The 55,016-nt window shown below is 45.9% G+C and carries 52 protein-coding genes, 1 tRNA gene, 2 rRNA genes, 1 pseudogene and 1 riboswitch; of the genes and pseudogenes, 17 read left to right on the forward strand and 39 right to left on the reverse strand.

The genetic code is table 11. The features are described 5' to 3' along the window. A 16S ribosomal RNA gene (locus tag NDJ01_RS17255) occupies positions 1-478 on the reverse strand; the annotation flags it as partial. 554 nt (positions 479-1,032) lie between these two features. Here NDJ01_RS17255 and NDJ01_RS17260 point away from each other — a divergent pair. Further along, a complete protein-coding gene (locus tag NDJ01_RS17260) occupies positions 1,033-1,488 on the forward strand; it encodes an RNA-binding protein (protein ID WP_258587051.1) in 456 nt (151 codons plus the stop codon). Here NDJ01_RS17260 and murI read toward each other — a convergent pair. From murI to btuB, 3 genes are read right to left on the reverse strand one after another with little or no spacing between them, the layout of a single operon-like run. Next, positions 1,451-2,254 (reverse strand): glutamate racemase, encoded by an 804-nt coding sequence (gene murI, locus NDJ01_RS17265; protein ID WP_258587052.1) that lies wholly within the window; start codon positions 2,252-2,254, stop codon positions 1,451-1,453. The genes NDJ01_RS17260 and murI overlap by 38 nt on opposite strands. Before the next feature lie 40 nt (positions 2,255-2,294). Further along, on the reverse strand, positions 2,295-2,978 hold the full coding sequence (locus tag NDJ01_RS17270) for an adenine nucleotide alpha hydrolase (RefSeq protein ID WP_199803611.1): 684 nt from the start codon (positions 2,976-2,978) through the stop codon (positions 2,295-2,297). Between the two features lie 60 nt (positions 2,979-3,038). Continuing rightward, positions 3,039-4,874 (reverse strand): TonB-dependent vitamin B12 receptor, encoded by a 1,836-nt coding sequence (gene btuB / locus NDJ01_RS17275; protein ID WP_258587053.1) that lies wholly within the window; start codon positions 4,872-4,874, stop codon positions 3,039-3,041. Between the two features lie 55 nt (positions 4,875-4,929). After that, a riboswitch (cobalamin riboswitch) is annotated at positions 4,930-5,130 on the reverse strand. A 184-nt stretch (positions 5,131-5,314) separates the two neighbouring features. Between btuB and trmA the strand changes: the two genes are divergently transcribed. Then, on the forward strand, positions 5,315-6,424 hold the full coding sequence (gene trmA / locus NDJ01_RS17280) for a tRNA (uridine(54)-C5)-methyltransferase TrmA (RefSeq protein WP_140173772.1): 1,110 nt from the start codon (positions 5,315-5,317) through the stop codon (positions 6,422-6,424). 66 nt (positions 6,425-6,490) lie between these two features. Here trmA and NDJ01_RS17285 read toward each other — a convergent pair whose 3' ends face one another. Both NDJ01_RS17285 and fabR read right to left on the reverse strand, forming a co-directional pair. Continuing rightward, the gene (locus tag NDJ01_RS17285) at positions 6,491-6,856 is read right to left on the reverse strand and encodes a YijD family membrane protein (protein WP_005378634.1); all 366 of its coding nucleotides are present in this window, start codon (positions 6,854-6,856) and stop codon (positions 6,491-6,493) included. Then, complete coding sequence (fabR, locus tag NDJ01_RS17290) at positions 6,856-7,497, reverse strand: HTH-type transcriptional repressor FabR (RefSeq protein WP_005378632.1); 642 nt, start codon at positions 7,495-7,497, stop codon at positions 6,856-6,858. The genes NDJ01_RS17285 and fabR overlap by 1 nt, the downstream gene beginning before the upstream one ends. A gap of 263 nt (positions 7,498-7,760) precedes the next feature. Here fabR and sthA point away from each other — a divergent pair, with 263 nt between their 5' ends. Beyond that, the gene (gene sthA / locus NDJ01_RS17295; protein ID WP_005389689.1) at positions 7,761-9,191 is read left to right on the forward strand and encodes a Si-specific NAD(P)(+) transhydrogenase; all 1,431 of its coding nucleotides are present in this window, start codon (positions 7,761-7,763) and stop codon (positions 9,189-9,191) included. Between the two features lie 57 nt (positions 9,192-9,248). Here sthA and dinF read toward each other — a convergent pair whose 3' ends face one another. From dinF to lexA, 3 genes are all read right to left on the reverse strand, one after another. Next, positions 9,249-10,598, reverse strand: a complete 1,350-nt coding sequence (gene dinF, locus NDJ01_RS17300; RefSeq protein ID WP_258587054.1) for an MATE family efflux transporter DinF — start codon at positions 10,596-10,598, stop codon at positions 9,249-9,251. A 55-nt stretch (positions 10,599-10,653) separates the two neighbouring features. After that, positions 10,654-11,448, reverse strand: a complete 795-nt coding sequence (locus NDJ01_RS17305) for a class I SAM-dependent methyltransferase (protein WP_005393777.1) — start codon at positions 11,446-11,448, stop codon at positions 10,654-10,656. 194 nt (positions 11,449-11,642) lie between these two features. Next, positions 11,643-12,266: a transcriptional repressor LexA gene (gene lexA, locus NDJ01_RS17310; RefSeq protein ID WP_005393778.1), complete on the reverse strand. Its 624-nt coding sequence runs from the start codon at positions 12,264-12,266 to the stop codon at positions 11,643-11,645. 368 nt (positions 12,267-12,634) lie between these two features. Between lexA and plsB the strand changes: the two genes are divergently transcribed. Next, complete coding sequence (plsB, locus tag NDJ01_RS17315) at positions 12,635-15,061, forward strand: glycerol-3-phosphate 1-O-acyltransferase PlsB (RefSeq protein WP_167426145.1); 2,427 nt, start codon at positions 12,635-12,637, stop codon at positions 15,059-15,061. Positions 15,062-15,128: 67 nt separating this feature from the next. On the opposite strand, the gene ubiA is transcribed toward plsB, so the two are convergent. Together ubiA and NDJ01_RS17325 are read right to left on the reverse strand one after the other, a co-directional pair. Beyond that, the gene (gene ubiA, locus NDJ01_RS17320; RefSeq protein ID WP_258587055.1) at positions 15,129-15,983 is read right to left on the reverse strand and encodes a 4-hydroxybenzoate octaprenyltransferase; all 855 of its coding nucleotides are present in this window, start codon (positions 15,981-15,983) and stop codon (positions 15,129-15,131) included. After that, a complete protein-coding gene (locus tag NDJ01_RS17325) occupies positions 15,984-16,523 on the reverse strand; it encodes a chorismate lyase (protein ID WP_080955994.1) in 540 nt (179 codons plus the stop codon). A 161-nt stretch (positions 16,524-16,684) separates the two neighbouring features. Between NDJ01_RS17325 and NDJ01_RS17330 the strand changes: the two genes are divergently transcribed. After that, positions 16,685-17,095 (forward strand): flagellar basal body-associated protein FliL, encoded by a 411-nt coding sequence (locus NDJ01_RS17330; RefSeq protein WP_046874381.1) that lies wholly within the window; start codon positions 16,685-16,687, stop codon positions 17,093-17,095. A gap of 58 nt (positions 17,096-17,153) precedes the next feature. Here the strand turns inward: NDJ01_RS17330 and glpG are convergent, their stop codons facing one another. The 6 genes from glpG to ftsY form a co-directional block, all read right to left on the reverse strand. Next, the gene (gene glpG / locus NDJ01_RS17335) at positions 17,154-17,996 is read right to left on the reverse strand and encodes a rhomboid family intramembrane serine protease GlpG (protein ID WP_047010236.1); all 843 of its coding nucleotides are present in this window, start codon (positions 17,994-17,996) and stop codon (positions 17,154-17,156) included. Continuing rightward, positions 17,996-18,316 carry a thiosulfate sulfurtransferase GlpE gene (glpE, locus tag NDJ01_RS17340; RefSeq protein ID WP_005378691.1) on the reverse strand — a complete coding sequence of 107 codons (321 nt, stop codon included), beginning with the start codon at positions 18,314-18,316 and terminating at the stop codon, positions 17,996-17,998. Before glpE ends, glpG begins: the two co-directional genes overlap by 1 nt. Positions 18,317-18,809: 493 nt before the next feature. After that, positions 18,810-19,667, reverse strand: a complete 858-nt coding sequence (gene rpoH / locus NDJ01_RS17345; RefSeq protein WP_005378693.1) for an RNA polymerase sigma factor RpoH — start codon at positions 19,665-19,667, stop codon at positions 18,810-18,812. Between the two features lie 177 nt (positions 19,668-19,844). After that, positions 19,845-20,813, reverse strand: coding sequence for a permease-like cell division protein FtsX (gene ftsX, locus NDJ01_RS17350; protein WP_005393793.1), 969 nt, complete (start codon positions 20,811-20,813; stop codon positions 19,845-19,847). After that, positions 20,803-21,477, reverse strand: coding sequence for a cell division ATP-binding protein FtsE (gene ftsE, locus NDJ01_RS17355; RefSeq protein ID WP_005393800.1), 675 nt, complete (start codon positions 21,475-21,477; stop codon positions 20,803-20,805). Before ftsE ends, ftsX begins: the two co-directional genes overlap by 11 nt. A gap of 22 nt (positions 21,478-21,499) precedes the next feature. Further along, positions 21,500-22,762 (reverse strand): signal recognition particle-docking protein FtsY, encoded by a 1,263-nt coding sequence (gene ftsY / locus NDJ01_RS17360; protein WP_258587056.1) that lies wholly within the window; start codon positions 22,760-22,762, stop codon positions 21,500-21,502. A 230-nt stretch (positions 22,763-22,992) separates the two neighbouring features. Here ftsY and rsmD point away from each other — a divergent pair, with 230 nt between their 5' ends. Together rsmD and NDJ01_RS17370 are read left to right on the forward strand one after the other, a co-directional pair. Continuing rightward, positions 22,993-23,592, forward strand: a complete 600-nt coding sequence (gene rsmD / locus NDJ01_RS17365) for a 16S rRNA (guanine(966)-N(2))-methyltransferase RsmD (RefSeq protein ID WP_012841297.1) — start codon at positions 22,993-22,995, stop codon at positions 23,590-23,592. A 25-nt stretch (positions 23,593-23,617) separates the two neighbouring features. Continuing rightward, positions 23,618-23,884, forward strand: a complete 267-nt coding sequence (locus NDJ01_RS17370) for a DUF1145 domain-containing protein (RefSeq protein ID WP_005393805.1) — start codon at positions 23,618-23,620, stop codon at positions 23,882-23,884. 57 nt (positions 23,885-23,941) lie between these two features. Here NDJ01_RS17370 and NDJ01_RS17375 read toward each other — a convergent pair whose 3' ends face one another. The 4 genes from NDJ01_RS17375 to NDJ01_RS17390 all read right to left on the reverse strand — a co-directional run bounded on the left by NDJ01_RS17375 (position 23,942) and on the right by NDJ01_RS17390 (position 26,996). Further along, the gene (locus NDJ01_RS17375; RefSeq protein ID WP_005393807.1) at positions 23,942-24,526 is read right to left on the reverse strand and encodes a YhgN family NAAT transporter; all 585 of its coding nucleotides are present in this window, start codon (positions 24,524-24,526) and stop codon (positions 23,942-23,944) included. 107 nt (positions 24,527-24,633) lie between these two features. Beyond that, on the reverse strand, positions 24,634-24,855 hold the full coding sequence (locus NDJ01_RS17380; RefSeq protein WP_053807604.1) for a YecH family metal-binding protein: 222 nt from the start codon (positions 24,853-24,855) through the stop codon (positions 24,634-24,636). A gap of 69 nt (positions 24,856-24,924) precedes the next feature. Continuing rightward, positions 24,925-25,545, reverse strand: a complete 621-nt coding sequence (locus NDJ01_RS17385; RefSeq protein WP_005393811.1) for a lysoplasmalogenase — start codon at positions 25,543-25,545, stop codon at positions 24,925-24,927. 1,082 nt (positions 25,546-26,627) lie between these two features. Continuing rightward, positions 26,628-26,996, reverse strand: a complete 369-nt coding sequence (locus NDJ01_RS17390; RefSeq protein WP_005393815.1) for a hypothetical protein — start codon at positions 26,994-26,996, stop codon at positions 26,628-26,630. A 328-nt stretch (positions 26,997-27,324) separates the two neighbouring features. Between NDJ01_RS17390 and NDJ01_RS17395 the strand changes: the two genes are divergently transcribed. Further along, positions 27,325-27,654, forward strand: coding sequence for a DUF2500 domain-containing protein (locus tag NDJ01_RS17395; RefSeq protein ID WP_012841295.1), 330 nt, complete (start codon positions 27,325-27,327; stop codon positions 27,652-27,654). On the opposite strand, the gene NDJ01_RS17400 is transcribed toward NDJ01_RS17395, so the two are convergent. The 7 genes from NDJ01_RS17400 to rhtB form a co-directional block, all read right to left on the reverse strand. Further along, a complete protein-coding gene (locus tag NDJ01_RS17400) occupies positions 27,651-28,664 on the reverse strand; it encodes an acyltransferase (RefSeq protein WP_258587057.1) in 1,014 nt (337 codons plus the stop codon). The two genes, NDJ01_RS17395 and NDJ01_RS17400, sit on opposite strands and share 4 nt — an antisense overlap. Positions 28,665-28,941: 277 nt before the next feature. Next, entirely contained in the window at positions 28,942-30,159 is a 1,218-nt protein-coding gene (arsJ, locus tag NDJ01_RS17405) for an organoarsenical effux MFS transporter ArsJ (RefSeq protein ID WP_139059598.1), read from the reverse strand. 256 nt (positions 30,160-30,415) lie between these two features. Then, positions 30,416-30,910, reverse strand: coding sequence for a cyclin-dependent kinase inhibitor 3 family protein (locus NDJ01_RS17410; protein WP_258587058.1), 495 nt, complete (start codon positions 30,908-30,910; stop codon positions 30,416-30,418). A gap of 12 nt (positions 30,911-30,922) precedes the next feature. Next, entirely contained in the window at positions 30,923-31,924 is a 1,002-nt protein-coding gene (locus tag NDJ01_RS17415) for an ArsJ-associated glyceraldehyde-3-phosphate dehydrogenase (protein WP_005393824.1), read from the reverse strand. Between the two features lie 42 nt (positions 31,925-31,966). Continuing rightward, complete coding sequence (locus tag NDJ01_RS17420; protein ID WP_005393826.1) at positions 31,967-32,302, reverse strand: metalloregulator ArsR/SmtB family transcription factor; 336 nt, start codon at positions 32,300-32,302, stop codon at positions 31,967-31,969. A 155-nt stretch (positions 32,303-32,457) separates the two neighbouring features. Continuing rightward, on the reverse strand, positions 32,458-33,681 hold the full coding sequence (locus tag NDJ01_RS17425) for an EAL and HDOD domain-containing protein (RefSeq protein WP_258587059.1): 1,224 nt from the start codon (positions 33,679-33,681) through the stop codon (positions 32,458-32,460). A gap of 24 nt (positions 33,682-33,705) precedes the next feature. Further along, the gene (gene rhtB, locus NDJ01_RS17430) at positions 33,706-34,323 is read right to left on the reverse strand and encodes a homoserine/homoserine lactone efflux protein (protein WP_005393828.1); all 618 of its coding nucleotides are present in this window, start codon (positions 34,321-34,323) and stop codon (positions 33,706-33,708) included. 65 nt (positions 34,324-34,388) lie between these two features. Between rhtB and NDJ01_RS17435 the strand changes: the two genes are divergently transcribed. Continuing rightward, positions 34,389-35,396 (forward strand): alpha/beta fold hydrolase, encoded by a 1,008-nt coding sequence (locus NDJ01_RS17435; protein WP_109170342.1) that lies wholly within the window; start codon positions 34,389-34,391, stop codon positions 35,394-35,396. A gap of 236 nt (positions 35,397-35,632) precedes the next feature. Beyond that, positions 35,633-36,457, forward strand: coding sequence for a Cof-type HAD-IIB family hydrolase (locus NDJ01_RS17440; RefSeq protein WP_005393831.1), 825 nt, complete (start codon positions 35,633-35,635; stop codon positions 36,455-36,457). A 53-nt stretch (positions 36,458-36,510) separates the two neighbouring features. On the opposite strand, the gene NDJ01_RS17445 is transcribed toward NDJ01_RS17440, so the two are convergent. Further along, positions 36,511-36,981: an EVE domain-containing protein gene (locus tag NDJ01_RS17445; protein ID WP_258587060.1), complete on the reverse strand. Its 471-nt coding sequence runs from the start codon at positions 36,979-36,981 to the stop codon at positions 36,511-36,513. A 47-nt stretch (positions 36,982-37,028) separates the two neighbouring features. Here NDJ01_RS17445 and NDJ01_RS17450 point away from each other — a divergent pair, with 47 nt between their 5' ends. Together NDJ01_RS17450 and NDJ01_RS17455 are read left to right on the forward strand one after the other, a co-directional pair. Next, complete coding sequence (locus NDJ01_RS17450) at positions 37,029-38,579, forward strand: COG3650 family protein (protein WP_258587061.1); 1,551 nt, start codon at positions 37,029-37,031, stop codon at positions 38,577-38,579. Then, entirely contained in the window at positions 38,579-39,193 is a 615-nt protein-coding gene (locus NDJ01_RS17455; RefSeq protein WP_258587062.1) for a tRNA-uridine aminocarboxypropyltransferase, read from the forward strand. Before NDJ01_RS17450 ends, NDJ01_RS17455 begins: the two co-directional genes overlap by 1 nt. A 74-nt stretch (positions 39,194-39,267) precedes the next feature. On the opposite strand, the gene NDJ01_RS17460 is transcribed toward NDJ01_RS17455, so the two are convergent. The 7 genes and pseudogenes from NDJ01_RS17460 to NDJ01_RS17490 form a co-directional block, all read right to left on the reverse strand. Next, positions 39,268-41,754, reverse strand: a complete 2,487-nt coding sequence (locus NDJ01_RS17460; protein ID WP_258587063.1) for an EAL domain-containing protein — start codon at positions 41,752-41,754, stop codon at positions 39,268-39,270. Between the two features lie 138 nt (positions 41,755-41,892). After that, positions 41,893-42,609, reverse strand: coding sequence for a 5-amino-6-(5-phospho-D-ribitylamino)uracil phosphatase YigB (gene yigB, locus NDJ01_RS17465; RefSeq protein ID WP_104971062.1), 717 nt, complete (start codon positions 42,607-42,609; stop codon positions 41,893-41,895). A gap of 8 nt (positions 42,610-42,617) precedes the next feature. Beyond that, entirely contained in the window at positions 42,618-43,550 is a 933-nt protein-coding gene (gene xerC / locus NDJ01_RS17470) for a tyrosine recombinase XerC (protein WP_258587064.1), read from the reverse strand. Next, positions 43,516-44,247, reverse strand: a complete 732-nt coding sequence (locus NDJ01_RS17475) for a DUF484 family protein (RefSeq protein ID WP_006743009.1) — start codon at positions 44,245-44,247, stop codon at positions 43,516-43,518. The genes xerC and NDJ01_RS17475 overlap by 35 nt, the downstream gene beginning before the upstream one ends. Further along, complete coding sequence (gene dapF, locus NDJ01_RS17480; RefSeq protein WP_006743008.1) at positions 44,241-45,071, reverse strand: diaminopimelate epimerase; 831 nt, start codon at positions 45,069-45,071, stop codon at positions 44,241-44,243. The genes NDJ01_RS17475 and dapF overlap by 7 nt, the downstream gene beginning before the upstream one ends. A 10-nt stretch (positions 45,072-45,081) precedes the next feature. After that, positions 45,082-46,335, reverse strand: a complete 1,254-nt coding sequence (gene lysA / locus NDJ01_RS17485) for a diaminopimelate decarboxylase (protein WP_006743007.1) — start codon at positions 46,333-46,335, stop codon at positions 45,082-45,084. Positions 46,336-46,396: 61 nt separating this feature from the next. Continuing rightward, a pseudogene (locus tag NDJ01_RS17490) lies at positions 46,397-46,608 on the reverse strand (lipoprotein). On the opposite strand from NDJ01_RS17490, the gene cyaY reads away from it, so the two are divergent. Continuing rightward, on the forward strand, positions 46,588-46,902 hold the full coding sequence (gene cyaY, locus NDJ01_RS17495; protein WP_012841286.1) for an iron donor protein CyaY: 315 nt from the start codon (positions 46,588-46,590) through the stop codon (positions 46,900-46,902). The pseudogene NDJ01_RS17490 and the gene cyaY sit on opposite strands and share 21 nt — an antisense overlap. 69 nt (positions 46,903-46,971) lie before the next feature. Here the strand turns inward: cyaY and NDJ01_RS17500 are convergent, their stop codons facing one another. Then, positions 46,972-49,509, reverse strand: a complete 2,538-nt coding sequence (locus NDJ01_RS17500) for a class I adenylate cyclase (protein ID WP_258587065.1) — start codon at positions 49,507-49,509, stop codon at positions 46,972-46,974. A 346-nt stretch (positions 49,510-49,855) separates the two neighbouring features. On the opposite strand from NDJ01_RS17500, the gene hemC reads away from it, so the two are divergent. The 4 genes from hemC to NDJ01_RS17520 are packed head-to-tail and all read left to right on the forward strand — an operon-like array spanning position 49,856 to position 53,935. Then, positions 49,856-50,794 (forward strand): hydroxymethylbilane synthase, encoded by a 939-nt coding sequence (gene hemC / locus NDJ01_RS17505; RefSeq protein WP_005393847.1) that lies wholly within the window; start codon positions 49,856-49,858, stop codon positions 50,792-50,794. 2 nt (positions 50,795-50,796) lie between these two features. Continuing rightward, positions 50,797-51,525, forward strand: a complete 729-nt coding sequence (locus NDJ01_RS17510; RefSeq protein ID WP_237307123.1) for a uroporphyrinogen-III synthase — start codon at positions 50,797-50,799, stop codon at positions 51,523-51,525. 17 nt (positions 51,526-51,542) lie between these two features. Then, positions 51,543-52,754, forward strand: a complete 1,212-nt coding sequence (locus NDJ01_RS17515) for a uroporphyrinogen-III C-methyltransferase (protein ID WP_258587066.1) — start codon at positions 51,543-51,545, stop codon at positions 52,752-52,754. Next, the gene (locus tag NDJ01_RS17520; RefSeq protein WP_258587067.1) at positions 52,754-53,935 is read left to right on the forward strand and encodes a heme biosynthesis protein HemY; all 1,182 of its coding nucleotides are present in this window, start codon (positions 52,754-52,756) and stop codon (positions 53,933-53,935) included. Before NDJ01_RS17515 ends, NDJ01_RS17520 begins: the two co-directional genes overlap by 1 nt. Positions 53,936-54,654: 719 nt before the next feature. On the opposite strand, the gene NDJ01_RS17525 is transcribed toward NDJ01_RS17520, so the two are convergent. Together NDJ01_RS17525 and rrf are read right to left on the reverse strand one after the other, a co-directional pair. Next, a tRNA-Ser gene (locus NDJ01_RS17525) sits at positions 54,655-54,745 on the reverse strand. 101 nt (positions 54,746-54,846) lie between these two features. Then, positions 54,847-54,963: ribosomal RNA gene (gene rrf / locus NDJ01_RS17530) — 5S ribosomal RNA — on the reverse strand. Positions 54,964-55,016 lie beyond the last annotated feature (53 nt).

The raw sequence follows: 55,016 nt of genomic DNA on the forward strand, positions 1-55,016 counted from the left end.
TATTAACGACGCCGCCTTCCTCACGACTGAAAGTACTTTACAACCCGAAGGCCTTCTTCATACACGCGGCATGGCTGCATCAGGCTTGCGCCCATTGTGCAATATTCCCCACTGCTGCCTCCCGTAGGAGTCTGGACCGTGTCTCAGTTCCAGTGTGGCTGATCATCCTCTCAGACCAGCTAGGGATCGTCGCCTTGGTGAGCCCTTACCTCACCAACTAGCTAATCCCACCTAGGCATATCCTGACGCGAGAGGCCCGAAGGTCCCCCTCTTTGGCCCGTAGGCATCATGCGGTATTAGCCATCGTTTCCAATGGTTATCCCCCACATCAGGGCAATTTCCTAGGCATTACTCACCCGTCCGCCGCTCGACGCCGTTATCGTCCCCCGAAGGTTCAGACAACTCGTTTCCGCTCGACTTGCATGTGTTAGGCCTGCCGCCAGCGTTCAATCTGAGCCATGATCAAACTCTTCAATTTAAGATTTTGTTCGGCTCAATGAATACTGAACATTACATAAAGTAATGTTTGAATTGACTGTGCTGAATCTTTCGATTCAATGGTCACTTCGTTTCATTGAAACCTAATTTGAAACCGAAGTTTCTAATTGGATTATCATCAACGAGTGCCCACACAGATTGATAGGTTTATATTTTTAAAGAGCTTTTCTAACTTATCCAGCAACTTAGTTGCTCATCGTTAGGGGTGCGTATCTTACTCCGCACCGTGAGAGAGTCAAGCATTTTTTCAAATTTCTTTTTCTCTCACTTCCGACTCGCTGTGTGACTTTCGTCTCACTCCGTGTCGGTGGATGCGCAGTATAGGGAGTTGAGAAATTAGTACAAGCGTTTTTTGCAAAAAAACTTTCAACAGGTCATTAGTTAGCCAAAAGCGTGATATTTGCATATTTCTTCGTCACATTTGAGACATATCACAGCAATTGGTTGGAAAAACACCAACCATATACGTAAGATTCATGTGTCTATTCTGTTAATGGACAATCGATCTCTTTATCACTATGTGTAGTAATTAAAATGACGTCTAAAAAAAATCTGATTTTATGTGCTGGGCTGGCCGTCGTTGGGGGAATCGTCTTCTCTCAAGTCACCATCCCACCAGCCTTGAGTTTTCTCATTGGTGTTATCGCTACTGCTTTTTTATTTTCATTTTCTAGCCAGACACCTTCTATTCAATCAACAGACTCGGATCCATCAACTAAAACTCTGTATGTCGGCAACCTTCCTTATAAGGCCAATGAGAGTCACGTTCGCGATTTGTTTGCTGAATATGGACAGGTCTATGCAGTACGCTTAATGAAAGATAAGCGCACTGGAAAAAGAAGAGGGTTTGGTTTTGTCGTGATGGCTGCGGCAGATGCCAAGCCAGCTATCGCTAAACTGAATGAAAAGGAATATATGGAGAGAACGCTAAAAGTGAGAATTGCGAACGATCCTAAACACCCGGATGGTAGTAAACCAGAACAGGATTAAAACCTAGCTTCTTTAAACAAATGTTCAGTGCATCTTCCTGCCAAGGAGTTGCACTGGCATAAATCGACTTACTTCCCTCTTCCGTATCCTCAATTTCATCACTTAATAGTAATGCTTTTACTCGACGTGCAATGGCTGCACCCGAATCAATTAAAGTAACGTCCCCACCTAAAGCTTGATGAATTTCCTCTTTGATTAAAGGGAAGTGAGTACAACCGAGCACCGCAACGTCTACTTTATCGCGAAGCGGAAGCAGGATTTTTGTCAGTTCGTCTAGAGAAACGCTGTTGCCTCGCAACTTCTCTTCGGCCATATCCACCAAGCGAGTTGATCCCAACAGCTCAACTGGTTTGCCTTGCGCAAAGTCTCGTATTAACTCGTGAGTATATTGGCGTGTTACTGTCGCCGGAGTGGCGATCAGCCCTACCCCTTTTGATGCCAAAAGCGATGCGGGTTTAATCGCAGGGACAACACCAACAACGGGAATCGATAGATTTTCACGTAAGGAAGGAAGCACTATGGTGCTTGCCGTATTACAAGCAATGACAACAATGTCGACTTGGTGTTCTTCGACTAATGAAGAGACCAGTTGGTTAACTCGTGAAATGAGTACCGCCTGATCGAGTTCACCATAAGGGTAAGCCTGATTATCGAATAAGTATAAGTAGTCAAGATGCGGCAATAGGCGATGTATCTCTTGGAATACAGAAAGACCACCAACACCGGAGTCAAAAACTAGGACTTTTTTCTTACTTGCTACTCGCACGAGCCTTACCTAAAGAACAGAAACGTTGCGATCATACTGCTTAGATTTGTTTTGGCAATGCTTTAGCATGGTATCTTTGATGGCTGAATCTATCTCCAGATTCTACATCTCGCTTCGTTAGCTCGATATGCCCTTGAAAAGACGGCGAAGACGTGACCAGTGTGTGAAATTCACCATTTTCCCCACAGGGATCAATTTGACTTGGTAATGACGCTATTAGGACTTTGTCATACCAGCGACCACACCATTCTGGAGGGAGAACACTTCCGTCGATGGTGATCAACATAGTTTGAATATCACGCTCTATGATTTCCATCGCTAGTTTTTCGCTGCTCTCCCCTAATAGAGGAAAGACGCACTCCCAGCCAGCAGGTTCAATATAGCTGCGTCGGTACTCGGCAATGCCATTGCAAAACATATCGCCAAATGCGACAGCTTCTATGTTCAGACCACTACTTTGTAATGCATTAACGATGGTCGATTGATAAATGTCGTTACTCGGAAAGACTTCAGGCAGTTCGATAGTAATAAGCGGAAGCGCAAGTAAGTCTGCTTGCATTTGTACAACCTCAAGCGGAGTTGCTTGGAAAGGGACTTCTTTCCCTACGTAAGTCGTGTACAAACCGACAACTTGATAATTTGGATTCTCGTTAAGGCGCTCAAGCGTTAATGTCGAATCTTTACCGCTGGACCAACTGATCACCACTTGCTTAGGTTTCATCATTCGATTTTCCATCACAAAAATATTAAAAACCGCCCGAAGGCGGTTTGTGTTCATTCACGATTAGAATTCGTAGCCAACGTTTAGATAGTACGCTCGCTCCGCGGCAGGGTAACCTTTTGCCATCTCATACTCTTCATCAAATAGATTATCGATACGAGCGCCAATAGAGGTCGACTCATTCGGATAGTAAGTCACAGCCGTATCAACCAACGAGTAAGAAGAAAGCGTGATATCTTGTGAAGGCCAAGTGCTGTAATCCACGTCTGGACGCTTACCTACGTACTGATAGCTAACCGACCAGTCCACTTTATCGAAGCTCACTAAAGCGTTCCACTTATACATTTCTTTAGCGCGGCGCTGCAACTGATGCCCTTTATCATCTTCAGCATCTTTGTAATCCGCACTCAACTGGTGCTGCACAATCCCTGTATCAAACTCAGCAACAAGCTCCACACCTTGGATATGTGTTTCACCATCGACATTCAAATATTTGTATGTGGTTGGATGGTAATCGATAAGATTCGTGATTTTATAGTCATAACCCGTGACGGACCAAAAAACGCCTTGGACATCACCGCTGAATGCTAGCTCCCAAGCATCTGACTCTTCCGGCTTCAGATCTTTCTCACCGTATGTTGGGTCATACTGTTGATATAGGTTTGGAGCCTTAAACGCAGTACCAAAAGAAGCTTTAATACCAAACTCTGGCACAAACTGGTAACCAGCCGCTAAGCTGTAAGTGAACTCACTACCGTATTCTTCGTTATCATCAAGGCGAGCACTGCCCTCAAGCATTGCTTTATCAATACTGGTGGTTGCCATACCAAACAGAGCGCCATTGGTACGATCAAACGTTTTATTCGCACTCTTGTCTTTATAAGACTCATTACGCCAGTCAACACCACCAGCAAACGTCGTATTGTTGTTTAGCAAGTAGCTGTTGGTCCACTGGACATTTTGCTGCTCAAGTTCATCTTCAGTACCTGAGTGTTTGCCTTTTGCTTGCTCATAGTTCCAAGACTTCTGTTTCTGTGCCGTTACTTGTAGTTCTGACATCACATTATCAGACTGATACTTACCGCCCAGAGTGGCAGAAAGGTCGTCTTTTTCTGCTTCGTAATAACCGCGACTGCCGTAGCTGCTGTCATATTGATAAACATTTTCATAAGCACGTAGGTTACCAAATACAGACCACTGGTCATTGAAGTTATGCACGTAACCTAGCAGACCATTCTTTGTATCAAAGCCATGGCGATCGCCGTCATTAACTCCCGGTACAGGACGAACGTTATAACCATCATCACTTTCACTACCAAGCGCGATATTCAGCTGGCCGCTCTCTGTGACTTTAATGCCAGATGCCACACTCAATTCTTGGTAATCTAAGCTACCTAAACCCGCACTTAACTTCGTTCCTTCTTCGTCAGCACGCGCAATGGTGATGATATTGATCACGCCACCAATCGCTTCTGAGCCATAAAGTGACGCACGCGCACCACGCACGTACTCAATCCGTTGAACGTAAGTAAGTGGGATTTGGTTAAAGTCCACAGCGCCCTTCGCTGCTCGTGCAAAACGTACGCCATCAACCAGTACTAAAACTTGGTCGGAACTGGTTCCACGAACAAATAAAGACGCTAACTGACCACGACCACCATTTTGTGAAATTTGAATCCCCGTAAGACGACGCAATACATCTGGTAGGGTTTTCGCTTGAATGCGATCGATGTCTTGTCGAGTAACCACTTCGACATCTGCCAACGTACGGCTTTCGGCTTGCTCAAAACGGTTTGCAGTCACAACGATGGTTTCGTCAGTGGAGGTTTCTTGGGCCTGTAGATAAGAGACAGGTGAAAGCAGCGATGCCAAAGTGATCGCCAGTGCGGATTTTCTCATTGTATTGTCCTAAATCGCGTAATTCCTTCCGAGCCCTGTCGTCATGACAGTCCAGTGCTGTGGCTCAGTTGTTGGCAGGTATTCGGACTCAAGAGCACGGGTGTACCGCCTACTTGCTCGACTTCCCACATAAACTAATGCAGTGTCTGATGAGCGTTCGTTCTCTTTTACCGCTGCGCGTCAGTTCTGGATTCACACCAGATTCCCATTTCAGCCATCTAGATTGCTAGATAGCACCAACTTGAGGCAAATATTATTCAGCTATTGATTATTTGTCCAGCCAATATTGCCCTTACAAGTTGTAACGTTTTGATTGATTTTGCTTTCTACTCTGTCTGTACGCACTATCTTTAAATCAATTCCAGTACAAAACTGGACATCCTATTGAGATTGAATAAAATCTGCGCTCTTAAATTGAATGCACCATAAAAGGTAAGATCATGGCTACTCTTGATGTAAACCCACAACGCTACCAAGAACAACTGGCTGAAAAAGTCGAACGTCTCACGGATATGTTCGCGCCATACAACATGCCAGAACTGGAAGTGTTTGAATCACCAGAGCAGCATTACCGCATGCGTGCTGAGTTCCGTGTTTGGCATGAAGGCGAAGATCTTTACTACATCATGTTCAACCAAGAAACTCGTGAGAAGTACCGTGTTGACCAATTCCCTGCAGCAAGCCGTCTGATCAACGACCTGATGCCGCTATTGGTTGAAGCGATGAAAGACAACGACTCACTACGTCGTAAACTGTTCCAGGTGGATTTCCTATCGACGCTAAGTGGTGAGATTCTGGTTTCACTGCTTTACCATCGCCAGCTTGATGAAGAGTGGATTGAAAACGCGAAAGCCCTTAAACAGCGTTTAAATGATGAAGGCTTCAACCTAAACATCATTGGTCGTGCTCGTAAGATGAAGATTGTCCTAGACCGCGACTACGTGATCGAGAAGCTCGATGTAAATGGTCAGAGCTACATCTACCAACAAGTTGAGAACAGCTTCACTCAGCCGAACGGCAAAGTCGCAGAGAAGATGCTGGAATGGGCGGTCGACTGTACCCAAGAAAGCACTGGCGACCTACTAGAGCTTTACTGTGGTAACGGTAACTTCTCGCTGGCGTTGGCACAGAATTTCGACCGCGTCCTGGCAACTGAGCTAGCTAAGCCATCGGTTGTATCTGCACAGTACAACATCGCCGCCAATAAGATTGATAACGTACAAATCCTACGTCTATCAGCAGAAGAGTTTACTCAAGCAATCGAAGGTAAACGTGAATTCCGTCGTCTACAAGATGCAGGCGTGGATCTGAAGAGCTACAACTGCAATACGATTTTTGTCGATCCACCACGCTCTGGTATGGATGTCGACACTTGTAAAATGGTGCAAGGTTACGAGCGCATCATGTACATCTCTTGTAACCCTGAGACTCTAAAAGAGAACTTGGACATTCTATGCGAAACACACAACGTAACGCGTTTTGCTCTGTTTGACCAATTCCCTTATACCCACCATATGGAAGCTGGCGTGCTATTGGAACGTAAAGCTTAGTCCACCAGCATCAGACAAAAAAAAGCGAGCTCAATGGCTCGCTTTTTTTAATTTGATTCGTTTTGTTTATTCCGCAGAAGTCTTCTTGCTGACAAAACCTAGCTTCTTACCAATCCATGCGAGTAAGATCATTGAAACCATGATCGCAAAGAAGTTTGAGCCTGCTTCTGGGTATTGCGCTTTAATAAACGCAGAGTGGCCAAACGCACCTACGAAGAAACACGCCAAGCCAACTAATGGGATATCTTCTGATACCGGATTATTTAGGTACTCTTGGTAAAGAGCTTGTACAGCCAGTACGAGTGCAATCAATGGGAAGATTGAAAACGATACTTCACTCATGGTCAACCATGACAACAAAGCATCACCACACATACCTGCAACCAGTGCCAAAATCAGCGTTTTCTTTTCAGATTTATTTCCATTCGACATTATTCTATCCCGCCTTTTAATCGGTTACGTTCACGTTCTTTGCGATACCAATAGGCCCCTTTGGCTATCATTCGCAATTGCATGATCAATCGCTCGGCGAGTTCATCGCGCTCACGTCGATCTAAATCTAAAGCTTCAGCCCCCGAACTGAAAACCAAAGTCACAGACGCTTCTGCTTGAGTATACGCCTCTTCTCTGGTCACGCCGGTGCTCATTAAATACTCGGTTAATTCTGCCGCAAAATGCTGGATTTCTCGAGCAACAGCGGTACGAAATTCAGCAGAAGTGCCGGAGCGCTCACGCAACAACAAACGAAAGACGTTCGGACTACTTTCAATGAATTCCATAAAGGTTTCGACCGAGGTACGAATTACGCTACCTTCTTTCACAATACGTTGACGCGCCTGACGCATCAGTTGACGTAGTAGCAAACCGCCTTCATCGACCATAGTTAAGCCTAGCTCATCCATATCTTTGAAGTGGCGGTAAAAAGAAGTCGGTGCAATCCCTGCCTCTCGGGCGACTTCTCGCAAGCTAAGGCTGGAAAAGCTGCGATCCGCACTTAATTGACTAAATGCCGCATCGATCAATGATCGACGTGTCTTCTCTTTTTGCTGTGCGCGGATTCCCATCGATTTCATTCTTAACTTGCTCTTTTTCTGTAGGGTACAAGAGCCTCAATATAACGCAATTTGCTCCTACGGAGAAAGATATGTTGCTTCGCTCGCTCTGAGCGCCGAGAACGTTACTATTGGCATGCATCTAATTGCAATGTTCTCGATGCAATTTATAGACATACAACATACCAAATCACCCTTTTGGTCGATTCTGCGTGATCACTTCCACTCTCTAACAGGCATGACGTGTACCAATAGAGTAAATGAGTTAAAATCGCGCTAAAGCAATGTTAAGCAAATATAACAAGGAAGGCATCATGGCGCATGTTAATCACTATGACGTGATCGTAATCGGTAGTGGCCCTGGCGGAGAAGGGGCTGCAATGGGATTAACCAAAGCGGGACTGAATGTTGCCATTGTCGAGAAAGAAAGCAGTGTCGGTGGCGGTTGTACTCACTGGGGTACCATTCCATCAAAAGCACTGCGTCATGCCGTTAGCCGCATCATCGAATTTAATAGCAACCCGCTATTTTGTCGAAACAACACCAGCGTTCATGCAACATTTTCTGACATTTTAGGTCATGCTAAATCGGTCATTGATAAGCAAACTCGACTTCGTCAGGGCTTTTATGACCGTAACTCATGCACACTTTTGTTCGGAACCGCGCGATTTATCGATAACTACTCAATTGCAGTGATGCAAAGCGACGGTACAGAAGAAATCTATTCTGCAGATAAGTTTGTCATCGCGACGGGTTCTCGTCCGTATCAGCCTAACGACGTAGATTTCTTGCATGAGCGCATCTACGACAGTGATTCCATTTTGAGCCTGAAACACGACCCTCGCCATATCATCATTTACGGTGCGGGCGTTATCGGTTGTGAATACGCTTCTATCTTCCGCGGACTTGGAGTGAAAACCGACCTTATCAATACCCGAGACCGCTTGTTGGAGTTTTTGGATAACGAAGTGTCAGATGCGCTGTCTTACCACTTCTGGAACAGCGGTGTGGTAATTCGTAATGATGAGACCTATGAAAAAATCGAAGGCACAGAAGATGGTGTGATTATTCACCTACAATCTGGCAAGAAGATGAAGGCGGACTGCTTGTTGTATGCGAATGGTCGAACAGGTAACACCGATAAGTTGAATTTGGGTGCTGTGGGTCTGGAAGCGGACTCTCGCGGACAACTAAAAGTAAACCGTAACTACCAAACCGATATTGAGCACATTTACGCTGTAGGCGATGTCATCGGTTACCCTAGCCTTGCAAGCGCCGCTTATGACCAAGGGCGATTTGTCGCACAAGCCATTACGAAAGGTCAGGCAGAAAACTATCTGATTGATGATATTCCAACGGGTATCTACACCATCCCTGAGATTAGCTCTGTGGGTAAAACCGAGCAAGAGCTAACAGCTGCGAAAGTACCGTATGAAGTAGGACGCTCTTCGTTCAAGCATCTAGCTCGTGCACAGATCGCAGGGAAAGACATCGGTAGCTTGAAGATATTGTTCCATCGTGAAACCAAAGAAATTTTAGGGATTCACTGTTTTGGCGAACGTGCCGCGGAAATTATCCACATCGGTCAAGCCATTATGGAGCAAAAAGGCTCAGCGAATACCATCGAGTATTTCGTCAATACCACCTTCAACTATCCAACAATGGCCGAAGCGTATCGTGTCGCTGCGTTGAATGGTTTGAACCGCTTGTTCTAATCTATGCTTCTTGATAGCAGACAGAAAAACAGCAGGCTTGGACCTGCTGTTTTTATATCAACATTGTGCTAGGAAGGTATCCTTGTGCCATTGGTAGAGAAAGATTACCCCTAAACCAATACCCCGCATCAACATAAAGCTCGTCATTGCAAACCACAGCGCGTGATTTTCCCACTCGGCGAATAAGTAAAAGACAGCGAAGAAACTGCTGGTCGCGACAAACATACTATTGCGCATGTCTTTGCCTTTGGTTGCACCGACAAAAATGCCATCCAATAGAAAGCACCACATCGACGCAAGTGGCATCACCACCAGCCAAGGTAGATACACAGCAGCTTGCTGTTGTACCGCCTCAATTGAAGTGATCATGGCGATCAACTGCGATCCCGCCAAACCAAAGAGCGCGGTCAGCCCCAAACAAATAACCAAACTCCAAAAGAAAGTGCCGACAAGCGATGCACTCAATTGTTGCCTATCTTTGGCACCAATCGCCTTCCCGACCATGGCCTCCATTGCGTAAGCAAAGCCATCCATGCCATACGAGATAATCATCAGGAAGCTCATCAGAACCGCATTTGCAGCGACAACCTCATCACCAAAGCTTGCGCCTTGGAACGTCATAAAGCTAAAAGCCGCTTGCAGACACAAAGAGCGTAAGAAAATATCGCGATTCAATTTCACGAAGCGCCCTAACCCGTGTTGAGTGCTGGCTAGCAGCTTTTGAGGTGATGGTAATTGCCTCTCTAGCCAGGTTTTCCAGACACACATGAGACCAAAGCCCATGCCTGAGTAGTCAGCAATCACCGATGCCAGCGCAGCGCCTTCTACTTTCCACCCCAAACCCATCACAAACAACAAATCGAGAGCAATATTAGTCACGTTGGTGATGATCACCATCCACATTGGTGCTTTGGAATTTTGCGTTCCGAGCAACCATCCCAACAACACAAAGTTCATTAGCGCGGCGGGGGCACTCCACACTCGGATAGAGAAATATTGCATGCCGTAGTGCTTCACTTCAGCACTGGCGTCACTCCAGCCAAAGATCAAATCAGCAATCGGGTTATGGGCAATAAAGAAGACTAACGCAAACAGCAGTGCCATAAATGAGCCTTGCATAAACACCAAGGCAAGTTGCTTTCGGTCTTCACCGCCATAGGACTGCGCCGCCAACCCAGTAGTCGACATACGTAAAAAACCAAGCAGCCAAAATGTCACGCTGATCATGGTACTGCCCAACGCAACACCGCCCAAATACCAAGCGTGGTCTAGATGACCAATCACCGCAGCATCGACCAAACCGAGCAATGGAACAGTAATATTCGACAGCACCATAGGTATCGCTAAAGCTAAGACTTGGCGATGAACTTTTGGGTTAGATAAAGGAGAGAAGATTGAATTTGTCACAGGCACCTCATCAGTAAGATCGACGAGTGTACCTGAGCGCTTAACGACTAGCCAATTACCACTTGATGTGAACGAGGACTGGCGTGAGGCGATGCTTCAACATTGGAATCTTATTAAGCCAACGCTGCCAAGCTTTCCAACGAGAACAGAATCGATCGAATGGCGAAAAAGCTTTCACCCACTGTGCCCATGGTAACCATTGCAATATCTGTTCTGCGGGCGCTTCAAAGCCATGTGCATAGCGATCAGAGCCAAGCTTTTGTCCCCACTTGGTTTCCGTTAAATCTCCTGCCAGCACCATACACAGTTCAGCAGAGACAAAATGTCGACCCAAGGTTTGAATAAATTTCGCGACTTGACGCTCTGTGCAATCGAGCAGTGCCATTTCACATAAAATGAGTACCGGTGCTTGCTCTGGAATGGCTAACGTCTCTAGCCACGACATTTCATCCACACTGCCACAGCGATGTTCATAACGTTCATTTTTGTGGAACAAGCGCTGACGCCATACCAAATTTTCCGTCACATCCAGCTCTATCCAATGGCAGCGTCCATTATCCAAACGATAAAAGCGGGTATCCAGCCCAGCTCCGACATTGATAATCCAAGCATCGGGATACTGCTGTAAGAAGTGACTAACCTGCTGGTCACAAAGCTGGGTCAGCGTCACGTGCAGCAATTGCTTCTGCGCAATATCACCACTCAAACAATCCGGCGCCATCTTACAGCTCAAACACGCTTTAGCAGCAATCGGATCGTACACCAAGCCATTGTCGACCATGCTTTCACGGCTACGCAATAACAGTGGCTTTAATAAATGGTTAGGAACTTGATGTTTAGACTGAGACATGGGCATTTCCTGCGCCAGAGAGAAAACATAGACATTGAAATAGATGATAATGAATATCAATTACATTATCAAGCTTATAAATTGCTCAAAACAAACAAGGTCAAGATGATAAGCAAGCTTTTGGAGGAAGTAGAAAAAGAGAAAAGAAGAGAAAAGACAAAACAGCCCAGATGAACTGGGCTGCTTAAATACACTTACATCCAATCGGTATTACGAATAATACCAACGGCTAAGCCTTCAATCGTAAGATGCTGAGACGTCAAGTCCACTTGGATTGGGGCAAACTCTTCATTCTCAGCATGCAGTAATATGGTTGAGCCTTTGCGCTCTAAACGCTTTACTGTCACATCATCATCAACGCGCGCAACGACAACTTGACCGTCTCTCACGTCTTGGGTTTTATGCACAGCGAGCAAATCGCCATCCATAATCCCGATGTCTTTCATACTTTCGCCATTTACACGAAGTAAGAAATCCGCTTGCGGCTTGAACATCGCAGGGTCGACTTGGTAGTGCGCTTCTACGTGTTCCTGAGCCAATATGGGCTCACCCGCAGCAACTTGACCAATCAAAGGCAAGCCCTGTTCGTCATTAGCGGCAGAGTCATCAAGTAGGATACGAATCCCACGCGATGCACCTGGAATAATTTCAATTGCTTGCTTACGAGCAAGCGCTTTTAGGTGTTCCTCTGCGGCATTCGCAGAGCGGAAGCCAAGCTCACGCGCAATCTCTGCACGAGTTGGTGGCATTCCGGTGTCATCGATTTTACTTTTGATCAAATCGAAGACTTGTTGTTGGCGTGGCGTTAACGGCTTCATGTCTCACCTGTCTTTTTATACAGTTAACTGTGAGTATATCCAGTAAATGCTCAAATGAAAACCCAATTGGTTGTTTTTTAATTTATTTGTGGAGTGCACTTCGTTTGCTGACTAAGTTCATTATTCATGCGTTTAAAACACCGCCTTTTCAGTTAATCAAAGTAAAGCAACAACTTAGGAGTTCGACTAATTTACAGCCAATAAAATTAAAAGGTTTGACCAGTTTCTGGTATCCTTGCTGCGCTTAAATTTTATCGCCTAGGCTTATTTCTTTTGCCGTACTCATTTCTTTTTCTATAGAAGACATGCAAAGCGGACACTGAAATAAGGTTAGGCCTGTTTGAATACCTATTGAGGCTGTGAACTTTATGTCTTCTGGACAATCATTTTCACGTTCATTACTAAAACTACCTTTATCGGTACTGGTAAAGGGCACCACAATCCCGTCGAACCCGATTGAAGATCTGAATATCGACCTCGCTAAGCCGATTGTATATGCCCTACCGTTCCGCTCGAACGTGGATTTGCTGACACTGCAAAAACAAGCCATGAGCCTTGGTCTACCCGACCCGCTCAGCCCGCTGGAAATCAATGGCAAAACGCTGAACCGTTTCGTCTTTATCGCTGCGCGTCCAACTGTGATGAACAACGATAATGATGTCCCAACCGATTCTGTCTCTCTGTTCACTGACTTACTGGAACTACATAAACTGGACAGTGAGTTGGATGTTCAAATGATCCCTGCAACCGTGCTTTGGGGTCGTAAGCCAGGTAAAGAAGAGAACCAAAAGCCTTACCTTCAACCGATGAATGGTCCGCAAAAAGCCAAAGCGGTAATGGCGGCAGGACGCGACTGCTTAGTTCGCTTTAGTCCCGTGGTATCTCTGCGTTATATGGCAAACTCTCACGGTACCGACAGCGCAATTGCGCACAAATTGGCTCGCGTGGCGCGTATCCACTTCTCACGCCAGAAACTGGCTGCTTCAGGCCCAAACCTGCCACAACGCCAAGTGTTGTTTGCTCGTTTATTAAAATCCCCAGCTATTGAACTGGCGATCGCTGACGAAGCCAAGAGCAAAAATATCTCGATTGATAAGGCACGTAAAGAAGCCCACGACATCATGGATGAAATCGCCGCCGACTTCTCCTACGGTCTAGTGAAAAACGGCGACCGCATCCTGAGTTGGCTATGGACAAAGCTATACCAAGGGTTGCACATCAATAACGCCTCGACTGTGCGTCGTTTAGCGCAAGACGGCCACGAAATTGTGTACGTTCCGTGTCACCGTAGTCACATGGACTACCTACTGTTGTCTTACGTTCTATACCATGAAGGCATGGTGCCTCCGCACATTGCGGCAGGCATTAACCTGAACTTCTTCCCGGCCGGTCCTCTTTTCCGTCGCGGTGGGGCGTTCTTTATTCGTCGCAGCTTTAAAGGTAACAAACTGTACTCAACCATTTTCCGCGAGTATCTAGCTGAGCTGTTTGCCAAAGGCTATTCAGTCGAGTACTTCAGTGAGGGTGGTCGTTCACGTACAGGTCGCTTACTGCAAGCGAAAACGGGTATGCTGGCTATGACCATCCAAGCAATGCTGCGTGGTTTAAACCGCCCAGTAACACTAGTGCCGGTCTACATCGGTTACGAGCACGTAATGGAAGTAGGCACTTACGCGAAAGAGCTGCGTGGCAAACGCAAAGAGAAAGAAAACGCAGGGCTTGTACTGCGTACTCTGCGTAAACTGCGTAACTTTGGTTTGGGCTATGTGAACTTCGGTGAGCCAATTCAGCTCAACCAATACTTGAACGAGCACGCTCCTGAATGGACGAAAGACATCGACAGCATGGGTGGTAACAAACCACAATGGATGAACCCTGTGGTCAACGACCTTGCTAATAAGATGATGACGCACATCAACGATGCGGCGGCAGCAAACGCGTTGACCTTGTGTGCAACCGCACTGCTTGCTTCTCGTCAACGTGCACTTTCTCGTGACTCGCTGATCAACCAGATTGAGTGTTACTTAAAGCTACTCAAAAACAACCCGTATTCAAGCACCTCCACTATCCCTACCGAAAGTGCTGAGGAGTTGGTCGATCATGCGATTTCACTTGATAAGTTCGTGATTGAAACCGATAGCATGGGGGACATCATTTCGCTGGATCGTAGCCAATCGATCCTGATGACCTACTACCGCAACAACATCATCCACTTGTTTGCTCTGCCATCATTAATTGCTCAGATGATCATTCGTCAGCGCAACCTTTCGGTAGAAAAGATTCAAGCGAATGTCGCGCAAATCTACCCATTCTTGAAGAAAGAGTTGTTCTTAAGCTATCAAGAAGACGAGTTGGATGAATTGGTCGTTAAAACACTGCATGAGTTTGCCGATCAGAAAATGATTAGCCTCGATGGTGATAAGCTGGAGATCAATCAGTCGAACAACCAGCCTTTGGTTCTGCTAGGTCGTACAATCACGGAAACACTGCAGCGCTACTCTATCGCGATGAACTTGCTTGTTGCTTACCCTGAGCTCGGTAAATCGGACCTAGAACAGAAGAGCCAAGATATTGCTCAACGTTTAGGACGCTTACACGGTATTAATGCGCCAGAATTCTTCGATAAAGGTGTGTTTACCGCTATGTTCAATACGCTCAAACAGCAAAAATACCTCGATAACGATGGTAACTGTGACACGAAGAAAACGCAGCAATTTGCACGATTACTATTCACTCTGCTTTATCCAGAAGTGAAACTGACGATCGAAGAGAGTATTCATCAACTTCAGTCGTAACCGTTTTACCCTCTTCCAAAATAAGAAAAAAGGCATCCAATCGGATGCCTTTTTGCTATTTCTTCCCTTACCAAAATGCGACCAATAACCCTATCGCTATCACCATGCCAACATAGTTGTTGTTGAGGAAAGCCTTAAAGCACAACTCCCGCTCACGGTGACGAATTAAGTGCTGCTGATAAACAAACAACGACGCTGCAATCAAAAGGGTCCAGTAGTAACTTTGCCCCAATTGGTAGAACTGCCCTAACCAAACCAACATCGCGAGCGTAATCAGTTGCAAGACCCCAATGATGAGTTTGTCATGACGACCAAACAAAATTGCCGTCGATTTAATGCCAATCTTTAAATCATCATCGCGATCGACCATCGCATACTGAGTATCATAAGCAATGGTCCATAAAGCGTTAATCAGAAACACAAACCAAACTATCAGTGGTAGCTCCCCAGTTTGTGCAGCCCACGCCATTGGAATTGCCCAGCTAAACGCCAAGCCTAAAAAGAGCTGTGGAATATGAGTGTAACGCTTCATAAATGGATAAATGAACGCCAACACGATGCCAGCGAAGGATAGCTTAATCGTCAACGGGTTCATGGTCAGCACTAACAAGAATGAGCTGATACCCAAAACCAAAAATAATCCAATCGCTTCTTTTGCTGTCACTTTCCCTGATGGCAGTGGGCGTTGCTTGGTACGTTTTACATGGCCGTCGACTTTGCGGTCAGCAAAATCATTAATCACGCACCCCGCGCTACGCATTAGGAATACACCCAATACAAACACGATAAATACATCCCAACTCGGCATCCCTTGGGCTGAGATAATTAGCGCCCAAATCGTTGGCCACATCAGTAACAGTGAACCAATTGGGCGATCCATGCGCATCAGTTGCCAATATGCTTTGGCTTTTTCTGCGGACATTTACACTGTCTCCTTAGCGTAAACTGGTGAATTAGATAAGAATAACTCGGCGACCAGCATCGGTTTGTGATTCATCCACAACCTTGAGCGTCGCGCTAACAAACGTCCTTCTGGTACGGCTACCCATCCCATTTGCAAAGAGTCTCGCTCAACGTTGTCTGCGCTGAACACTGTTAGTCCTAATGGGATATCCCCTTGTTGAGCCAAATCATACTGCTGATCAACTAAGGTTGAGCGAGGAATTAATGTCCGTCCGATAACCCAGTTATCATTGTCACCACACAAAATTACCTCTCGCAGTAAGCAATCTTGTTCGGACAATAGCTGGCTTTCGTCCTGTTTTAACGTCGCCGCAGTGACGATCTGATTTTGTAGCAATTCTACCGTTAATGCTTGGCAGTGTTGCTTTAAACGACGTGACAAAGACCCTTGCTCTTCAAGCCAGTGCTTGGCAAATTCATTTGGAAATTCGAATTCGTCGGGGTTTTGCCACTCTACTTCCAATAAAGAAGCAAGATAGAGTGATGTTGGCTGATTCATACTAGTATTCAATTGGAGGCTTTATGCGTACAATAAAGCAACAACTTACCGTCCATAGTAATGTATGTAACCGTAAGTTCCGTTATTTGTTATAGACGGCCCATTGTATCAAGACTGAAGCGATTCGAATATCGCGATCCAGAGAAAGAAAAGTTAGAAATATGTACAAACGTTATATAGCCCAAATTATTTTTGCGTTAACCATACTGTTCGCCGCACCAAGTTGGGCTGAAACGGAAGAAGCTGGACCTAAGTTGGCATACTTTACCCTTGAGCCTGATCTCACTACTAACTTTTACACCAAAGGCAAAAAGTTAGGTTATGTGCAAGTGCGCATCGACATCATGGTAATGAGCCAACAAGATTTATCGATTGTTGAGCATCACCAACCTTTGATTCGCGATGCAGTAATTGAATTACTGGGTAAGCAAACAGAAGATACTATTAAGTCCCTTTCTGGCCGAGAAGATCTGCGCAAAACCTTAGTGACGACCCTCAACGAAACACTTTTGCCCGAAACAGGTAAAACCATCATTGCCGATTTGTTGTTTACAAAATACCTTTACCAATAAACCCAAATCGTTTTGAACATAAAAAAGACCGCTCTTGAGCGGTCTTTTCATTTCAGCTTTAGGCTTGCTGTTGGTATTTCATCTTGCCTGAATCAAACAGCGCAATCGCCATCCCCGACAGTAAACCCACTAAGTGAGCGGTGTTTGCAATCGCCATGAACGGCTGCACAAAACCAAGAACTAACCATACCAACATAAAAACGATGATTGGCTTGGGTAGCGTAAGGCCTAAATGTGGCAAGCGGTAACCCAATATCCACAAATAGCCAAGCAGTGCATAGACCACGCCAGACAAGCCACCGAAGTTTGCCCCTTCAACATAGAATTGGCCAGCCCCAGAAAGCGCTGCTGATACTACAAAGAGTTGCAATAGCTTACCGGAACCGAGACGACGTTCGATGTCGCCCCCCAACTGCCACCACCATAGTAAGTTGAACACGATGTGAGTCACTGAAAAGTGCAGTAACGCATGGCTTAGCCATCGCCACACTTGCCATTGTTGCCCCTCAAAAGCCGGGAAGTGCAACAACTTAAACACGCCATTGCCAAAGCCAAACATTTGTAACAAGTAGAGGATGATACAGACTGTCATGATCAGCAAAGTTATGGGGCCAGCTTTCGCTTTGACCATGCTCATGATACTCGGGCTGGAATAATGAAATGTGCTCTTACGAGTATCGGCAACGTCCCACGAGGCGGCGCTGTATTTTGAATCAGACGGATTAGCAAGGAACTGCTTAAGTTCGGCTTCCGCTTCTATTTCATGCTGGCTATCCGTCAGCCACAGCGCAAACTGCCCATCTCCTTCTGGCATCATTTCGATGTCAATTTGGCGAGAGGCCATATAATCAATAAAGGCTTGCGCCATACGTGGATTATTTAACGTTACCAATCTCTTCATTAACTTCTCACTATCGGTAGTTCTGCTCGATGCCAGGCTTCAAAGCCACCATCCACACTGTACACCTGTTCAAAGCCTTGGTTAACCAAATATTGCGCCGCACCTTGGCTACTAATGCCGTGGTAACACATCACTAGAATAGGTTGTTCGAACTCCACTTCATCCATAAACGCAACGATCGTATCGTTAGTTAAATGATACGCGGACTCCGCATGCGCAACGGCAAACGATTGAGGGTCACGGATATCTACAAGCTTTGCATCACCCTGCTCGAGCAGCGCTTGCGCACCTTGTACATCGATATGCTTAAACTGATCCATTTACTTTCTCATTCTCTTATGAATATACCCAAGCAACCTCGAACCTAACGTGCTAATCAGCACCCGTGGTACAGAATAAAATCCATATTTGAAGCTGCTTGGGTATACTGCCGCTATTGTAACCTATCCAACGGCAAACTTAGACACATGGATAATCAGGGTTTTCAAAAGTGTACACATTCCAACCATTTGTGGATAAAACTGTGAATTGCGTTGATAAAGTGTATTTGGATCTTTTGATCCACAATATGTAGTGATGATCCTGATCTAACTGTGTGTATATCTATAACTATCCCCAGATGGAAAAGTGCTTGAATCCCTTATGTTGTCCGGGTTTCGAACAGTTGATAAATAATTACTTCACAGAGTTATACACAGGTAGCACATAAAATCCGGATCGCAAACGCTATCGATTTTCGATCGACAATAAAAAAGCCGAGATCACATGATCTCGGCTTTCTATGAAAATCTTACTTTCAATTAGCAGTAGAACTTAAAATTCACCCACAGCCAATTTTAGTTTCTTCATTGCGTTTTTTTCTAGCTGACGAATACGCTCGGCAGAAACACCGAACTCATCAGCTAAGTCTTGCAATGTTGCTTTCTCATCATCTAACCAACGAGAACGCACGATGCGCTGACTACGCTCATCCAAACTCGCTAATGCATGACCCAAGCGGTTGTTGGTGTGCATTTCCCAGTTTGCAGCTTCGATGTTGTCAGCCACATCAGACGATTTGTCTTCTAGGTACAGCATCGGCGCTGTGTAAGCGTTTGAGCTGTCGTCTTCATCAGTTGGCATATCAAAGGTTGAATCCACCGCCGCTAAGCGTGATTCCATCTCGCGAACTTCAGAAGGCTCAACACCTAACTCACGCGCAACGGTTTCGACTTCACCGTTGTTAAACCAACCCAAGCGCTTTTTCGACTTACGCAAATTGAAGAACAACTTACGTTGCGCTTTAGTGGTCGCAATTTTCACGATACGCCAGTTACGTAGCACGTATTCGTGGATCTCTGCTTTGATCCAGTGGACAGCAAAAGACACCAAGCGAACCCCTACTTCTGGGTTAAAACGCTTAACGGCTTTCATTAGACCGATGTTACCCTCTTGCACAAGGTCCGCCATTGGCAAACCGTAGCCAGAGTAACCACGAGCAACGTGAACAACGAATCGTAGGTGCGAAAGAATTAGACCTTTTGCAGCCTCAATCTCACCTTTGTAGTGTAATCGTTCTGCCAGCTCACGCTCTTCGTCTGCAGTCAGCATTGGGTAGCTGTTTACTGAGCGAATATAGCTATCAAGGCTATCTTGCGTGACTAGAGCCATCGGATACGCTTCTTTTGTCATTCAATTCCTCATCAATCTCTGATCTGGAGCATTACATTGCAAATTTAGCTTCGATATCTTGAACTCAAAATGAACAAGTTTCAAGAAGGGGAAGCAATTATCCATAAACATTCGGTCTAAACAAGGGATCCAGATTAGCTAGTGCTAATAAAATCCAAGTAATAAGACCGCCATCACTTAAACTGGTTCAATTTCTTTTAAATGTCGTTGCGCAGAAAAGCGCGCCGCAATACATCCCAAAAGACTACCAATGATGATTAATAGCAAAGATTCATCCCAGCTTAGACCAATCAGGCGAAACTGGCTGTCGTACAACGCAGCAAGATCTTCCACCGCACTATTCATAACAATGGTCACTAAAGCCGTTACCAACCACGCGATGGTGGCACCTAATACGCCAAACCACATCCCCGTGTACAAATAAGGACGCAGAATAAAACTGTCCGTCGCACCGATCAGTTTCATGGTTTGAATCTCTTCTTTATTCGCCAGCACATTAAATCGCAACGTGTTGCCAACGATTAAAAATACCGCACCGAGCATCAACACTGTCAGAGTAATGACAATAATACTCGCGAGAGTTTTGATCGCATCAAGACGCGCCAGCCAATCTTCATCAAGTCTCACGTCGGTCACGTCTTGTTGCTCTCGAACGTCTTTGGCTAATGACTGAATATCACTTTTTAGCTCCGAGGCTGGCGTAATTACCAACACACCGGGTAGCGCATAGCCACTTAAAAGACTGATAGCCTGATCGAATCCTGCATATTGACTTAAATCAGATAGACCTTGTTGCGGTGAAATATATTCCACCTCTTTTACCAAAGGCCAAGTTTCAATTTGATCTTTGAGAACCATCACACGTGCATCCGGCATGCCTTCTACCAAGTAAGCACTAACTTGCGAGGGAGATGCCACATCTTCCGCGGCACCCGCGACGTTTTTGCCCAGTAGATACAAACAAGCTGGCATAGCAAGTGCCATTGAAATCACGGCTAGGGTCAGGATATTACCTAAAGGTCGTTGCCATAAGGCGCTAAAAGAGGATTTTGCTTGTTTTGCGTGGACAGAGAAAAAACCATCGGTATTTGCACGCTTGGCACTGCGGCCTTTCCCCTTCTTTTGGGAGTGCTTGTTACCTGCCATAGTCTTCTACCTCACTTAGGAAGCCTTGGTTTAATTCAAAATGACGATACTGTGGGCGAGTGTTTACTAACCCCACATCGTGCGTGGCGAGTAAGATGGTCACTCCCGCACGATTAAATTCTTCGAACAACCGCAATACGCGATTGGATAGTTCGGGATCGAGGTTACCTGTCGGCTCATCAGCCACCAGCAACGTTGGTCGATTGACTACGGCACGAGCAATACCGACGCGTTGTTGCTCACCACCAGAGAGTTGGCTCGGCAGGCAACGAGCCTTATCAAGCAAGCCCGTTTTATCTAACGCCGCAGAAACGCGGCGTTTGATTTCGTTTTCAGAAATCGATTCGATGCGCATCGGCAGAGCGACATTGTCGTATACGCTGCGATCCATCAATAGACGATGATCTTGAAAAACAATCCCAATATTGCGGCGCAAAAAAGGGATGTCTTTGCTTGGAATACGCGTGATGTCGTGGCCATTAAAATGGATTTTCCCATCAGTTGGTCGCTCTATCGCGCAGATCAATTTCAGCAAGGTACTTTTACCAGCCCCGGAATGCCCGCCTAAAAACGCCATTTCACCGCGCCTCAGGTGAAAATCGACTTTTTGCAGTGCTTGTCGACCACCTCGGTAAGCTTTGCTTACTTGCTGAAATTTGATCACCGTTGATTTCCTCTAACTCTTTTTATTCTTCACGACTAAACAGTGCGTCAATAAACTCTTGAGTTTCAAATGGACGCAAATCTTCGATACCTTCACCCACACCAATGTAACGAATTGGAATACCAAACTGATCAGCAATAGCGAAAATTACGCCGCCTTTCGCTGTACCATCCAGCTTAGTCAAGGTAATCCCGGTTAGAGGGGCAACATCACTGAAAAGTTTCGCTTGGCTGATGGCATTTTGCCCTGTACCTGCGTCTAGCGTCAGCATGATCTCGTGTGGTGCAGAGTCATCAATTTTCTTCATCACACGTACAATCTTACGCAGCTCTTCCATTAGGTTCGCTTTGTTCTGTAAACGACCCGCGGTATCGGCAATCACAACATCCACACCACGTGCTTTTGCCGCTTCAATCGCATCATAGATAACAGAAGCACTGTCTGCGCCAGTATGCTGGGCAATCACAGGAACGTTGTTACGTTCACCCCACACTTGTAGCTGTTCAACCGCCGCCGCACGGAAGGTATCGCCCGCCGCTAGCATCACTTTTTTGCCTTGAGTTTGGAACTGCTTGGCAAGCTTACCGATGGTCGTGGTTTTACCCACGCCATTTACACCAACCATTAAGATGACGTAAGGCGTTTTGTTGCTGTCGATTTCTAGTGGCTGTTCGACTTTAGAAAGAATCTCAGCCATTTCTTCTTTCAACAAACCATAAAGGGCTTCGCCGTCTTTCAGATCGCCACGTGTGGCTTTTTCTGTCAGGTTGTTGATAATTTTTGTTGTGGTATTCATGCCCACATCAGCAATAAGCAGTTGTTCTTCTAGCTCTTCAAATAAGTCTTCATCGATTTTCTTACCGCTGAATAGACCGAAGAAGCCAGCACCAATATTTGCTTTTGTTCGGCTTAGGCTACGTTTAAGACGAGCAAAAAAGCTTTCTGTTGGCTTTTCTTGTTCTTGAACACGAGGCGCGGCCGATACGACTTCTGGCTCCTCTGCTTCTGCTTCTGCTTCTGCTTCTGCTTCTGCTTCTGCTTCTGCTTCTGCTTCTGCTTCTGCTTCTGCTTCTGCTTCTGCTGGGGCAGCCTCCGCTTTTTTCGATTCTTCTTCAAGTTCTGGCGTTGCTTCCGCTTGCTCAGCAGCCGCGTCGGTTTGCTGCTCTTCAGAAGGCGCTTCCACTGCTTCTTCTTTTACTGTTTCTTCAGTTTTTGGTTTTGGGCTTTGTTCTTCGTCACCAAAACCTAGCCACGAAAGTAATCCGCGCTTCTTTTTTTCCGTCATCTGGGGCTATCCTAGATTGTTCTTTTATCTATTAATGACTCTTTTTTGACAAGATTATTATCTGTCTAAAAAAGGCTAATGACAAAGTTGTGAAAACTTTCCGATTAGGTAATTCTAATCTTATTAGTGTTACACTCTGTCATCTTGAATATTCTGGGCTGTATCCAAGCTCCAAGCTCACGGCTTGGGCGATTAGATATAGTATCACTTTATTAGCGGTCAAAAAATCTATGGTAAGACGTCGCCAGCAAAACTCATCACAAAAAAAGCCAACAACAGGCTTTGTTCGCATTATTAGTGGCTTATGGAGAGGCAGAAAACTTCCTGTACACGATGCTGAAGGCTTACGCCCAACGACCGATCGCGTCAAAGAAACGCTATTTAACTGGCTGGCTCAAGATGTGCCGCAAGCAAAATGTCTCGACTTATTTGCCGGCTCCGGCGGCTTAGGCTTTGAGTCGGCTTCGCGCCAAGCAGAGCAAGTGACCATGGTCGAGCTGAACCCACAAGCTTTCCAACAGTTACAAAAGAATGTTGCCTCTCTTAACGCGAACAACATCCAAGTGGTAAATACCGACGCACTGAGCTTTTTAAAACAGCCGGGTACTGCGCACCATGTGGTGTTTATTGACCCACCGTTTCGTAAGGGACTATTGGATGAAACCGTGGCTCTGCTAGAACAAAATGGCTGGCTCGCGGAAGACGCGATGATTTATATTGAAACAGAAAAAGAACTCAATATTGCCGACTTACCAGAAAACTGGCAGTTACATCGAGAAAAAACAGCAGGCCAAGTGAGTTACCGTCTGTATGAACGTACCTCCGCATAACGCCTCGATTTAAAAGGACACTTAAATGAAAGCATTAATTCTGCTGGCCAAAGCGGCTATCGCCTTTGTTTGGTTAGTATTGATCCTCAATATCTTTATGCCGTTTCCCGGTAATGCCGCGATTGCGCTGTACATCATGACCGCTTTTTTGTTCATCATGCACGGTTTACAAATGGCCATCTTCATTGGCGCATTTGGCGACAAAATTAAAATGAGCAGTTGGGAAAAATATTCCATCCTGATCTTTGGTATTTTTGCCCTGCTCGATATTCGTCGTAAACACATGATGTAATCGCCCAAATACTAAAAAGCCGCTCTCAAGAGCGGCTTTTTTATTGCGTTTATTCCGTCACCCAAGATAACTCTTAACACCATCCAAAAACATTTGAGTGGAGATCATCACCAGCAACAAGCCCATTAAACGCTCTACCGCTTTTAGACCACGCTCGCCCAACAAACGATTAAAGAAGCCATAAAACATTAGAATAAAAAATGTTGCGCCCCACGCAATCACAACTGATGCGGACATTTCCAACATTTTTTCTGGATGCTGTGAAGATAGCAAAAGCAATGCTGCAATCACTGAAGGGCCCGCGATCATAGGAATGGCCATCGGAACAATAAAGGGCTCCTCGCCTGCCGCCAGTCCAGTGATGCTGCCAGCACTCGGAAAGATCATCTTAATCGCGATAATGAAGAGAATAATGCCACCTGAAATGCTGAGCGTTTCTGGCTGGACATGCAAAAAACTTAAGATGCTTTGTCCTGCAAACAGAAACAACATCAAGATTAGTAAGGCAAACAGTAGTTCACGAATCAATACCTTACGGCGACGCTTAGGATCGATGTGCTTGAGAATAGACAACACAATCGGCAAATTACCGAGAGGGTCCATGATTAGAAACAGCATGGTCGCTGCAGAAAGAATGTCCATATTCTGGCCTCACCTAAAAAATGGCGGCCAGTGTATAGCAAACTGACAACGTGAGTACATGGCTGAGGGCGAAAACAGCATATTCACCCTCGCATCATAGCCGCCGCTTAGTGATTGCAGACACGCGCCATATTGACCACAAACTTACCTTCAAGCTCACGGATTTTGTCGCGCTTGAGCAAAAATGCTAGCAATGTATCTAAGTCTAGATCATTCAGTTTACAGGTGTGAAAGCGAACGGTGTTGCCAAAGTGCTGTGCCAGCGCTTCGCGATCCATTGGCGTTTCTCGAAGTAGGTTTAGCAGCTCGTGGGCATGGATTTCACTCATTATTGACTCCAGTCATCAAGAACAATACGTCCAGTTTACTGAAATCTTCGTGAGCTGCTTTGACTTAAATTAGTAAATGATAGAGGCAACAATGAGGGCGTGGGCAAAGAAGTAGCTACCACTTACCCACAAATAGGCGTGTTTCATCGGTTTTCGGTAACCGTGTATCGCATACGCCAACGCCGAATAGATCAAAACTAGGGTTCCGCTGAAACCGATAGCATTGGCATAGCTCGGGGCCTGCAACCAAACTTCACCCGCCGCCCAAGCAAGCTGAACCAACATCATCCCCATGATCACAACAGGAAACACCAGAGAGTCGAGTTGAGGTAGCAACAAAAAGAACGCCACGATACTCGCTGCGAGCAGTAGGGCCAACAGCCACCAGACAATCTCACCATTAAGCTGCACCCAAAATGACTTGCTGTAGCACACCTGAGCAAGTAAATACGCAGCAAAGTAAATTAGCTTGCGAGTTTTAAACGAGTGCAGCGTATCTGCCACCATAGACACAATAAGCCCACCCGCAATCCAGTAGGTATATGTTGCGGATGCGCCTTGAGTTAACACCAACACAAGAAGAAGTAGCAGAGTAAAGATTTTAAACACGAGGGATTGTGTCGGGTTAGCTTGTTTTGCTCCCAACACGGAATACACACCTGATAGCCCTATCGCCAGCCAACTCCACATGCCGTATACACCTTTTACTTAAACTCGCCGCTAGTCTAGGTAGACCAGTTTTGATGTAAAGACACAATCTGCGAAAGTTGGATCTCGCTAGCGATTCGAAACATTTTGTAACCCTCACTCTGCACAACAATTAAGTCGATGAGCCTTAATGACGGCCATAAATATGGGGCAGAGCCCTATCCCATGAGCCAAGTTCATCAAATCACACGGCACAATAACCCGCGCTTAGTCAGGCCATTTAACTAAAAAGCAGCCCAATGGCCTTGGTAACCCATCACGTCAAAAACTGATGACTAAACCATCAGACTGTATACATCACAGGCAACAAGAATAAATAACAGACACAAAATAGAAAATCGTCTTGGTAGCGAGCTAAGATAGTAGAAACCACCGATGAACAGATTAAAACAACATGAAAAATCAAACTTAACTCAATAACAAAAACATCAAATAACGAACGTAAGCTAATGATAAATAAAGCCACATTCTCAATAACCATCGAAAACACCGACTTCATAAACCATCAAATCACTAAACACTTTTTAAGCCCATATTTTCTCATTAGATAAGAAAATTCCCCTTCCACACCTCAACTCAATGATGCACCTCCATAGCACATCTTTTTATTTTCTCAATTTTTGAGAAACACAGACAAAATCGGCAATCAACATACCAACCGAAACAAAAAACAATTTCCAAGCCAACAACAAATCAAGATTGACACTTTAAAATCATATACTTAAATGAAATACGAACAACAATCACACAATACGAGCATTTTAAATACAACACAAAAAACACAGTTTCATTAGTCAAAAACACGTAAAAAAAGACAAGTTAAGTGTATTTTTTGAAAAGATTATCGATCATATGTTGATCAAACCCCAAAAACAGTGCTATATTAAATTCATCGAGTTCATCAAAGATTAAGGGGTAGTGTTATGATTTCATCTTCTCAAAAACAAGGGCTGGTAATGATTGCAGTGGTTGTGGGTTTAATGACACTGCCAATGATGTACTAACCTACTGATTAAAAATAAAAAAGGACGCAAATGCGTCCTTTTTTATTTATCTGTGCTTTTCTACTGTATGTGTTTGGACAAGATATCCCAATGCATGTAGTAGAAACCAAGAGCGGCGAGCGTAATCAACGTCATTAGCAAAATTGCTGCACGCCAAATAAAACGAGAGCTTCTTGGCGTTAGCTCTTTTTCACAAGCGTCACATGCCGCCATAAAGCCTTTCCGATCATCCAGCTTATAATCGTCTTCGTGAACCACTTTATTACGCACAGTAGCGATAAAACGAAGCTTCGCTATCACGTCATGTGGTAAACGTTCTTCACAACTATTAATAAGTTGGTGTAACCCTTTCCCTTCTGCATGGTACTGAGTACGCAAAAGTTTTTCGATCGTTCGGGTACGCATGACTACTTTTTCAATATCTGACATCGTAACCCTCCTTACCAGACCCTTCCCGTGTTCGTTATTTTTATTCTTCTATAAATTTAGAGCTTTTTCGAGCCGTTAAGTGCAATTTTACTTTCAATTTGTGCCCTTGAGCGCATATAGCCAGACAAGTGAAAGCTGCTTAGTTCAGCTTTAGTGACGTAGCTTGCAGATGAAGCAACGATTTCATCGCCCCCCCATTGAGGTAAACCGTGAAGTGCGCCGAATAAAATTCATGTCCCTTTCATTAGATTATGAATAAGTTATCTCAACTCATCGTTTCATCAATGAGTTCTGTAGAATAGAGCTCAATGAAACATCGGAGGTTAACATGCCAATCTCACTTATTGTCGCCCTGTTCGCCCTTATTGCTTTGGGCGCATGGGTATTTTTTCGTTTCTATAGCAAGCACTATGTGGGCGAAGACGCTCCAGAACAAAGTGCACAGGTAACTATTTTAGATAAGCAAGCTATCGACGTCCCAGATGCACCACCAGGCCAAGACGACCAAGAATATTGGATTTATGTCCAACGCGGTTCTATTGGCCCTAAACGAGAGTTCCAAATTGGAGTGCACTACTACCATGCACTCAACCCTGGAGATAAAGGAACGCTAACCTATCGTGGTAACAAATTCCTTCACTTCGCCATCAAACGTTAAGGCAGTAACCAACGAGTCTTGGCAGAGCGAGAAAAGAGATAGCTCATCGCCAAGGCTCCAGCTCCACTGATAATGATCCAGACTGGAATCACCCATGCGGGATGTCCGGTGTACCAACCAAACGCTTTCATCGGCCATAAGAAAATTGGGTGAAGTAAGTAAATCCCCAAGCTGTGCTGACTGATCACACTCACCACTTTTTGTACTTTTGGTGACAAGCCTTCCCCAAAGTAACGACCGATCATGAAAATCATCGAAGCCGCTAGAATGACATTCAGTGTTTTGTAAGAAAGCCAGCGTCCAACCGTGTACTTCTCCGCCTCTAAACTGTTCGTCACGACCATAGTAAATGTCACAGCCAACGCGACGAGGCCAAACCCTGTAAATAAGGTCACCATAGAGCGGTTCAAAGGCACTTTTTGAAATAGAACATAACCCAGAGGAAGGTAACCCATGTAGAGCCACATTTGGTTACTCCACGGACCATCAATCTTGAACAAAAACAGCGTGCTGGTGAAAAGCCAAAATGCGAGATAGGTATACAACACATTGTCATCAACGTTGCGTACCATCCATTGGAACAACGGAATCACAAAATACAGCGGTATAAAGTAATAGAAGAACCCTAGGTGGTAATACGTCGCGTGGAATGAGCTATTGCTCAATACCTCTTTTACGGTTTCAAAGTCAAACCCTTGAGCCGTCCAGCCAGAGAGGTATGCATAAAACATCGACCAAATAAGAAATGGGACTAAGACTTTGCCTAAACGCCTTTTGATATAATACTTACCGTCAAATGGTCGAGTGTCACTGAGCATCAGCGCTCCGGTGATCAGAATGAAAACTGGCACCGCCCAGCGGGTAACGCTATTAACGCCTACCGCCGTCAACCATTGGTCAAACGGGATCACTCCTAACTCATTTCGATAAGGGGCCAAGACGTGAATGGCGATCACTGCCACCGCAGCAAAGCAGCGCAATAAATCAAAAAACAGAACCCTTTCTCTCATACCTTTCCCTACTTTGAGTCGCTTATCGTTTATAGCATAGGGTAAATCTCAGCCAGTGAAATGGTTAACAATCTGTTTTTGCTTATTTTTAACGCAACAATGACCTACAACGGGGATTTCATCACCACTCTAATCAATTAACGAGAACCAAACATCAGCATTCACTCTCGATGCTAAACCCACACAGTTTGATTACATCAACGGCGCATAAGAAACAAAAATGGCTCCAAGTTGGAGCCATTTTGTACGATCTACAGATAAAAACACCGGGAAAAATTTACGCTGTGGCAACGCTAGCTTTTGGCAGCTTAATCGAAATCAACGTCGTCAGCGCCAAGAAAGCAAAGGAGACCCATAAGCACGCCGCAAGACCAGCCTCTTGATAGATCCAACCCGATAATACCGTGCCAATCAAACGCCCCATTGCATTGGCCATGTAATAGAAGCCAACATCCAGAGACACACCATCGCCTTTAGCGTAGCTCACTATCAAGTACGAGTGCAGCGAAGAGTTAATGGCAAACACAGCGCCAAAAATCATTAACCCCACAACAATCACCAACTCAGGCTGCCAGCCGATTTGCACACCATAAGCAATACCGCCCGTAATTAACGCAAGAATTCCTGCCCATACTAATGCTGCACTACCATCAGGCACGCGACCTTGCGCTTTACCAGTAATACGCGGCGCAAAGCCTTGCACAAACCCATAAGCAATGACCCATGCGGCTAAAAAGCCACCGACCCACAAGTGATCCCAACCAAACACGCTGCCGAGATAAATAGGCAGAGCGACCACAAACCACACATCACGTGCCCCAAACAAGAACATACGTGCCGCAGATAAAATATTTATAGATTCGGATTTGGAGAAAATTTGGCGAAACTTAGGTTTGCTCTTTGCTTTACCCATGTCAGCTTCTAGCCAGATCATGCTGCAAACAAACACCAATGCAAGCACACTCGCCATAATAAACATCGAGTTTTGGAAACCCACCCAAGACAACAACAAGCCACCGACAAAGAAACCCGCTCCTTTGAGCGCGTTCTTCGAGCCCGTCAAAATCGCCACCCATTTGTAAAGCGCGCCTTGCTGCTCGTCTGGCACTAGCGTTTTAATCGCACTCTTGGCACTCATCTTGTTGAGGTCTTTGGCAATCCCCGACAAAGCTTGTGCCGCCATCACCCAAGGAATCGTCAGCCATGCGTTGGGTACTGCCAGCATCAACAACGCAAACACTTGCATCGCTAAACCAATGTTCATGGTTTTGTTCAAGCCTAACCTTGCGCCCAACCAACCACCAATCAAATTGGTCACCACACCAAAAAATTCATAGAAAAGGAACAGTGAGGCAATAGCTAACGTGGAATAACCCAAGTCGTGAAAATAGAGCACCACCAGCATACGCAGCGCTCCGTCGGTCACGGTAAAGTTCCAATAGTTAAACGTCACTAACATGTACTGACGAATACTTTTGCTCAATTGAGAAATCATATTGACCTCTTATGTACAGCGATAAAAGCATTTAGATCATCATGTGCCAAATGCTTATTAACCTGTACACCAACCATAAGGCGATACAACCTTAATTCGAATTCACAAACACACCGAAATTTATAAACAGACAAATATAACCAATAAAAACAAAAAGTTATATCGATATCTTTAGTTTTACTGCTGACCTATTTTCCATTATATAAACCGGAAAATAGCTTTTGGATCATGATGTTCCAAAAGCTATTTAAGCTGATCAAGCGTCTTGCGCCACGCGTTCGATGTACTCAAGCTGCACCGGTTTTGTAAACGCACCAGGGCGAAGCGCCTGCACTTCTCGCACGATATCTTCTAACTGCCATTTCTTCTCTAGCAACAAGTGAGCCGCGAACAAACCTGTGCGACCCGAGCCGCCCATGCAGTGCATCGCGACTTTGCCACCTTGAGCAAGAATCGCATGCAGTTCCGGACTAGCTTGTTGCCACTTCGCCGCAAATTCGTCACTTGGTGCGCAGTCATCTTCAATCTCGATCTGGAACCATTTCATGCCCAGCTGCTGAGTGGTGTCACCCAAAGCCGCAACGTCTTTCGCTGTTAACTCGCTATCGTCCAATGCGGTAACGACCGCTTGAACCCCCTGCTCCTTCAACTGTTCCAACGACCCTTTCAACTCGACGCCTTTGGTGCCCGGGCACGGTGTCAGAACTAATGCACCGGAGTCCAAATCTAATTGCCATGTAGGATGAGACATTGTGAACTCCTGTTATGCCAGACCAACGTTTCGAACCAATTCTGCGGTGCGCGTTGCGTAACCCATTTCATTGTCGTACCAGGCGTAAATCTTCACCATTCGTGAGCCAACCACCATGGTGGATTGTGCATCAACGATGGTTGAGCGTTGGTCGCCTTTGTAATCGATCGACACTAACGGACGTTCCTCAAAGCCAAGAATGCCTTTTAGCTCCCCTTCCGACGCCTCTTTCAGCAAAGCGTTCACTTCTTCTGCTGTGGTATCGCGTTTTACATCGAAGATGATGTCGGTCAATGACGCATTCGCCAACGGTACACGTACCGCGTGGCCGTTAATCTTGCCTTTTAAATCCGGGAAAATTTCCACAATCGCAGTCGCACTACCGGTAGTGGTCGGGATAAGACTCATGCCGCACGCACGAGCACGGCGCAGATCTTTGTGCGGTGCATCCAAAATGGTTTGCGTATTGGTCAAATCGTGAATTGTCGTGAAAGAGGATTGCTCAATGCCCAACTTCTCATGAATAACTTTCACCACAGGCGCAATACAGTTTGTTGTGCATGAAGCGGCTGTCACAATGCGATGTTTTTCAGGATCGAAGATGTGGTCATTCACACCAACTACAATGTTCGCAATGCCCTCTTCTTTCACTGGTGCACTCACCACCACGCGCTTCACACCTTGATCGAGATATTGGTCTAGGTACGAGGTTTTGCGGTGTACACCTGTTGCTTCAATCACAACATCGCAGCCAGACCAGTTCACAGCGTCGATATCACGTTGCTGAGTCGTGGCGATGCGCTTGCCATTGATGACGAGTTCATTGCCCTCAACCTGCACTTCATGGTGCCAACGACCTTGCACTGAATCGAACTCTAATAAGTGGCCAAGCGTCGCTGCATCACCTGCGACATCGTTGATTTGCACAAACTCTAACTCTGGCCAGTCGAATGCCGCTCGCAGTGCTAAACGACCAATTCGGCCAAAGCCATTAATGCCTACTTTAATTGTCATAGTTTTACCCTTTAATCTTCTACCTTGGATCTCTGTTTGCTATTAACAGCAAGCCTCACGACTTTTATCGTGCAAGCGTGTGATGTCGTCTTGGTACTCTTGCTTCAAACAGTTTGATGCCACTAAGTCTTCAATCAGCTTACGCATCCAACCTGGTAATTGCTGCGATAACTCGTAGTACACCCATTGCCCTCGGCGTTTATCCACCAAGATGCCACTGGAGCGTAACTGAGCAAGATGACGAGAAACTTTCGGCTGACTCTCTTGCAACGCAAACGCCAAATCACCCACGCAAGTTTCGCCTTCACGGGCCACCAGCATTAAACAACGTACGCGCGTTTCATCGGATAACAGCTTGAAAAACTGATGTGGAAGCATAATAAACATACCTATATATGGATATGCGTATATACTTATTTAACTCTAGGATGTCGTCAAGAGTGATCCCAGAATCGTCATAAAAGTTTCACATCGAAACAGCTAATAAAGATTGAGAGAAGAACGGTTAGAGAGAATAAAGATACGGCAGAAATTTACGCAGTTGCGACGTTTTGACTCCAGCGAACCGCTTCACCTAACGAGAGCTTGACCTCTTCCAAAGACAACCCCAACTGCGTCGTGATTTTTTCGACGCCTGACCAGTCGGCACGCTCGTAACACTCTTCCAGAGAAATCAGCGCACCATAAACCCCCTTGCGATGTAATAAGGCTTGTTGTACAGATTCGCTAAGTGGCAATTGCTTGACTAAAGATTCCACCGACAAATCAAGCATCGCATCTAAAATCGATAATAAACCGACCATAAACCCTTGTTCGTTGAGGTGGGAAAATGGCTGATAACGCGACATTAATTGGCAGAACTGCGCTCGTTGTAATGAAAGGTGATACAGTTCTCGAGGCTTGTTACTAGAGATATACGACGCCACGACCAAGGAGACAAACTGCTTAAGATTATCCTGACCAAGGTAGATCAAGGCCTGACGAAACGAGCTGATTTCGACAGCGAGGTTCGGCGCTTGCGTATTTACAAAGCGCAATAATTTGTACGACAACGCGACATCTTGCGTAATGATGGTTTCAATACGAGTAAAGTCTGGCTCTGGTGAGCAGACTTCACGAAAAAGCTGTAGCGCTAACACTTGCTCAGGGCTCACGTATTTTGTTTGCGAAACTAATGGCTTACTAAAAAAGTAGCCTTGGAAAAACTTAAAGCCAGCCGCTTTGGCTTGCTCAAACTCTTCTGCGGTTTCAACACGTTCCGCCAAAAAGTGGTATTTGACGCGTTTAGCAAGGTGAGCTTTGACCAACGCACACGCTTTTTCCAGCCCCATTGCCATGATATCGAGTTTAACGATGTGCACGTAAGGTAAGAAGCGACGCCACTCCGGCGTTAAGGTGAAATCATCCAGCGCGATCAAATAACCTTCTCGATACAACTCGCGAATCGCATCGAGAAGATCATCGGTCGGCTGGCAAGTTTCCAGGACTTCGACGACGATTTTGTTTTTTGGCAAGCTGCGCGGTAAGCGGCGCACCAAGCTTTGATGAGGAAAATTGATAAAGCATCGCGAAGAAGCAATCACTGGGTTAGTGCCCAGTGATAGGAAATTCTCGACAATTAATCGGTATGTTGCCCGGTTTGAATCAATATGCGAAGGGTATGCGTTACTCTCACCATCTCGAAACAACAATTCATAACCCAGCGTCTGTCTTTTGCGGTTAAAGATCGGCTGGCGAGCAACATACGTTGTATTCATGCTAAAGAAGGACCTATAAATGGCTTATGACTTTGCAGCTGCTAATAATGCACCACAACCCATAAACATTGAACCGAAGACTTTGTTTATTTTCCCCATGATTTTATCGGAGCGAATAAAACGTCCCATTTGCGCCGCCAAGGTGGTGTAACCCAACATCACGCACGCGTCGATCACAACAGTCGTAACACCAAGCACCAACAGTTGCGTCAGTTGGTCTTGTGCCGGGTCAATAAACTGTGGAAACAACGCCACCAGAAAAACAATCGATTTAGGGTTCGTCAGGTTAATTAAAATAGCTTTGTACAAGAGTGCCATGCCAGACATGTCTTTGTGGCTCTCAGCCGCCACCAAGCTGGAGGTGTCTCGCCATTTCTGGATACCCAACCAAACTAAATAAGCCGCACCAACCCATTTAATGACAGAAAATGCCGTTGCCGACTGTGCGACCAGCGCACCAATTCCCGCCCCAACTAACGCAATGTGAATGGCCAAACCAATTTGGAGACCGATCACAGCCCCCAAAGATTTGCGAGTACCGTAACTCAAACCATTGCTGATTGAGTTCACCGTGCCAGACCCCGGAGCCAAACTAAAAACGATTGCAGTTACTACATAAGCTAACCAGACGTGGGTATCCATTGCATTTCCTCACTAATTCTTCGATGATACATCGCGTAAACAACGTATCTTCAGGTAATCGACTAATGGCTACTAACCATTCACCTTTGACTTATACTCAAGAGTCATTATTTGAGCAAGCAATTGGTGGTCCGATCGCGGCACTTTGGCAAACTCGCCAAGAAGGCTTTGTTAAAGGAACTGAGAAAAAGAACATTTACTGGTGCAAACTGACCAACCCAGAACATAAAAAAGCCGTGCTCATCGTTAATGGGCGCATTGAGTCTTCCTGGAAATACCAAGAACTGTTTTACGATCTCTATCGCCAAGGCTTCGACGTCTATTCCTTTGACCACCGCGGACAAGGTTTATCAGATCGTCTATTGTCTGACTCAGATATGGGTCACGTCTATGACTTTACTGATTATATTGACGATATGGACGTGGTCGTAAACAAACACGACCTTAGCGACTATCAGCAATGTTTCATCATTGCCCACTCCATGGGCGGCGCAATCGCTACACGTTATCTGCAAACTCACCCAGAACATCCCTTTACTGGTTTGATTCTCAGTGCGCCTATGTTTGGTATTAATCTGCCATGGTACTTATCGCCAATAGCGATTCCAGTGACACAGATTATGTCAGCGGTATCGACTTTGCCACGTTATGCGCCAGGACATCAGGCCTACTTTCCTAAGCCCTTTGAAGATAACCCGCTCAGCCAAAGCTATGGTCGCTACCAATGGTTCCGAAATCTCTATACGGAAAAACCGGAACTGCAAGTCGGTGGACCGAGCACACGATGGGTATGGCAAGGGCTAATGGCAGCAAAACAATGCTTTTTATTGACTCGCCAAGTAAAAGTACCGGTGCTCCTGATTCAAGCTGGGAACGATCGTATTGTCAGCAATCTGGCACAAAAACGTTTTATCGATAAATTGCGTAAAACCAACCCACATGCGGAGCTACTTTCTATCGAAGACGCTCAGCATGAGATCTTATTCGAGACCGACCAGTATCGTAATCAAGCACTCGATGCAATCTTCCGCTTTATGAATGACCCGAAATCATCGCCAAACGAAAAAACATAATAAGAACTCTAGGCGACCATTTCACGGCCATGATTAAAGAGGAAATGTCTGCACATTGATTTACCCTCTTTTTCATCCTCATTTTGACGTACACTGCTTGGGTCTGGCTGCGTTGAACCATGCAGATGCAACCGACCAAAGTTCCCCCACATTCGGAGCAGCATGATCTAGTCAGTCTGCTGTACTCCGTTTGCAATCACCTGTTCCACACTATCCAAACCGTTTACGAGGACTTCATGAGCACATCGCTACCTTGCAAAGAGATCACTAAAATCGTTGCCTCTGATCTGGATGGCACGTTACTCGCACCAAACCATCAGCTCAGTGCTTACTCAAAAGAGACGCTAAAAGCGCTGCATGAAAAGGGTTACACCTTTGTCTTTGCAACAGGCCGTCACCACGTAGACGTTGCGAGCATCCGTCGTCAGGTCGGAATTCCGGCTTACATGATCACCTCGAACGGTGCCCGTGTGCATGACCAGGAAGATCAGCTGATGTACAGCGAGAATGTCCCTGCAGAACTGGTTCAAGGCGTGATCGACACGATCAAGCACGATCAAGAAATACTTATCCACATGTATCAAAATGACAGTTGGTTGATGAACAAAGACGACGAAACATTGCGTGATTTCCATGACGAATTCACATACGTCTTATTCGATGAAGACCAAGCGCCAACTGACGGTATTGCGAAAATCTTCTTCACCCATCCGGCACAAGATCACGAACGCTTGGTGGTGTTTGAAAACAAACTACGTGAACAATTTGGCGATAAGCTGAATATTGCGTTTTCAACACCATGGTGCTTGGAAGTAATGAGTGCAGGTGTGTCTAAAGGCCATGCTCTTGAAGCGGTAGCGAAAAAACTCGGCCTCACGTTAGAAAATTGCGTGGCATTTGGTGATGGCATGAATGACGTAGAAATGCTGTCGATGGCAGGTAAAGGATTGGTCATGGGTACATCACACGAGAAAGTGATGAAAGCATTGCCAAATAACGAAGTGATTGGCAGCAATGCAGAAGATGCGGTTGCACACTACCTACAAGATCACTTGCTGTAAGCTGCAATACTCCAAACAATAACAAAGGGCTGCACATTCGCAGCCCTTTTCTTTTATCGCTGACTTGGCAACTTCTCTTTGCCAAGGATCGCTTCCCACTCTTCTTCTGTCACAGGCATGATCGACAAGCGATTTCCACGTTTCACCAATGGCATGTTCTCAAGTTCTGGCATCGCTTTCATCACCGATAACGGAATCAATCGCGCCGTTTTACGCACAAACTCGACATCCACCATAATCCAACGCGGGTTATCTGGGTCTGACTTTGGATCGTAATAATCGCTTTCAGGATCGAACTGGAAATGATCGGGATAGGCTTCTCTCACGACTTTAGCAATACCGGCAACGCCAACATTCTTGCAAGAAGAGTGATAAATCAGGACTAAATCGCCCACCTTCACTTGGTCACGCATCATATTGCGCGCCTGATAATTACGAACTCCCTCCCAACATGAAACCTTTTGGGTTCGAAGCGTGTCAATAGAAAAGGTATCTGGTTCAGTTTTAAATAACCAATATGCCATAATGCCATCCGATGCCGATTGAGTAACAATAATGAGGAAGATATAACATGAAGGCTTTGAAAAACCCAGTGGCGCTTGCCACTCTGCTGGTTCTGCAAGCATGTAGTTCGCAGCCGCCACAATCTGGCGCTGCCGACCCAGCTTCTCCACCAGCCACCTTAGATAAGCCTGACACCATTCAACCTCAAACCTTTATGCTACGTGGAAAAGTGATCGTCGGTCACGAGAGCCAATACATCATGCCTTGTGGCAGCGACAAGCAATATTGGTTACAACTGTCACCACAGCAAATGCAACGAGCAATTCAGTTAAATAACGAGCCTTACCAAACCATGTATGGAGAGGTTATCGGCCATCTCAACCCACCGGGCATCGATGGGTTTTCTGCCGATTTCGATGCTAACTTTGTCGTGGAACAAGTGAACTTCCTGACAACGGAAAACCCAAACCGTTGTCAGCAACCAAACAAACCAACTCGCGTGTTTGGTAATGAGCCTTCTTGGTCGGCAAGCTTTGAGGCTAATGGACTGACATTCCAACAAATCGGCAAACAAACCACAAAATTAGCGATTAAGAGCAGTCAACTTCAACCTCGCCAGCGCACATATCAACTACAAGATGGTGAACTTCGCCTAACAGAAAACCTCTGCTCAGATACGATGAGTGATTCTTTGTATGGCTGGAAAGCGACGCTAAAACATGATGGCGACACTTATCAAGGTTGTGGTACAGCTGCAAACGTGGACGCTACGCTTGGCTGGGCCAATACCTATGTCGCGACTTCAACCCAATCACAAGGTTTTGAGGTGCAAATGACCTTAAACCCAGACCACAGCGCCACAACAAAATACAGTTACGCCAATGGGCAAGCACCGTTAATCGAACGTGGGTACTGGCAACAATTAAGTCCGTCTCAGGTTCAAGTCGTCATGACGCATCATCAACAACAAAGACTGATGTCAGAGCGACTGTTTACGCGAGAAGGTAATCAGCTCAAAGCGACCAAAGAAAAAGTCGGTAACTTGGTATACCCAATCGCCGATGGTGGTTTAGTGCTTTACCCTGCCACCGTTCGTGATGAGGGCATGATGCAACCAGCCGAGAAACGCGCCAACAAGCCCATCAGCAATGCAGACGTACCTTCTAGTGCGGAGTTTGACTCCAAAGTAGATGCCGCCGTACGCAACTACTTCTTCATTCACCAAACCAACCCCAACAACAACCAGTACCGTTGGCTAACCTACGACCTCAACGGCGATGGTAACGAAGAGCTATTAGTACAGCTGGATTGGTGTGGTTCCGGTGGCTGTACATTGCTGATATTTGAACATCACGAAAAAGAGTGGCGCTTCAATAGCCGCATCACACTGGTACAAAGCCCAATTATGCTCGGCCAACAAACCTCTCATGGCTGGCGAGATCTTATTTTTAATGTCAGCGGTGGCGGTTCTAAGGCAGCCCAACACGTGATGCAATACAGTGGGGTTAGCTACCCACTCAACCCAAGCATGGCACCAACGGCAACGCCAAACCAAATCAGTGGCGTGCGTCTGTTCTCGGATGGGGTTAGCCCTGTGCGCGAAGGAGTTCGTCTGTAATGTCGCAACCGTGTCCAAATTGTGGTTTTCAATTCAACTGTATGTGCTCACTGGTGCCGAAACTTACCAGCGAGCACAACATCTTGCTGTTGATGCATCCGAATGAACTGACGCGTGATACCAATACCGGCCAGCTACTAGAGCAGTGCCAACTCAATATTGAGCGAGTAATCTGGGACCGAAAACAACCACCAGCAGAATTGCTCGCTCGATTAGCTGATCCGTCGCTGTATCCAGTGCTTCTATTCCCAAGTGAAGAAAGCGTCACACTCGAACATGTGGCGCTCCAAAGCCAACAACAAACCAAAAATCCGCTGTTTATTATTTTGGATTCCACCTGGCAAGAGGCGCGCAAGATGATCAACAAGAGCCGTTGGTTAGAAAGTATCCCTACTATGGCGCTGTCTGCATCGGCAGACTCGCAATATCAGCTGCGACGCAACCAACAACAAGGTAACTTGTGCACGTTTGAAGTCGCCGCACATTTACTCGGACAACTAGGCGAGCAAAATAACCAGCAAAAAATGCTCACATTCTTTGCTCACTACCTTGCACTATTTCAAGCCGAAAAAAGTGGACACGCTCTCAAGCAATCACCGAGCTCACGCAACTAAAACCGAATTACTCAAAATAAAAAAACGCAGCCAAGGCTGCGTTTTTATTTAGAATGGTTTCACGTGAAACAGCATTAAAATAATCGGGTCGGCTCACCCAGATAATAGCCTTGCAGATAGTCGACGCCCATATCCTGCGCGATTTTGCACACCTCTCGATTGTGGACAAACTCCGCGACCGTCTCCGCGTTAAACACCTGACATAAACGCACCAACTGAGAAGCTATTTTGCGCTGCTTTAAGTCTTTATCGATATCACGGATCAAGCTACCATCGAGCTTTATGACTTCCGGCTCCAGCTTTAGGATTTCATCAATATTGGAATAGCCTGAGCCAAAATCATCAACAATGATACGCGCTCCTAAGCTTCTAAAATGACTGCATACTTCGATCATTCGACCGTAGTCTTTGATTTGCTCAGATTCCAACACTTCCAAACCAATTCGCCTAGGGTCATTGAGCTGGCTAATTTCATGCTCTAAAAGCATTAAAGTTTTATCACTAAGCAAATCTTGCGGCGATAAGTTAATAGAAAAGTCACCTTGCTTATCTCGCATGTAATATAACGTAGAATGGATCATGTGCCGACTCAATCGAGTATAAAGATGCGTATCGGAAATAATAGGCAGGAAGCGCCCTGGCGCAATCACCGTTCCATCCTCCTCCAAAATGCGAACCAAACATTCTTGGCTTGCCAATTTATGGCTATCCGCATGCACTATCGGCTGGCTATAGGTAATGATGTTCTGTTTGAGAATGGCTTTACTGACGCAGCTCAACCATCCAAGCTGCTCTTTACGCACATCCTCACTGACTTCGATGTCTTTCGCATTGCAGATATGGGTATTACTGCGCACACCGGAGCGCCTCGCTTCAATGCCTTTGAGCAATAGCTCATCCGCAGAAGCTGATGGAAAATCTCGACGACTCACTAAGCCACCGCACAGCGAGATAGAAAGATAATCTATTTCGCGCAGACCAATTGGCTCAAAATTAGTTTGCTCTACCGCGTCGGCAAAACGAGTAAAGTGCTGTTTGATGGTTTCACTGCTTTGGTCAGCTTTAAATATGAACGCCCACTCACCAACCCCAATACTATAAAGCTGCAAAGCCGTTGGCATGCCAAAACGCTTTCGCAGTCGATTCGTAAAATGCATTGAGAGGTCTTTAAGTAGCTGATCCCCTACTCTATAACCGTATTTTTCATTGATATGGCTGAAGTTAAGTAGTTTTAGAGTCAGCAAGTGCTCATCCAAATCAATGCTACTCAGCCGTTCTTGCAGCGCGACTCGGTTTTGTAATCCAGTGCGACTATCTCGCCGATAGCTTTCTTGTAACTTGCGCGTTTGGCGATCGAGTTGATACCCCATATGCGCATTCATATGGTTGAGGTCGCCAATCGCATTTCGAATCAAGCTAAACAATGGTGAAATAGAGGAGCTAACGGGCGACTTAGGCAAGTTCAATGCTTGTACTTCATCTCCCTCTCGCATCGCTAAATACGTCAGACTGTGATGAAGAATTTCTGGCTGTCCAATACCGCCATGCAGTTCCCCCATACAATAACTACCAAACGTCGTCGCGATATCTTTGAAGGCTTGGACTTCGTCACTGCTGTCAATAAAGTCTAACCGTGACGCGCAGTTAAAAATCATCACGACTTCAGGTTGGTGCATGGCTAACTCAACCACACCATGTCGCACCTGTTCGAGCGTTAATGAGGGGTGGTTATAGCAAAATTGTACTTCGTCACCAAGACACCAAGGCCTGTCGAAACTCATACTGCCATCAGCGTGCAGCTCCGTTACCGTGCAAACTTCCTTGCGCCCCAAACTTTCTCGATACAAAGGAAAGCTGAGCAACTGACTCAGCGTCACATCATGGCCATCCGCCAAATAACGCTTGTATACGTCTAGCGCTTTCTTCTCACCTAAGCAATACAAGCGCGTTCCTTTTGCATGGGTGACTTTATGTGGCATGCCAATCGGGTTCCATTCCGAATACGCATCCGTCCATAGCTTCAAGGTATCGCTGTGCAAAGCTACGGCGACCACGGCATTATCGTAAACTCGGTTTTGATATAGCACCCAACAGCCATCATCAATACTCTGCGCCAACCCTCCAGAGATCACGACTTCTTCACTAGCGAAGGTTTGAAACAAGGGATAGTCACGTCGTTCAATTTGCACAGCAAAGCTGAGGATCACTTGCGAATTATGCTGCAACAGAAGCGAGCGTTTGAGCTCTCCACCATCAATATCGGGGGAGTAAGAGTAGGTTTGGACGGCAGAAGTAAGCGTGGTTTGTTCGAACTCAGTCACACTGATCAGGCAGCCAGAGGTAAATATCTCCCCCTCCAGAATGACATTACGCGTACTATGCCCCACGACATGAGCATTCGGCAGCAACAATAAAACAGCGTCCGCAAGTGTGGTCGTAAAGTCGCGTGATTGAGTCGACAATATTTGCACCAAATATTGTTTACTTGAAGAGAACTGAGAAGTGACTAAAAAGTCATTTAACTGACTGACATCATGAACCAGTTTTGAAAAAGCTCGCATGCACCTACCACTGCCGTAACACTATCTTCACCACGACGTGTGGCGTTACTCTTTTTACTTAATAGTGAATAATTTACGTGGCTTTACGCTGCTTTTCTAGACACAAAATGAGATTAGAATGGATTAATGCGAAAGCAATTAAAAAAGTGTGAGTAACGGCTGCAAACTATTGATTTCAATATCAGGTAAAGTACGTGTTTTTGAATGGTTAATGACATTTTTATTCATATCATTGAACCAACAAGCCGCAAAACCAGCCGACTTGGCACCATGCACATCTGTGGTTAGGTGATCGCCGACATGCAGAATATTCTCTGCTGGAATATCCAAGAACCGTTTCGCCTTAGCAAACATATCGGTGGCGGGTTTCGCCAACCCATCAGGCCCTGCTTTGAGTACACATTGAAAATACGGCGTTAAGCCAATTTTATCTAAATCGACGTTTCCGTTTGTGATCGCCACGAGCGGAACTCGCTCTCCCAGTTGTGTTAAAACATCTAAGCTTGATTGGGGCACTTCAAACTGACTGCGCCAATCCAAAGCGAGCTGCACACCCTCTTCAGCTGCGGCTTGAGCTTGCGCTTCATCATAGCCAACTGAAAGAAAACCATGCTTTAGCTGCACTAAACGCCAAAGCGTCACATCGCTTCTGAGATCCGGTCTCTGCTGGAGCACATGTTTTTTTACCTGCATCCAATCAGCCTTATCCATGTGCGCCACGGCTGGATGTGTTTGCTGCAACCAAGCTAGCAACTCACGCTCCATACGGATAATCACCGGGTAATTGTCATACAGCGTGTCATCAAGATCGAAGGTCATGGCCTTAATAGGCTCGATACGGCGATAAAATTTCATACTTCGGCTCACTCCCCGTTCTTTTTACGTGCTCGTGGGTGGGCTTGGTCGTAGGCTTGCGCTAAATGTTGGAAATCCAAGTGCGTGTAGATTTGGGTCGTCGAAATGTTCTCGTGCCCTAAAAGCTCTTGCACCGCACGTAAGTTATTGCTGGATTCGAGCATATGTGTCGCAAACGAGTGACGCAATTTATGCGGACTAATATGGCTCGCCACAGACTGTTTCTGTCCCCATTCTGCCATACGTTTTTGCACGCTACGGTGCGAAATACGCGTTCCGAGTTTAGACACAAACAAGGCGGGTTCACCTGGCGCAGCAAGATCGCCCCTGACTTTCAACCACTTGGCAACCCATTCAGTTGCCATGCCAGAGAATGGAACTTTACGTTCTTTGTCGCCTTTACCGATAACACGAAGCTCGCCACTGCGCAGTTGTACATCACGTACATCCACACTCACCAACTCAGCCAAACGCAAGCCAGCACCGTACATCAGCTCCATCATGGCACGATCACGCACAGCCAACGGGTCGTCTTCGTTGACCTCAAGCAGTTGGCTCACTTCATCAACATCGAGGTTTTTCGGCAACGGGCGCTTTTTACGTGGCGCTGAAACCCCTTTGGCAGGATTAGCTGACATCTCGCCACGCAGAATAAGGAAATCGAAAAAGCTACGCAGCGATGAGAGGCGCGTCGCTAAACTGCTGGCTTTCATGCCTTCCCGCATGCCCTTACCTGCTAATTGGCGCACCCAGCCTGCATCCACTTGAGACCAATCTTTAAGTCCTATTTCAGCCAAGTGCTGCGCCATGGTTTCTAGCTGCTGTTTGTAATTGCGTTGAGTATGTAGGCTGAGCCCCTTTTCGCTTCGTAAGAATTCATAGAAGCGCTCAAGAGGCTTTTGCAGACTATTTGGCAGAGGAGTGTTGGGAGTTGTCGTCATCGTAACTTTGCCATACCAATGTTTGAGCGAGATGTGCCACTACTAATGATAGGTGACGCAAAAACAAGGTATCCATATCTGGTTGAAAATGACCGCCATCCTCACTAGAGAACGCTAGCACGCCCAGTGTTTGCTGTTTCACGAGCGGCAGTACCACATAGGACCCCATTTCCGGCACATCCATATTGCCAAACAAAGCTTCACGATCCACTTTGCGAAGACGTCCTAGGTACGCGTCTTTGCCATTTAAGTGAGTGGTCGCAAAACGTTGATAACTTTCCTTACTCAATTGAATCGATGCGTCGCATTGACTAAACAATCGAACAAACGCACGTAAGCCCAGTGCTTTAGCTTTCTCTTCAATAGAATGAATGACTTGTTTAAAGTCACCACACTTTAGAATCTGCCCCTGCAAATCCATAAATTCGTAAAAGGTGCGATCGTTGTTCGCCGCAAGCGACATCAGTGTGGTGATCTCTTCCTCTAACTCTTCAATGCGCTGACGTTGGCGATTCATTTGTATGTGCACCAAAGACACCGCACCCAAGTCTGAGTGTGGGAAAGATAGACGATCCACAAGCTCCGGACGCTGCACAAAAAAATCGGGATGATCTTTGAGGTACTCGGCCACCACTTCAGCCGTTAAGGCATCTGCTTCTACTTGAGACAAACCGTTTCCTTTTTCTTCTACTAGCAAGACAATTGACCATCAAATACATGCGTTGTAGGTCCGGTCATAAACAACGGCTTACCCGGACCTTGCCACGCAATTCGTAGTTCACCACCTGGTAGAGAAACCTTAACGTTTTCATCCAGCAGACCCTGAAGAATCCCTACCGCTACCGCCGCGCATGCGCCGCTACCACAAGCTTGTGTTTCACCTGCGCCTCGCTCGTAAACTCGAAGACGAATATGGTCACGACTCACCACCTGCATAAAGCCAGCGTTGACGCGCTCTGGGAAACGCTCGTGCGACTCAAGCAGCGGACCTAATGTATCGACATCAGCAGTATCCACATCATCGACCACCGTCACCACATGCGGGTTACCCATGCTTACCGCGCCACAGAACAACGTTTTTTCACCAGCGCGCATGATGTAGGTTTTCTCTTTTTGCTTGGCTTTGAAAGGAATTTTGTTCGGCTCAAACTCTGGCACACCCATGTTGACCGTCACTTCTCCATCATCTTCGATGTTGAGAATCATCTTTCCTTTTTTGGTGCTCACGCTGATGCTGTATTTATTGGTCAACCCTTTCAAGCGAACAAAGCGCGCGAAGCAGCGCGCGCCATTCCCGCACTGCTCAACTTCACTACCATCGGCATTGAAAATCCGATAATGGAAATCAGTTTCAGGGTCGTAAGGGGCTTCTACCACGAGCAATTGGTCAAAACCAACGCCGGTATGACGATCCGCCAAACGGCGGATCAGGTCTTGCGAGAAAAACACGTTCTGGGTAATACAGTCGACGACCATGAAGTCGTTGCCCAAACCGTGCATTTTGGAAAAGTGGAAATGCATTTGTTGTGTGTTACTCCGGTAGAATCTGTTCCAGCTGCCACAAACTGGTCAGCTCCTCACGCTGGCGAACTAAGTGGCTTTGTTTACCATCCACCATTACTTCTGCCGCTCGGGTACGAGTATTGTAGTTCGAAGACATCACAAAACCATAGGCACCTGCTGAACGAACCGCGAGTAGATCACCTTCTTGCAAAACGAGTGCGCGATCTTTACCCAAGAAGTCGCCAGTTTCACAAATAGGGCCAACCAAATCGTAAGTCTGTGCTTCACCCGTGCGTGGCGAAACTGGCACGATATCTTGCCATGCTTGGTATAGTGCAGGACGCATCAAGTCGTTCATTGCCGCATCGATGATGGCAAAGTTCTTGTGCTCAGTATGTTTTAAAAACTCAACACGCGTTAGCAAGATACCTGCATTCGCAGCAATTGCTCGGCCCGGCTCAAAAATCAGCTCCAAGTCTTGGTGATTTTCAAGACGGCCTAGTAACGCTTTCGCGTAATCTGAAGGCTGAGGTGGTAATTCATCACGATAGACCACACCCAAACCGCCGCCGACATCAAGGTGACGAATGTTAATGCCTTGCGCTTTTAAATCATCAATCAGGGCTAATAAACGGTCTGTCGCGTCGATAAATGGGTCGATATTGGTCAGCTGAGAACCAATGTGGCAGTCGATGCCTTGCACATTCAAGTTCGGCAGGCTTTGCGCGAATTTATAAACATCTGGCGCACGATCAAATGCAATGCCGAATTTATTGTCGCGAAGACCAGTCGAAATGTAAGGGTGTGTTTTCGCGTCGACATCTGGATTGATACGCAGAGAAATTGGCGCAATCACACCAAGCTCACCCGCAACCTTATTCAAACGTTCTAGCTCGGGCTCAGATTCAACGTTGAAACATTTGATACCTAGCTCAAGAGCACGCTTCATTTCTGCAGGTGTTTTCCCAACACCAGAGAAGACGACTTTCTTCGGATCACCGCCTGCGGCAATCACACGCTCAAGTTCACCACCTGATACGATATCAAAGCCCGAACCCAAACGCGCCAGTGCGTTCAATACGCCTAGGTTTGAGTTCGCTTTCACCGCGTAGCAAACTAGATGAGGATGTTGACCCACAGCACTATCAAACGCCTTCCAGTGGCGCTCTAGCGTGGCTCGAGAATATACGTAAAGAGGAGTGCCATATTGCTCTGCAAGAGCTTGAAGTGGGACGTCTTCGGCCCAAAGCTGGCCATCATCCTGATAGTTGAAGTAATCCAAAATTCGCTTCCCTTATTTTATTCGACTGCTGAACCCTAATTTCACCCTAAGGCGCGGTTATTTATTGTGATTGCTCATTCTGTTGAGTGTCATCTGGAATGTATAGTGAGCCAGACTGGCCACATCCCGCTAACGTCGCGGCAACCATCACAAACCACACAGTAACTAATTTTTTCATTTCGCATATCGTGATTATTGAATCAATGCCCCCTATAATCGCACCACACTCAGGAAAAGCAATAGGATAGACGGATGAACGATACTGAATTTCATCAACTGGTGGATGCGCAGATGCAAATCATCGAAGAATCCATCGATGATTCAGGCGCAGACATTGATTACGAAGTCACTGGCAACGTAATGACATTGGAATTTGAAGACCGCAGCCAAATCATCATTAACCGCCAAGAGCCGATGCATGAGATCTGGCTAGCGTCCAAATCTGGTGGTTTCCACTTCAAACTTATTGAAGATAAATGGACCTGCTCAAAAACGGGCATGGAGCTATTTGAAATGGTGAAGCAAGAGTGTGAAAAGCACGCGGGCGAAGCCATTGATTGGGCATAATGCTGGTCAATCGTCACCAAAACAAAAAGAGCACTTAGGTGCTCTTTTTGTTTTTTGATACGGGTTTAATTACGCGTTTACCGCTTTAGTGGGACGATGCGGTGAGCACCCATCATTGCGATAAGGGATGATATAAGCATTGCCCTCTTCAGGATGGATAATCTGGTAGTACTGCGGCAGGTTAAAGTTGATAAATTTCGACGCAACACGACTGTCATCTTTTACGGATGTGTAAAAGCTGTTCACGGACGAAATCATCTCGTCTTTGGAGCCACTGAATTGGTGATACACTTCAACTTGGTTTGACTCATCCAACACATAAATATTGAAGCCATCTTCATTATCTTCATTATCTTCAAAGAAGAACTGCACCAGACCTTCACTGGCAAAACCATCCACCGCTTCTGGCATTTGATACTCTTGCTCACGATCGAGCATTAATAGCGGCGAGCCTTTAAGTTTGTTAGTAGAAATACTACGATAGAAATCAATGGAGTTTTCTAACTTCTGCACCGACACGCCACGACGTTCAAAGAACAGCCCGTAAGTTTGGTTACCGAGGCGCATCGCTTTAAAGCGGCGGCGTTTTTCTTGCTCTACTGGCTTCAAGCGTAAGTCGATACATTCCGCTAAAAGCTGGTAGACCATATTACGCATCACACCACGCATGTTCTTCGCATAACAGAACACATCCACCGATTCTGGTGGCAACGCGTCTTGGTGCATTTTGCCCAGAATGGTTTTTAGTGCGTCCAGCATCGCCGTTTCCCCTTTGAAATGCAGCGTACGCACTTCATGCCAGGAGTTACGGTAAACCAAGTCGACACTGCCGACTAAGTTTTTATGTTCCGGACCAAAACTGAAGATATCGGTGTTTTTCACATCCACTTTCAGTGAACGGCCCGAAAGCTCTGACGTGGGATCATTTTCAAAGTTGATAAACATCGCTAACTGGCTGATCTCACATGGGCTCGCTAATGCCTGCATCGTCGGACGGCGCTTACGCAGCGCAAAGGTATTTCGTAAGTCGCTCACCATTTGGTAGAACTTATCGATATCCAGTTGCGCTTCACGCACCACCGCGTGCAAACGAGTCGACTCGGTGATTAAACCATTAAAGAATGCCCAAGAGACTAACTTGCTCAAGTATTCATGATGTTCTAAGTATGGCTGCCCCAAAATGCGGTGCGCGATCAGAGGTTGTTTATAGAGATACCAACCAGACTTGTTCACACCACCATCTTTCACTTCGATGAAGCTTAAATCCGGTTCATGCAAATCAGGGGAAATCTGTGGGTTGAGCAACGTCACTTTGCCCGGCAATACTTCAAAAGCGGCGTAAAGCTTACGAGCCAAAATACTGATGTCTTGCGGGCTGATAGCGGAGGTAATGTCGTTGCGGCGCGCAAATTGAATCAAATTACGGTAGCTCTGCATCAACGCATCCAGCAACGCATGATGCACCACTTTTACCTGTTCAACTTTCCAGTTGCGGCGATCATCGAGCTCAGCAACAACGCTGGCATCCCAATCCCATTTTGCAATCATGTCGCTCAGCGCTTCACGGCGCCAAGCCACTGAACCGACATCTGGTTCACGCGACAACTTTTCATGGGTTTTGAGATAGAAGCAACGGCGCACCAAATCCAAACGAGTGTCGTCTTGGATTCGCTCTAAATAGCGGGTTACTTTTTCCAGCATTAAGTAGTATGCATCCATGCCATAAAGGTCTGGTTCATGGGCAAAGAAACGACGCTTGGTATCGATGCTTAACAGTTGCGTATGCGGGTATTCCCACGAATAAGCTTCAAGCAGAATGGCTTTTAATACCGATTTGTAGGGAGAATCGATACTTTTGTATAGCTGCCACAAGTTCGAGCCGAAGTACTCTTCAGCAGGAATGCGGTTCAATTTGCCAAAGTCGATCCATTCACTACAGTCAATGTAACCTTCACTGCACAATTGAGAAACGTACTCGTCGTAACACTCTTCCATTTCTGGCGGCACTATTTGCCATAATAAACGCTGTCCAGCAATACGCACCGCGCTACGATAGAATTCATCAAGCAAAAGTAAGTGCTGAGATGAGCCACAGTTATCACCTGTCATCTCTTCAGAATGGTTGCTTCTAAAGCGTTCTTCATCCATTAAGAAGAAGTTCGCCTCCACCCCTTGGCTTTGTGCCCAGTCGGTGATCAGCAAGCATTTATTGGTCAGCAATTCTCGCTCGTCACAATCCATATCTGGCGAAATACACACCCAAATATCTAAATCACTAGAAGTACTTTGACCAATTGATGAGGTACTGCCCATGGTGTATAAGCCCAAGATAGCCGGCTTCTCTGCCGTCTTAAGTGGCTGACCAATGGCAAGTTGAATATCATCTATGAATTGTTGCTGAATGCTATTTAGTTCAAGCCCATGCACACCAAACGGAACATCGGCATCGTAATAGCCAGGAATCACAGGGTGGTTGTAGTTCAACAAGGCAGGAATCAAGTGGAAGACTTGCTGGCTTTGCGAATCCATAAGCGCCAGCGCGCGATCAACTCGCTGCTGATTCAAATTATCTAGTCGCTGAATGATTTTTTGGGTGTAAGCCTGCAAGGGGAATTCCTTGGTTGAACAATCACGAAAATCTGCTGACGTTTTAAACCAAAACGGCCTAAAAACGTGATCAATTTAACACTTTTATTGGTGCGGGTAAAGTTTCACGCCCACGCACCACTCAGGATGCAAAACCATACTTTAGTCACAAAATTAATCGCGCGGTAGTGTCGCTCTTATTACCTATTACTAATAATAGTCCTTAGTCTAATTGAGAATCCAGTCACACTATTTTCATAACGTCATGTAATTCCATTCATAGCCCTCAGAGATAACGAACTAACAGTAAGCATTTCTTGATGAGAATGGTAGGATAAACCCAAATCCAAACAGCATTGAGAAGATCATGACACAATCCACACCTATTCGCATTGCAACTCGAAAAAGCCCTCTTGCTTTATGGCAAGCTTACTTTGTCAAAGACGCCCTTCAAGCCGCTCACCCTGGTTTGGAAGTCGAGTTAGTAACCATGGTGACCAAAGGTGACGTGATTTTAGATACACCGCTAGCAAAAGTTGGCGGCAAAGGCTTATTCGTAAAAGAGCTTGAAGTCGCAATGCTAGAAGGCCGTGCAGACCTTGCCGTTCACTCAATGAAGGACGTGCCCGTCGATTTCCCGGAAGGTCTTGGCCTCGTGACCATTTGTGAACGTGAAGACCCTCGTGATGCTTTCGTCTCCAATACCTATAGCAATATTGATGAACTCCCTCAAGGTGCAGTGGTTGGTACTTGCAGTTTGCGCCGTCAATGCCAACTGAAAGAATATCGTCCAGATATCATCATTAAAGAGCTCCGCGGTAATGTGGGCACTCGCCTTGGTAAGCTAGATGCGGGTGAATACGATGCGATCATTCTTGCTGCGGCAGGCCTTAAACGATTGAAGCTTGAAGAGCGCATTCGTAGCTTTATCGAGCCAGAGCAATCATTACCTGCGGTTGGCCAAGGTGCTGTCGGTATTGAGTGCCGCCTTGACGATGAAAGGCTGCTTAAGCTACTTGAGCCACTTAACCACCAAGACACTGTAGACCGCGTTTTGTGTGAGCGCGCAATGAACCTGACGCTAGAAGGCGGCTGTCAGGTACCTATCGGCAGCTATGCCCTGCTAGATGGCGATAACATTTGGCTACGCGCATTAGTTGGCGAACCAGATGGCAGCGAAATTGTTCGTGGTGAAATCCGTGGCCATCGTAAAGACGGCGAAACGTTAGGAGTGCAGTTAGCCAATGAACTACTGGATAACGGCGCTCGTGAAATCCTAACGAAGCTGTACGCAGATCACGAATAATCATGGCAGTGTTGGTCACTCGGCCGGGAGAGCAAGGCAGCGCGCTTTGCTCTCTGCTCGAAAGGCACGGCATTTCTGCACATCACCATCCTCTGATCGACATTGTCGCCGATCTCACGGACACGCACCTCTCTAAACACCTGCATCAAGCTCAAATTGTTATCGCTGTTAGTCGACATGCCGTGCAATGTGCACAGCAAATCTTAGCCAGCAACGAGACATCATGGCCGAAACAAGCCATTTACCTTGCCGTTGGTCAAAAAACAGCACACTATTTAAGCAAATGTACCCAACAGAAAGTACACTATCCCCAAGTCAGTGATAGTGAACATTTATTGCGACTGCCAGAGCTCAATAATGTGGCCCAACAACAGGTTCTTATCCTTCGTGGGAACGGTGGAAGAGAGCTGATCAAAGATGCATTGGTGAGACGTGGCGCAAAAGTTCACTATAGTGAGACTTACAAGAGAGAATTCATCCCATTCGATCCAGTAAGCTGTGTCTCACTATGGAAAACCCTACAAATTGACCAGATCATCGTCACCAGTGGTGAGCAACTGGATTATTTGTGCAGCCAATTGACGTCAGAGCAATTGACTTGGCTTAATCAACAAGAGTTGTATATCCCCAGTCAGCGTATCGCTGACATCGCACTTCAAAGGGGGTTCACTCGGGTGAGATGCACGGGAAGCGCATCCAACCAAGAATTACTGGCGGCTCTCCAGCCCTAGCTACACAGGATATAGGCATGACAAGTAAAAATAACGACCAAAAAAATAACGATAAAAACCTTTCCGAAGAAACCTCATCGGCACCGCTAGCCGAAAAAAGCACATCGCAGCAGGATGCGGCCCCTAAAAAAGAACAGCCAAAAGTGGCCGAGTCCCCAAAAACAGCCGAGCCAGCCAAAGTCGAATTTGAAGAAAAACAAGGTAAGCGCGGAGTTAAACTAGGCACAGTCGCTATCATCTTATCGATTATTTTTGGCGGTGGCCTCGCATACAAGCTGCATCAGCAGCAAGCCGATTACCAAGCGCAGATCGCCCAACTAAAAAGTCAGCTAGAAAGCACTCAAGCTTCCATGAAGCAAGAGCTCAGCCGGGTACAAGAAGAAACCATCGAGAAAGCAACGACCGTGACACACAAAGCGGAAGTGGTACTTGGACAGCAACAGAAGAGCATTGAAAGCTTACAGCTTGCCGTTGCCGATGTGAAAGGTCGCCGACCAAACGACTGGCTACTTGCTGAAGCCGATTACCTCGTCAAATTAGCAGGTCGTAAACTGTTCTTAGAGCATGACGTAGAAAGCGCAACTCAACTAATGGAAAGTGCTGATCAACGCATTGCAGCACTGAATGACCCTAGCCTCGTCAAACTACGCAAAGCAATGGCGAACGATATCACCAAACTTCGTACTATCCCGCTGATTGACCGTGATGGATTGGTACTACGCTTAACTGCTCTGCAACAGCAAGTAGACAAGCTACCTCTCGCCAATGCACTACTCCCAGAAGCAGAAGCCGTAGAGAACACTGAAGTGTCAGAAGATATTGCAAACTGGCAAGATAACTTAATGACCTCTATGAAAGACTTTTCAGAAAACTTCATTACCTTCCGCACGCGCGATGGTAACGTCATTCCACTGCTTTCTCCTGAGCAACACTTTTACCTAAAAGAAAACATCAAAGCCAAATTGGAGACCGCAATAAAAGCGGTGTACCAAGAGCAAGGTGAAATTTATACCACGTCTCTAAAAACGGCCGACAAATGGGCATTAGCTTTCTTCAACCAAGACGATAATTCCGTTAAAGAGTTCAACAAAACTGTTAACCAGTTAAGCCAGCAAAACATTCAAGTGGAATACCCAACGAAACTGCAAAGTCAGTCTCAACTATCAGATGTCATCCGTGAGCGCCTACGTCGCGAAGTCACAACGATGACAGGTATGGAGGATAAGTAATGTTTCGTCTTATTTTCCTATTTGTTGTACTAGGTGCAGGACTATTTGTTGGCACTCAATTTTCTGGTCAGCAAGGCTATGTACTCATATCCATCGCTGAGAAAACGATCGAGATGAGCGTAACGACATTGGTCGTATTCGTTATCGCAGCACTCGCAGGTCTTTTTCTACTTGAGTACCTAATTAAAAAGCTAGTTTACGCAAGTTCTACAACATGGAACTACTTCAGTGTGCGCAAAATGCGCCATTCCCGTCGATACACCAATGAAGGCATTATTAAACTCCTTGAAGGAGACTGGAAAGGTGCCGAGAAAAAAGTGACTCGTTGGGCGAATCATCACGATATGCCGCTACTTTGTTACTTAGTCGCATCTGAAGCTGCACAAGGTCAAGGTGATAAAGCAAAACGTGATCACTACCTGGAGCTAGCAAGCCAGCAAGAGAATGCTCATCTTGCAGTAGAGCTAACTCGTGCTAAACAGTTTATTCGCGATAACGAGTTCGAGGCTGCTTTCGATACTTTGCAATCGTTAAAAGGTCAGTATGCGAGTAATTCGATTGTATTGAACTTGCTGAAAACAACGTACATGCAGCTAAAGTTGTGGCAATCTCTTATTGACCTCTTGCCACAACTCACCAAAGCAAAACTCATCACGGAAGAAGAACACGCAGAGCTGATTCAAAAGGCGCAATGCGGCTTACTCCATGAAGTGGCACAGCAGCAAGGTAGCGAAGGGCTTATCTCTCATTGGAATGGCCTTGCACGCAAAGTAAAACAAGACACACACCTAGTCGCCTGTTTTGCTCGTGAGTTGATAGCCCGGAAAGCAGATGCTGAAGCCTTTACTGTGCTAAAAGAAGCATTGAAAAAACAACCGGCTCCTGAGCTTTATCAACTACTGCCAGATCTAAACCTGCCAGATATCCACCCTGTCGTGGTTTTCTTAGAGGGGGTAGTGAAGAAAGAGCCAGATAACGCCGCTGCGCATAGCGCATTAGCGCACTTCTATTTCCGTCAAGAGAAGTGGCAAGAAGCCCAAGACCACTTTGAGATCGCCTTAAAGCTTCGCTCTAACGTCTCTGATTATGCATTCCTAGCAGATACACTAGAGAAGCAGAATCTAACTAAAGCCGCTCACGAAGTCTCTCGTAAAGCTCTCACGCTAGTTCAGAACGACTAATTAGCAGTCATCTAACCAAGCCGACAGTTTACTGTCGGCTTTTTTATTGCCTGTCACTCATCAACACTACACAAACCTGCAATATCCACTAAAGCTAATGCCCTTCAATCGCCTAAACCTCATTGAGAGCCTCATCGCTTCCAGCAGCACTCCATTAAGCCCACTAAAATCCTCTAAAAAATAGCTTGCACACTTTCTTCAAGGCGAACAACCAAATATAAGTTTCTAGGAAGGAGCTCTACTAACAAAATACAGGTAACTTGAAATAGTGCAGGAAGAAAAAATAGGCACATAAGCTCCGATACTCTCCATTCTCTTTAGTGAGGACAGTCCTATACAATACTTAGAACGTGTTTATTGTACCAACCTGGGCAAGATAGCGAAGAGCCACTAGGTAACACTAAGAGCGCTAACGCACGTAACATAGAGTAAAGAGTAAAGGCACTTCTCTTGTTAACAGAAACACTTCACCCTTAGAGGTAGGAATGCCAATACTCAGACTTGATGGCTCTCGTTAGAAGATGAAGTTATAGACTTCTATCGCTGCACAACCCGTGGATAGCGAGAACGCGCTTAAAGCAAGGCTTCTCAAGTGACATAGTGCAGGGATACCTAGTCCGGGGATACGATCAGCTAAGGGATGGATTCCAGTCCCTAACGAATTTCCAAGCGTCAGAAACGAAGAACGCCTCGCTATTTCTAGCGAGGCTTCTGAATAGTGGCGGAGAGATAGGGATTTGAACCCTAGATACGCTATTAACGTATGCCGGTTTTCAAGACCGGTGCTTTCAACCACTCAGCCATCTCTCCACAAATTGTCACTAAAATTTAGTCTTATACTATCGATGCTAATTTTTAGTTTTGCCTTCAGTTATCTTAATTGAAAAGAAAACTTGAAAGCGATATTTAAAGCCTGGCGATGTCCTACTCTCACATGGGGAAGCCCCACACTACCATCGGCGCTATTTCGTTTCACTTCTGAGTTCGGCATGGAAGTCAGGTGGGTCCAAAACGCTATGGTCACCAAGCAAATTCTTTAATTCGGAAAGCTGTTTTTTAATTCTCGTTCTTACACATTCAA

Origin of the sequence: Vibrio sp. HS-50-1, from assembly GCF_024747315.1 — a bacterium.
In the GTDB taxonomy this organism is placed as follows: domain Bacteria; phylum Pseudomonadota; class Gammaproteobacteria; order Enterobacterales; family Vibrionaceae; genus Vibrio; species Vibrio diabolicus.

Bases quoted from the DNA above. Each gene is read 5' to 3' on its own strand.
- NDJ01_RS17260 (WP_258587051.1), top strand. From the start codon at position 1,033: ATGACGTCTAAAAAAAATCTGATTTTATGTGCTGGGCTGGCCGTCGTT.
- NDJ01_RS17270 (WP_199803611.1), bottom strand. From the start codon at position 2,978: ATGATGAAACCTAAGCAAGTGGTGATCAGTTGGTCCAGCGGTAAAGAT.
- btuB (WP_258587053.1), bottom strand. From the start codon at position 4,874: ATGAGAAAATCCGCACTGGCGATCACTTTGGCATCGCTGCTTTCACCT.
- trmA (WP_140173772.1), top strand. From the start codon at position 5,315: ATGGCTACTCTTGATGTAAACCCACAACGCTACCAAGAACAACTGGCT.
- NDJ01_RS17285 (WP_005378634.1), bottom strand. From the start codon at position 6,856: ATGTCGAATGGAAATAAATCTGAAAAGAAAACGCTGATTTTGGCACTG.
- fabR (WP_005378632.1), bottom strand. From the start codon at position 7,497: ATGAAATCGATGGGAATCCGCGCACAGCAAAAAGAGAAGACACGTCGA.
- sthA (WP_005389689.1), top strand. From the start codon at position 7,761: ATGTTAAGCAAATATAACAAGGAAGGCATCATGGCGCATGTTAATCAC.
- NDJ01_RS17305 (WP_005393777.1), bottom strand. From the start codon at position 11,448: ATGTCTCAGTCTAAACATCAAGTTCCTAACCATTTATTAAAGCCACTG.
- lexA (WP_005393778.1), bottom strand. From the start codon at position 12,266: ATGAAGCCGTTAACGCCACGCCAACAACAAGTCTTCGATTTGATCAAA.
- plsB (WP_167426145.1), top strand. From the start codon at position 12,635: ATGTCTTCTGGACAATCATTTTCACGTTCATTACTAAAACTACCTTTA.
- ubiA (WP_258587055.1), bottom strand. From the start codon at position 15,983: ATGTCCGCAGAAAAAGCCAAAGCATATTGGCAACTGATGCGCATGGAT.
- NDJ01_RS17325 (WP_080955994.1), bottom strand. From the start codon at position 16,523: ATGAATCAGCCAACATCACTCTATCTTGCTTCTTTATTGGAAGTAGAG.
- NDJ01_RS17330 (WP_046874381.1), top strand. From the start codon at position 16,685: ATGTACAAACGTTATATAGCCCAAATTATTTTTGCGTTAACCATACTG.
- glpG (WP_047010236.1), bottom strand. From the start codon at position 17,996: ATGAAGAGATTGGTAACGTTAAATAATCCACGTATGGCGCAAGCCTTT.
- glpE (WP_005378691.1), bottom strand. From the start codon at position 18,316: ATGGATCAGTTTAAGCATATCGATGTACAAGGTGCGCAAGCGCTGCTC.
- rpoH (WP_005378693.1), bottom strand. From the start codon at position 19,667: ATGACAAAAGAAGCGTATCCGATGGCTCTAGTCACGCAAGATAGCCTT.
- ftsX (WP_005393793.1), bottom strand. From the start codon at position 20,813: ATGGCAGGTAACAAGCACTCCCAAAAGAAGGGGAAAGGCCGCAGTGCC.
- ftsY (WP_258587056.1), bottom strand. From the start codon at position 22,762: ATGACGGAAAAAAAGAAGCGCGGATTACTTTCGTGGCTAGGTTTTGGT.
- rsmD (WP_012841297.1), top strand. From the start codon at position 22,993: ATGGTAAGACGTCGCCAGCAAAACTCATCACAAAAAAAGCCAACAACA.
- NDJ01_RS17370 (WP_005393805.1), top strand. From the start codon at position 23,618: ATGAAAGCATTAATTCTGCTGGCCAAAGCGGCTATCGCCTTTGTTTGG.
- NDJ01_RS17375 (WP_005393807.1), bottom strand. From the start codon at position 24,526: ATGGACATTCTTTCTGCAGCGACCATGCTGTTTCTAATCATGGACCCT.
- NDJ01_RS17380 (WP_053807604.1), bottom strand. From the start codon at position 24,855: ATGAGTGAAATCCATGCCCACGAGCTGCTAAACCTACTTCGAGAAACG.
- NDJ01_RS17385 (WP_005393811.1), bottom strand. From the start codon at position 25,545: ATGTGGAGTTGGCTGGCGATAGGGCTATCAGGTGTGTATTCCGTGTTG.
- NDJ01_RS17390 (WP_005393815.1), bottom strand. From the start codon at position 26,996: ATGTCAGATATTGAAAAAGTAGTCATGCGTACCCGAACGATCGAAAAA.
- NDJ01_RS17395 (WP_012841295.1), top strand. From the start codon at position 27,325: ATGCCAATCTCACTTATTGTCGCCCTGTTCGCCCTTATTGCTTTGGGC.
- NDJ01_RS17400 (WP_258587057.1), bottom strand. From the start codon at position 28,664: ATGAGAGAAAGGGTTCTGTTTTTTGATTTATTGCGCTGCTTTGCTGCG.
- arsJ (WP_139059598.1), bottom strand. From the start codon at position 30,159: ATGATTTCTCAATTGAGCAAAAGTATTCGTCAGTACATGTTAGTGACG.
- NDJ01_RS17410 (WP_258587058.1), bottom strand. From the start codon at position 30,910: ATGTCTCATCCTACATGGCAATTAGATTTGGACTCCGGTGCATTAGTT.
- NDJ01_RS17415 (WP_005393824.1), bottom strand. From the start codon at position 31,924: ATGACAATTAAAGTAGGCATTAATGGCTTTGGCCGAATTGGTCGTTTA.
- NDJ01_RS17420 (WP_005393826.1), bottom strand. From the start codon at position 32,302: ATGCTTCCACATCAGTTTTTCAAGCTGTTATCCGATGAAACGCGCGTA.
- NDJ01_RS17425 (WP_258587059.1), bottom strand. From the start codon at position 33,681: ATGAATACAACGTATGTTGCTCGCCAGCCGATCTTTAACCGCAAAAGA.
- rhtB (WP_005393828.1), bottom strand. From the start codon at position 34,323: ATGGATACCCACGTCTGGTTAGCTTATGTAGTAACTGCAATCGTTTTT.
- NDJ01_RS17435 (WP_109170342.1), top strand. From the start codon at position 34,389: ATGGCTACTAACCATTCACCTTTGACTTATACTCAAGAGTCATTATTT.
- NDJ01_RS17440 (WP_005393831.1), top strand. From the start codon at position 35,633: ATGAGCACATCGCTACCTTGCAAAGAGATCACTAAAATCGTTGCCTCT.
- NDJ01_RS17445 (WP_258587060.1), bottom strand. From the start codon at position 36,981: ATGGCATATTGGTTATTTAAAACTGAACCAGATACCTTTTCTATTGAC.
- NDJ01_RS17450 (WP_258587061.1), top strand. From the start codon at position 37,029: ATGAAGGCTTTGAAAAACCCAGTGGCGCTTGCCACTCTGCTGGTTCTG.
- NDJ01_RS17455 (WP_258587062.1), top strand. From the start codon at position 38,579: ATGTCGCAACCGTGTCCAAATTGTGGTTTTCAATTCAACTGTATGTGC.
- NDJ01_RS17460 (WP_258587063.1), bottom strand. From the start codon at position 41,754: ATGCGAGCTTTTTCAAAACTGGTTCATGATGTCAGTCAGTTAAATGAC.
- yigB (WP_104971062.1), bottom strand. From the start codon at position 42,609: ATGAAATTTTATCGCCGTATCGAGCCTATTAAGGCCATGACCTTCGAT.
- xerC (WP_258587064.1), bottom strand. From the start codon at position 43,550: ATGACGACAACTCCCAACACTCCTCTGCCAAATAGTCTGCAAAAGCCT.
- dapF (WP_006743008.1), bottom strand. From the start codon at position 45,071: ATGCATTTCCACTTTTCCAAAATGCACGGTTTGGGCAACGACTTCATG.
- cyaY (WP_012841286.1), top strand. From the start codon at position 46,588: ATGAACGATACTGAATTTCATCAACTGGTGGATGCGCAGATGCAAATC.
- hemC (WP_005393847.1), top strand. From the start codon at position 49,856: ATGACACAATCCACACCTATTCGCATTGCAACTCGAAAAAGCCCTCTT.
- NDJ01_RS17510 (WP_237307123.1), top strand. From the start codon at position 50,797: ATGGCAGTGTTGGTCACTCGGCCGGGAGAGCAAGGCAGCGCGCTTTGC.
- NDJ01_RS17515 (WP_258587066.1), top strand. From the start codon at position 51,543: ATGACAAGTAAAAATAACGACCAAAAAAATAACGATAAAAACCTTTCC.
- NDJ01_RS17520 (WP_258587067.1), top strand. From the start codon at position 52,754: ATGTTTCGTCTTATTTTCCTATTTGTTGTACTAGGTGCAGGACTATTT.